Source organism: Mycobacterium sp. PO1, assembly GCF_017312405.1.
In the GTDB taxonomy this organism is placed as follows: Bacteria; Actinomycetota; Actinomycetes; order Mycobacteriales; family Mycobacteriaceae; genus Mycobacterium.
In genome coordinates this window covers 1-42694 of the sequence record NZ_BLTG01000003.1, presented here as the reverse complement: position 1 = coordinate 42694, position 42694 = coordinate 1, and the positions used below count along the sequence as shown (strand labels likewise).

Genomic DNA, 42694 nt, shown 5'->3' with positions numbered 1-42694 from the left:
GGTGCGGGCGGTGCGCTACCCGCCCGGGTGGCAGAGGGCGGCGGCGGTGATCAACGCCGACCCGGGGCCGGTCGCCGTGTTGCCGGTCGACAGCATGCGCCGGTTCCCGTGGGCGGGTGAGGCCCCGGTGCTCGATCCGCTGCCGCGCTGGGTTCGTGCGGAGGTCCTCAGCACCGGTGACCTCGTCATCGCCGGGCGGCTCATTCCCGGGGAGGGCACCCGGGCCCGCGAGGTGCAACAGCTGCTCATCGGTGGGGCGGACGCGCACCGCCTCGCCGACGCCGGGGTGCGCTGGGTGGTCGTCGAAGGCCCCGACCCGCAATCATTGCCGCTGCCGCTGACCTATCGGGACTCCGACATCGCGGTGTACGCGGTGGGCGGTGACGCTCCGCAGGCCCCGCAGCGCGGGGTGCTGCTGGCGGCGCACCTCGTCTGGCTGGCCCAGCTCCTCGGCAGCCTGCTTGCGATGGTCGTGGGTCGGGTCAGACGCCGCACACCGCGGGAAGCAGCAGGAAAGCCGGCCACAGACCAGCGACCACCAGATAACCGGCCATCTCACCGCCGGCCGGAAGCACCGGGCTGACCAGCGATTCGATGTGGCGGACCTGTTCGATGCCGAAGAACGCGAACACCAGTCCGACGAGCAGGTACGGAATTGCCAGCCACAATCCGACCTCGACCATGCCGGCCACACTGACCCGCCGGCTGAGCAGCCAGCGGGTGGCGGTCTTCACGCCCATCGATTTCTCCTCAGACCAGACGGCGCTGTCGGCGTACCCGCAGCCGGACATCGGCGAGCAGCACGTGGGTACCGCCCTGCCTGATGAACCCCGGCAGGAAACGGTTGACGAACGCCACGATGAGGAACAGACGCTCGAAGAGGTGCTGTCGCACCGGGCCCCACTCCAGACCGAGGGCGTCGCGGAACACCGGCGCGAGAAAGCCCGTCGTGAGGAACGTCAGCAGCGGCCGGAACGGCAGCCCCAGAATCGGGTTGATCATGCGCAGGTTGATCAGGTCGAGCAGGTAGGCGCGGACCACGTCGTCGACGGCGACCTGCGTGCAGGCCTCGTCCCAGTACCGGTCGAAGTCGGCGCGGGATGGGGGCCATTGGTCGTCGCTGACCTGCAGGGTGGTCCCCAGCGGCCAGGCTGAGCGGTAGAACTGCTCGGTCTGCTCGGGGGTCATCTCGCCGCGCAGCAGCTGATAGGTGTCCTCGAGCCCGACGAACAGGCAGGCCGCGACCCACATCTGCAGGTCGCGGTCGAACGCGTTGTAGCGCACTGGACTCGACGGCCCGGACTGCACGTGGCGGTGCGCAGTGTTGACGGCCTCGCGATAGGCGGCCCGGTCGTCCTCGTCTCCGAACACGGCGACCGCCAGGTACTGGAATGTGGTGCGCGCCCGCTTCCACGGGTGCGTCATCAGGCTGCCCGATTCCACCCTGCTCTCGGCCACGCCGTGTCCGACGCCGGGCCGTGACATCTGCATCACGACGTTCGCGGCTCCCGCGGCGAACGACCAGAAATCCATGGCGTCCCCGACGCGCGCGGCGGCGTCGTCCCAGCGGGCGGTGCGCCGCGAGATCCGGATGCGCGTGGCCGTCATGTCGGGCACGCCACCTCGGCGACCCACAGCACCGGCCAGAACGCGATGCCGCCGATCAGCGCGCCCACCTTCTCCAGACCGTGCACCCCGGCGAGGTGATCGGGATGGGTGGCGGTCCACAGCAGGCCGAGCAGGATGTGGGGGATGTTGAGCAGCATCGCCAGACCGATCCACTCGGCGATCGTCATCTCGTAGGCGAACGCCTTGCGCAGCACGCCGGCCATGACCCGATGTTAATGCTCATACGCGGCGACGCGTATGGTTTCGACGCCGAAAAGGCACGTGAAAGACCTTTACGTGCGTTATTTGTGAACGGTCAGACAATCCCTGTGAGGAATACTCGGGCGTGCACCGCGTCGAGGACCGTTCGCATGGCCTCGGCTGACTGAGGCCACGAGAACTCACCGCTGCGCACCAGGGCCTTGGCGCCCAGCTGTTCGCGCAGGACGCGGTCATCGAGCAGGCGCCGCAGAGCGTCGACCAGGCCGCCGTCGTCGTCGACGAGCAACCCGGTGACGCCGTCGACGATCGAGTCGGTCAGACCGCCGGAGGACCGGTAACCGACGGTGGGTATGCCCTGCTGGGCGGCCTCGACCACCGCCAGTCCCCATCCCTCCTTGCGGGACGGCAATACGTGCACCCAGCTGCGTTGCAGCACGGCGTGTTTGGCCGCGTCGTCGACATGTCCGTGGAACGTGACGGCGTCGGCGATGCCCAGGCGGCGGGCGTGGTCGACGAGCGGCTGGGCCCACCAGCCGCCGCCGAGTACGTCGAGATGCAGGTCGGGTACGTCGCCGCGCAACCGCGCGACCGCGTCCAGCGCGTCCTCGATCTGCTTGTGCGGCACCAGCCGCGACAGCACCGCCACCCGTGGAGTCGGCGAGCGCTCCGAAGTGAGCGTGTCCGCAGGGGCGGCGTCCACACCGTTGCGGACGATCGCGATGTGGCCGGCGGGCGCCCCCAGGTCGGTCAGGTCGCGCGCCGACGGCAGCGACACCGTCACGTACTGGTTGCGCCGGTGCAACCGCGGCGACAACCAGGACTCGACGAACCAGCCGATGCGGCCACGCACCCGGCCGGCCACCGGCCACTGCTCCCGGTGGCAGTGGTGCACGAGCACGACGACCCGCCGGCCGTAGGCCAGGCGCGCGCAGAACGGAAGCCCGTTCTGGGTGTCGACGACGACGTCGGGTCGCACTCGACGTAGCGGACCCAGACCGAACCGGGCGGCCACCATCGCCAAACCGGCCCAGATGTACACCGAGTGGGGCCCCCCGGAGCGCTGGATGTGCACGCCGTCGACGACCTCGCGCCGCCGCGCGCCGGGATAGCGTGCGGTGCGCAGCGTCACCCGCATGCCGGATGCGGCGAGGTGGGCGCCGATTCGTTGGAGATAGGTCTCGCTGCCGCCGCCCTGCGGGTGACCGGTGTCGCGCCAGCACAACAGCAGCACGGACTTCACGGGCGGGGCAGACATCCTCGTCAGCCTAACCGTCGGCTTAGGGTTGCCAGGTGGTCGCTACCGATCTGTTCGCACGCCGGGCGACGTTGTCCCGGTCGCTGCGTCTGCTCGGCCAGTTCCGCTTCGAACAGACCGATCCGGACCGGTTCTACGGCGCGCTCGCCGCGGACACGGCCGCGCTGGTCGGCGACCTGTGGACCGGCACCACCGGCACGACGCCGACCGGGGTCCGGGTACTCGACGTGGGCGGCGGTCCGGGCTACTTCGCGACGGCCTTCGCCGACGCCGGGATGCGCTACATCGGAGTGGAACCGGATCCGCGCGAGATGCACGCGGCCGCCCCGCGCACGCACCGTCTGACGGGCTCCTTCGTCCGCGCCTCGGGGATGCGGCTGCCCTTCGCCGATCACAGCGTGGAGCTGTGCCTGTCGTCGAACGTCGCCGAGCACGTTCCCGAGCCGTGGCGGCTGGGGGAGGAGATGCTGCGCGTCACCCGGCCCGGCGGGCTGGCCGTGCTGTCCTACACGGTGTGGCTGGGCCCGTTCGGCGGCCATGAGATGGGCCTGACCCACTATCTGGGCGGTCGCCGCGCGGCCGATCGGTACACCCGCAGGCACGGGCATCGACCCAAGAACGACTACGGCTCGTCGTTGTTCGCGGTGTCCGCGGCGGCCGGGCTCGACTGGGCCCGGAGCACCGGCGCTCTGGTCGCGGCATTCCCTCGCTACCACCCGAGATGGGCGTGGGGCCTGGTGAAACTTCCCGGCCTGCGGGAATTCGCGGTGAGCAATCTGGTGCTGGTGTTGCGCCCCCTCTGATTGCCGGACTGCAACAGGTTCTCGTTTTGTGCTTCGATCGGTAGTGTGACGTCTATGACACAGAGCACCGCCTTCAAGACCGAATGGGACAAGCTGTTCATCGGCGGGAAGTGGGTCGAGCCGGCCACCTCGGATGTCATCGAGGTGCACTACCCCGCCACCGGCGAGTTGGTGGGCAAGGTGCCGCTGGCGTCGGCCGCCGACGTCGACGCGGCCTGTGCGGCGGCGCGCAAGGCGTTCGACGAGGGCCCATGGCCGCAGATGTCGCCGGACGAGCGCGCCGAGATCCTCGGCCGCGCAGTCAAGATCATGGAGGAGCGCGGCGACGAGCTGAAGTTCCTGTTGTCCGCCGAGACCGGGCAGCCCCCCACGATCGTGGACATGATGCAGTACGGCGCGGCGATGTCGGCGTTCCAGTACTACGCCGGCGCGGCCGACAAGTTCACCTGGCAGGAGATCCGCGACGGCGTCTACGGCCAGACGCTGGTGGTGCGGGAACCGATCGGGGTGGTCGGCGCCGTCACCGCCTGGAACGTGCCGTTCTTCCTGGCCGCCAACAAACTGGGGCCTGCGCTGCTGGCCGGCTGCACCATGGTGCTCAAGCCGGCCGCGGAGACGCCGCTGTCGGTGTTCGCGATGGCCGAGATGTTCGCCGAGGCGGGGCTGCCCGAGGGTGTGCTGTCGATCGTGCCGGGTGGTGCCGAGACGGGCCGCGCCCTGACCGCGAACCCGAACCTGGACAAGTACACGTTCACCGGCTCCTCGGCGGTCGGCAAGGAGATCGGCAAGATCGCCGCCGACAACCTCAAGCCGTGCACGCTCGAGCTCGGCGGCAAGTCCGCAGCCATCATCCTCGAAGACGCCGACCTCGACTCGACGCTGCCGATGCTGGTGTTCTCCGGCTTGATGAACTGCGGGCAGGCATGTGTGGGCCAGACCCGGATCCTGGCGCCGCGGTCGCGTTACGACGAGGTCGTGGAGAAGTTGGCGGCGGCCGTGGCCGCGATGCCGGTCGGCCTGCCCGATGATCCCGGCGCCGCGATCGGGCCGCTGATCAGCGAGAAACAGCGCGAGCGGGTGGAGGGCTACATCAAGAAGGGCATCGAGGAAGGCGCGCGGGTGGTGGCCGGCGGCGGCCGCCCCGAGGGTCTGGACAGCGGTTGGTTCGTGCAGCCGACGGTGTTCGCCGACGTCGACAACTCGATGACCATCGCGCAGGAGGAGATCTTCGGGCCCGTCCTGGCGGTGATCCCCTACGAGGACGAAGACGACGCCGTGCGCATCGCCAACGATTCGGTCTACGGGCTGGCCGGCTCGGTGTACACCTCCGACAACGACAAGGCGCTGAAGATCGCACGCAAGATCCGCACCGGAACGTATGCGGTCAACATGTACGCCTTCGACCCGGGTGCACCGTTCGGTGGTTTCAAGAACTCCGGCATCGGCCGCGAGAACGGCCCCGAGGGCATCGAGGCCTACTGCGAGCCCAAGAGCATCCTGCTGCCGTTCGGGTACACCCCCGCCGACTGACGACGCTCCACGAGATCCGACTTTTGCCGAGGTTTTCTCGTACTTCTCCGGCAAAAGTCGGATCTCGTCGACGTCTCGAGCAGCGGCGTTCGATGATTCGACGGATCTGTGCGTGATCGTCGCCGCTGCAGGTATCGACCCTCGGCCGGTCAGCCGCGGCGCCACCGGGCGCAGAGGAAATCACCGTTGCGTCCCGAATCCGTCAGCACCCACTCGGAACGCATCGGCAGCACCGGCGATCCCGCGCCCAGCGAGCACGGCGCGTAGGCGACCACCATCTCGTCGATCAGGCCTGCCTCGCTGAACTGCCTGGCGATGTCTCCTCCTCCGACCACCCAGACATCCTTGCCGGCCGCGGCTCCCACCAGATCCGGGTGCAGGTCGGCGACGGCACCGTCGAAGACGTGAACCGGATGCCCGGCGGCAACGATGCCGGGCCGGTGGGTCAACACCCAGGACGGCTGGCTGTACATCCAGTCGCCGGGTTGGTTCGCCAGGATCCACTCGTACGTGTCGGCACCCATCACGAGTGCGCCGACGGTGGCCAGGAACGGTTCGATGCCGAACGGCCCGTTCTGGTCGATCGATCGGCTCGTCAGCCAGTCCAGGCTGCCGTGGTCGTCGACGATGAAGCCGTCCATGCTGGACGCGGTGTAGTAGACGGTGCCCATTCAGATCTCCCTCATCCAGTTCAACGGATCCCCGCTGCGCACGCTCACTCCCAGTGCGCCCAGCATGGTGCGTGCGAGCTCGCGGCGGTGCGCGGAATAGGTCAGGACATGCGCGACGATGCCGTGCAGCGGGAACGATTCCGGCGGATCGCACAGCGCGTCGATCACGGTGTCGCCGAGTCGCCCGGCCGCCGAGTGCTCGGCGATCGTCGCGCGCCACCGGGCAGCGATGACGTCATGGTGGGCAGCCAACGTGGGCGCGTCGACGGATTCCGGCCGCGTCGCCGTCCGAGACGGGAAGTCGTGTCCGGCGATGGTGGCCAGCCACACCTCCTTCGTCCAGACGATGGCTCCGAGCACGGCTCCGACGCTGGCTTCGGGACCGTCCCACTCGAGCACGGTCTGGCCCGGCGCGACCTCGGCCACCCACTGTTGTGGGCTCAGCTGCGCCGCGGCGGCGAGCAGGCAGGCGGTGTCGTCGACGTCGTGGGCGAGCATCAGCGCGGACACCGACGGCGCCGACGGGTCGGCACCGGGACCGGCGTCCAGCCACAGCGATTCGGGGGGATGGAAGTGCAGCCCGTTGGGGGCGGCCAACCTGAAGTGCACAGCGGCGGCCTGCGAGGGCGGCACACCGTAGGCGCGCCGGAACGCGCGGGAGAACACCTCGGCCGACGACCATCCCTCGGCGGCGGCGACGACCGCAACAGCCTCGCCGCGCTGCAAACGCCACGCCGCGCGTTCGAGCATGACGCGGCGGCGCAGCGCCGCCGGGGATTCTCCGGTGAGCCGGCGGACCTGGCGGGAGAAGTGAAACTCCGACGCGTGACTGCTGCGCGCCATGTCGCCGACGGCGGTGTTGCCGGCGTCGGTGACCGCGTCGAGCAGCTCACGCAGTCGGTCGCGACCGGCGGGCGCCGGTACGGGCAGCGGATCGGTCACGGTGACTGAGTATGGTCGTCGCCCGCCGGGCAGGACATGACAATTCCTGCTCCGCTCGACTCCCGAGGCTATGGCGGAATCCCCGACCAGGTCCCGCCATAGCCTCTAGGAAGCTACCGCGGCCGCCACCGGGTGTGTCGCATTTCGCAGTCAAAGCCCGACTGAGCGGACGTCGGCGATGACAGGATGGCCCGGGGTGCCGGCGGCCACGTCGATTGGGGGTCGTGAGCAGTGGGTACACTGGCAAAACTAGAACACGTTCCAATCTGACGTCTTCTCGAGGGAGCACGCCATGAGCGCGACCGACATCACGCCGTCCGAGATCACGCCATCTGAAATCACCAAGTGGGATCCGGCGCTCACCGAACGGGTGATGGGCGTGCTGCGGCCGTTCCTCAAGGGTTATCACCGAGCCGAGGTGCGGGGGCTGGAGAGCTTCCCCGCAGGCGGGGCGTTGGTGGTGTCGAACCACTCGGGCGGTCTGCTCGCCATGGATGTGCCGGTGTTCGCCAGTGGCTTCTACGACCATTTCGGCTACGACCGGCCGGTCTACACGCTGTCCCATGACATGTTGATGGTCGGGCCGTCGGGGACGTTCTTCAAGAAGACCGGCTTCATCCCGGCCAGCCACGAGAACGCCGACGAGGCATTGCGCTCCGGCGGCGTGGTCGTCGTCTTCCCCGGCGGTGACTACGACGTGTACCGGCCCACGCTCAGCGCCAACAAGATCGACTTCAGCGGGCGCACCGGCTACGTGCGTGCCGCGCTCAACAACGGCGTCCCGATCGTGCCCACCGTGTCGATCGGCGGCCAGGAGAGTCAGCTGTTTCTCACCCGCGGCACCGAAATCGCCAAGGCGCTCGGCCCCATCGCGCGCGCGTTCCGGACGAAGATCCTGCCGGTGTCGTTCGGTTTTCCGTTCGGATTATCGGTCGTGCTGCCGGTCAACGTGCCGCTGCCGACCAAGATCACGATGCAGACGCTGCCGCCCATCGACGTGGCCGCCGAATTCGGCGAGGACCCCGACATCGACGAAGTCGACGCCCACGTCCGGCGGGTCATGCAACGGGCGCTCGACGAACTGGCCAGCGAGCGCCGGCTTCCGGTGCTGGGCTGACCGATGGGAATTCTCGATCCTCTGACCAAACCGCTGGGACTGATCTCGACGATGGCACGGGCGGGCGTGATCGCCCCGATGCGCCCGGACAAGTACCTGCGGATCGTCTCCGCGATGCAGCGCGAGAACATGGCCATCACTTCCGGTTTCGCCGCCGCCGCGCAGCGCTGCCCGGACCGCGCCGGTTTGGTGGACGAACTCGGCATCCTGACGTGGCGCCAGATCGACCGACGCGCGGACGCGCTGGCAGCCGCACTGCAGGCCCTGCCCGGCGGGCAGCCCGAGGTGATCGGTCTCATGGCGCGTAATCACCGCGGCTTCGTCGACGCGCTGATCGCGGCGAATCGGATCGGCGCCGATGTGCTGCTGCTCAACACCTCGTTCGCCGGGCCGGCGATGGCCGAGGTGCTCGAGCGCGAAGGGGAGGGCAAGTCGGTCGCGGTCATCTACGACGAGGAGTTCACCGAGGTCGTCGACCGGGCGGTGGCGGGACGGCCGGACACCGCGCGGATCGTCGCATGGACCGACGGTCCGGTGAGCTACCCGACGGTCGAGCGCCTGATCGCCGAGCACGGCGACCGGGAACCGCAGCGCGCCTCCGCCAAGGGCCGGGTGATCCTGCTGACCTCGGGCACGACCGGAACCCCCAAGGGCGCCAGCCATTCCGGAGGCGACCCCACCGTGCTCAAGTCGATCCTCGATCGGACGCCGTGGCGAACGGAGCAGCCGGTCGTGGTCGTGGCGCCGATGTTCCATGCGTGGGGGTTCTCTCAGCTGGCGTTCGCGGCGTCCATGTCCTGCACCATCATCACCCGGCGCAAGTTCGATCCCGAGGCGACGCTGGAGTTGATCGATAGGCACCGGGCTACCGGGCTGTGCGTCGTCCCGGTCATGTTCGACCGCATCATGGAGCTGCCCGCCGAGGTGCTCGACCGCTACAGCGGCCGCTCGCTGCGGTTCGCCGCGGCTTCGGGATCGCGCATGCGTCCCGACGTGGTCATCGCGTTCATGGACCGCTTCGGCGACGTGATCTACAACAACTACAACGCCACCGAGGCCGGCATGATCGCGACGGCCACACCGCGCGACCTGCGCGCGGCGCCCGACACGGCGGGCAGACCGGCCGAGGGTACGCAGATCCGCATCCTCGATGCCGAACTGCACGAACTACCGGTCGGCGAGGTCGGCAGCATCTACGTGCGCAACTCCACTCAGTTCGACGGCTACACCTCGGGACAGACCAAGGAATTCCACGACGGCTTCATGTGCTCCGGTGACGTCGGCTACGTCGACGACGCCGGCCGGTTGTTCGTCGTCGGCCGCGACGACGAGATGATCGTCTCCGGCGGTGAGAACGTCTACCCGATCGAGGTGGAGAAGACGCTCGCCGCCCATGACGACGTCGCCGAAGCCGCGGTGCTGGGTGTGGACGACGAGAAGTTCGGCCAGCGCCTCGAGGCGTTCGTGGTGCTGCGTCCCGGTGCGTCGGCCAACCCCGAGGACCTCAAGCAACACGTCCGCGAGCACCTAGCCAATTTCAAGGTTCCCCGGGCGATCACCGTGCTCGACGAGTTGCCGCGCGGCACCACCGGAAAGATTTCCCGCAAGGAGTTGCAGGACCGGGCAAAGAATGCCTAAGCGCCGACCTCTGCTGCGCGCCGCCGCGGAGTTGCTCAACGCCGCCAACGGTCTGCGGCCGCTGGGTCGCGAAGGGTATGTGACCATCCCGGTGTTCGCGTTCGGCTGGCCGACATCGGAGATGTCGCCGCTCTACATGGTCGGCTCGATGCTCGACGCGGCCCGGCGAGGACTGCGTGGTGACTTCCGGGGTGTGCGCGGTCGAATCGCGTTGCTTCTCACCGCCGTCGCCTGGGCACTGCTGTGGCTGATCCACCGCCGCAACGTGGCGTCGCAACCGTATTTCGAGGATCCGCTGCGGGCGGCGCTCGGCGCCGACTACCAGGCCATCTCGGAGAAGGCCCAGTCGGACCGGCGGCGCCGCCGAATCGGGGTTCCACCCAATGACGTGATCCGCCGGCGTTACGTGACCAAACTCGACACGGTGCAGTACGGCCCGCACGGCGCGGTGAACATGGCCGACATCTGGCGGCGTGCTGACCTGCCGCGGGACGGCAAAGCTCCTGTGCTGCTGCAGGTTCCGGGCGGCGCCTGGTCGATCGGCATGCGCCGTCCGCAGGCGTACCCGCTACTCAGCCATCTCGCCGACCACGGCTGGGTGTGTGTGTCGATCGACTACCGGGTCAGCCCGCGACACACCTGGCCCGATCACATCGTCGACGTCAAACGTGCCCTGGCCTGGATCAAGGAGCGCATCGGCGAGTACGGCGGCGACCCCGACTTCGTCGCGATCACCGGCGGCTCGGCCGGCGGTCATCTGTCCTCTCTGGTGGCTTTGACCGCCGATGACCCGCAGTTCCAACCGGGTTTCGAGGATGCCGACACGTCGGTGGTCGCGGCAGTGCCGATCTACGGTCGCTACGACTGGGTGTCTGCGCGCGGCAGTGGCCGCAAGGAGTTCATCGCGTTCCTGCAGAAGTTCGTGACCAAGACACCGATCGTGCGGCACCGTCAGGTCTACGTCGACGCCTCGCCGTTGTACCGGGTCCGCGCCGATGCGCCGCCGTTCTTCATCCTGCACGGTCAGGACGACTCGATCATCCCCGTGCAGGAAGGTCGCGAGTTCGCCGACGCGTTGCGCGATGTCTCGACGGCTCCGGTGGTGTACGCGGAGATCCCGCATGCCCAGCACGCGTTCGACTTCTATTACGGCTCACCGCGGGCGCATTACACCGCGCAGGCAGTGGAGGAGTTCCTGTCGTGGGTGGCGGCCACGACACGTCGGCGAGCCGACTGAACGGACACCGTGGCGAGCCGACTGAACAGACACCGTCGGCGAGCCGACTGAACAGACACCGTGGCGAGCCGACTGAACAAACACGTCGGCGAGCCGACTGAACAAACACTGCGAGGAGCCGACTAAACGGGCATCGCGGTTTCGACGACGGTGAGCTTCTCGGAAAGCCCAGCTGCACGCCGGATCTCGATGAAAGCCTCCCTCAGCGCGTCGGTGAGCTCGTGAGGGTCTTTCAACGTCTTGCCGTCGGTGAGCACCGAGATGTTGATCTGGTCGACGTAGCTCCACACCGTGATGTTGATTCCGCTGCCCGCGGTCAGCGGCCCGACCGAGTAGATCTCGGTCACCAGCGCCCCGCCGACCCGCGCCCGGGTGCGGGGGCCGGGCACGTTCGAGATGGGCAGGTTCATCACCTTGTTCTGGCCGTCTTTGTTCGACAACCAGCGGAACATCGCCTCGGCGGGGGCGGGCGGCAGGTACGACGACCACCGGCTGACCAGTTCGGGCCCCAGCAGGGTGTTGCTCTCCTTGCCCGCGACGGCCGAGTCGTGCGCAACCTTCACCCGCTCCAGCGGGTCTTCGACGTCGACCGGCAGGCTGACCAGCACTCCGGTGAAGAAGTTGCCGGAGATCCGGTCGGGCGAGAAGTCGAAACTCACCGGCACCGACGCCAGCAGCGGGTGGTCGGCGCGGTTGTCGTAGCGCAGCAGCATGGTGCGCAGCGCCCCGGCCGAGATGGACAACACCATGTCGTTGATCGTGACGCCGAGGTGCTTGCCGGTCTGCTTGACGTCGTCGAGGGACAACGTGGTCGTGGCGAACCGCCTGGTCGAGTCGAGCATGTGGTTCATGAAGGTCGGTGGCGGGGTGAACGGCCGGGTCAGCTCCGGCGAGAGCTTGTGCGGGCTCTGCCGTACCCTGCGCATTCCGTCGGCGGTGTAGCGCATCACGCCGGGTAACTTGGCGATCTGGCGCAGGTGGTCGGCGAATGCGGTGCGCACCAACTCACCTGACGTGGGCGCGGGGTCGGTGGCGTAGGAGTCCCGGTCGGCGCCGAGGCCGTCCTGCATGTCCATCCCGCGGGCCAGCAGATTGGCCGACGCAACGCCGTCGGCGAGGGCGTGATGGATTTTGCCCAGGACCGCGATCCGGCCGCCCGCGAGGCCCTCGATCAGATACATCTCCCAGAGCGGCCGGCTTCGGTCCAGCGGGGTGCTGGCCAGTCGGCCGACCGCCTCGTCGAGTTCGCGGCGCCCGCCCGGGGCTTCCACCCGGCACGAGCGGACGTGGTATTCGAGGTCGACTTCGGCGTTCTCCCGCCACATCGGGTGATGGAACTTCAGTGGGATGTCGATGAGTTCGTAGCGGAACGGGTCGAGCTTGTAGAGCCGGCTGTGGATGACCTGCCGTAGTTCCTCGACCCCGAAACTGGCCCCGCCCAGGCCGTCGAGTTCGATCACCGCCAATTTCAGCGTGTGCATGTGCACGTTCGGGGTTTCGCTGTACAACAGCACAGCGTCCCACCCGCGAAGCCTTTTCACCGCGACACCTTCCTGGAGGCGTCCTATATAACCTCTTTGGCTCCGAGAAGACTTCTGTTTCGGTGAATATGGTTGAGGAACAATCCGATTGCGGTCGAGGCCGCCCCGGTGCGTGCTCCGTCGGTCATGTCGAAGCCGTGTCCGGCACCGGGTAGCTCGACGTAGCCGACGACCGAGCGGGACACCTCTTTGAGCCGCTCGACGAAGCCGCGGGCTTGCGCCACGGGGATGACGCTGTCGCCGGTCCCGTGCACCACCAGGAACGGCGGAGCCTCCGGGTGGATCCTGGCCATCGGCGAGGCCTTGCGGAATACGTCGGGATGTTTGTCGAACTTGCGCTTCACGACGACCCGCTCCAGGAAGTCCATGAAGCGCACCCGCTCCACGGTGGACTTGTCTTCCCAGTCGTAGCGTCCGTAGATCCCGATGACAGCGTCCACCGAGGTGTCCGAGCCCTCCGGCAGTTCGCCCTGCATGTCCGGATCGTTGGCGGTCAACCCGGCCAGCGCGGCCAGGTGCCCCCCGGCGGAGGTCCCGGAGATGGCGACGAAGTTGCGGTCACCGCCGTATTTGTCGACGTTCGCGCGAGCCCAGGCAATCGCCTGCTTCACGTCGGTGATGTGCGCCGGCCACGGATTGTGGGGCGCCACGCGGTAGTCGATGGACAGACACACCCAGCCCATCTGCGCCAGATGGGACATCAGGGCGTACCCCTGCAACATGCGGCTTCCGTGTACCCATGCCCCACCCGGCACGAAGATGAGCACCGGAGCATCGGCGGGCAGGTCGTCGCGGCGCCACACGTCGAGCAACTGGCTCGGCCGCGGCCCGTAGCGCACCGAGGTCTTGTGCACGTGACGGCGGTGATCGCGCATTCGCCACACCGGCGGCGTACGTTCCGGCAGCGGCCAGTCGATGTCCAGGTCCTTGGCGGACACCAACCCGCGCAGTGCGGCTTGGGTCACGGCGTTGGTGCAGTCCCGTTCCTGCTGCTTCTTCTCTGCGTCGTTGGGCGCCACCAGGGACTTGGCCAGCGATCCGACGAAATCGGGGGCGTGCCTGGCTCCCCACACTCCCGCCGCCGTCAGCGCGCCGAGCGGCTCGAGGTGTTTGCCGATGACCGGCAGCGACGCGGACGCCACGCTCAACGCCAGCATGTAATCGGACGGACCCGCGTTCAACAACCAGTGCAAACGGGTAGTCAGCGTAGGTCCGGGATACCGGGTGGCGGGGCGTTCCGTCATTGCGCGAGCGTACCCCCTAGCCCGGATACCAAACAGACAATCCGGCCCAAGTTGTCTACTGTTTTTAGGACGTTACTTTTCGGTGATGTGGGTCACACCTCGGTCGATGTCGAGACCTGCGCGATAGCGTCGGTTGACGACTGTCAACTTCACCGAAGAGGGTGTCATCGTGGCCAGAACCTCGCCGACCGTTGCGGAAACGTCCGCGCTCGCCATCACCGAAGAACACCAGGACCTCGCCGACGCCGCCTCGGGGCAGTTGGCGCGGCTGGATGCCCTCGCGCAGGCGCGGTCGACGCTGACCGGCGGCACGACCCATCCGGCCGAAATCTGGTCGGCAGCAAGCGAACTCGGCTGGACCGGGCTCGCTGTTGCCGAAGCCAACGGCGGGTCGGGTTTCGGGCTCGGCGAGGTGGCGGTGGTGCTGGAGTGCCTGGGCCGTCACCTGACACCCGGACCGTTCCTTCCCACCGTCTGCGCAGCGGTGGTGCTCGACCGGTGCGCCCCCGAATCCGTTGCCGTCGAACTACTCCCGCCACTTGTGGCCGGTCAGACCGTAGCGGCCCTCGGCGTGGCCGGAACCGTGTCCGTGGGCGCCGACCACGTCGCCACCGGCGAGCACCCCGCCGTATTGGGTGCGCCCGACGCCGACCTGCTGGTCCTGACCGCCGGCGACGATCTGCTGGTCGTCGACGTGGCCGCCGACGGTGTCACCGTCACCGCACTGGATTCCCTGGACACCACCCGCAGCCTGGGCTCGGTGGCGCTGCGTGGGGTGGCCGTGCCGCCGGATCGAGTGCTGCGGGGGGCAGCACGCGACGCCAGGACCGTGTGGCGCATCCTGACCGCCGCCGAGGCGGTGGGAGTCGGGTGGGCCGCGCTGCAGATGGCGGTCGAATATGCCAAGGTTCGCGAACAGTTCGGCAGAACCATCGGCACGTTCCAGGCGGTCAAACACCACGCCGCCAACATGCTCGTCGACGTCGAGGTCGCCACGGCCGCGACGTGGGACGCCTCTCGCGCCGACGACCTCGACAGCGCCTGGTTCGCCGCTGCTGTCGCCGCCGCGCTGGCGATCCGCGCGCAGGTGTCCACCACGCAGCACAACATCCAGTTGCACGGCGGCATCGGCTACACCTGGGAGCACGACGCACACCTGTATCTGCGCCGGGCGCGCACGCTCGCGGCATTGATGGCCGACGGCGGCGACCCGCTGCTCGACGTGGTGGAGGGCCGGCGCAGCGGCCAGGCGCACGGCGCCTCGTTCACGCTGCCCCCGGAAGCCGAGGACCATCGAGCCGCGGCGCGGGAGGCCGCGACCCGGGTCCGCGCGTTGCCCGCTGAACGACAGCGCGATTTCCTGGTGGACTCCGGCTATCTGGTCCCGCACTGGCCGCAGCCGTGGGGTCGGGGCGCCACCGTGCTCGAACAGCTCGTCATCGAGGAGGAGTTCGCCGGAGTCGAGCGCCCCGACATGGGCATCACCGGGTGGGTCGCGCTGACCATCGCCCAGGCCGGCACCGAGGAGCAGCGTGACCGCTGGGTCGAGCCGGTGCTGCGGGGCCAGGTGATGTGGTGCCAGTTGTTCTCCGAACCCGGTGCGGGCTCCGATGCTGCCGCGGTGCGCACCTCGGCGAAACGAGTGGACGGCGGGTGGCGCGTCACCGGCCAGAAGGTTTGGACCAGCCTCGCCCACCTGTGCCAGTGGGGGCTGGCCACCGTCCGCACCGACCCCGAGGCCGCCAAGCACGCCGGCGTGACGATGATGGCGATCGACATGGGCGCCGAGGGGGTCACGGTCAACCCGCTGCGGGGCATCACCGGGGACTCCCACTTCAACGAGGTGTTCTTCGACGACGTGTTCGTTCCCGACTCCGATGTCGTCGGCGACGTCAACAAGGGCTGGCTGGTGGCCCGAGCGACCCTGGGCAACGAGCGCATCTCGATCGGCGGCGGATCGGGCGCGCCGACCGGGACCACGCCCGATCACCTCATCACGTTGCTCGACAGCGCGCCCGAGACGGCCGCGCGGTATGTGCGACAGGCCGGTGAGGTCATCGCCGAGATGCACACCCTGCGGCTGCTCAACTTGCGCCGCGCCACCCGCGCGATCGCCGGCGCCGAACCGGGTCCGGAAGGCAACGTGACGAAGCTGCTGGTCGCCGAGTCCGGACAGCGGCTCACCGAGCTGGCGTTCGAGCTGGCCGGCACCGCCGCCGTTGCTGGTCAGACGCCGCAGTTGACGCTGAGCTATCTGGGCAATCGTGCCATGACGATCGCCGGGGGCACCTCGGAGATCACCCGCAACACGATCGCCGAACGGATCCTGGGTCTGCCCCGAGATCCCCTGCTGCGGTGAACATTCGGAGCCCTCACCGGATCGAGCGGCCCATGACCCGACCGAGCTCGGCACGCGAGCGGATACCCAGCTTGCGGTAGACCTGGGTCAGGTGGGCCTCCACGGTCTTCGGGCTGACGTACAGCGCTGCGGCCATCTCCCGGTTCGTCAGGCCTGACGCGGCGAGCTCGGCGATGCGCCGCTCCGTGCCGGTCAAGGCGCGCCTGGCGTCCGCATCGACGCCCACCGGCCCCGCCCCGGCTTCGGCCCGGCGGGCCCACAGCACCGCGCCGAGCTGCTCGAAGGTGGCCAGCGCCTCGGCGAACTGCGCTTCCGCAGCTCTTCTACGGCGCCGGCGGCGCTGGATCTGAGCACACACCAGCTGCGTCCGCGCCCGTTCGAAGGGCATCGCGAGGCTTTGGTGGTGCCTCATCGCCTCGGCGGCGGCCGCTTCGGCCTCGGCCACCTTGCCCGCCGCCAGCAGCACCATGCTGCGGCACCGCGCACCCACCGCCAGCTGCCAGGGTCGATGGAGTCGACGGCCGTTGTCTTCCACGGCCGCTGCCAGCTGTTCGGCCTGCTCCAGCCGGCCCAGCGCCACCAGGGCCTCCACCGCGTCGGGCAGGTACCCCTTGGTGGCGAACTCGGCGCCGGGGACCGTGTCGAAGACCCGCAGCATCGGCTCCAACGCGGCCAGCGCGGCCTCGTACGCCCCGACCGACACCTCGAGGAAGGCCAGCAGCGCCGAGGCGAGGTCGGCATACGGGGACCGGCAGCTGTTCGCCAGTTCCAGCGCCGTGCGCAGATCCGTTCGGGCCGAGTGGTCGTCGCCGGTATAGGCGGCCACGGCACCGCGCATCGTCAGCGCAATGCTCATCACGTGCGCACCGCCCAGTCGTTCGGCGCGTTCGACGGTGTCGCGGGCGTCGGCGGCGGCCGCGGTGTAGTCGCCGCGCAGGATGCCGAGCATGACGGCGTTCAGCGACACCCAGAGCATCTCGGTGTCGGCGCCGCGGTCGAGCAGGCGGTCCCGGACGGCCTGCAGCTGCACCGCCGCGGCGTCGACCTCGCCGGTCCACACCAGCAGGACGGCGTGGATGGCGCTGGCACTCAACGTGACCGGCGCATCGAGTTCCACCGCCTCCAGATCCAGCGCCCGCCGCATGGCCGCCCGGTCGTAGTCTCTGCCGCACAGACAGTCGATCCATGCGTTGACGGCCAGCGCCGAGCTGATGAGCTGATCGACCCCGAGCCGCTCCGCCTGGGCCAGCGCTTCCCGCGCGTTCGCGGTCGCCTCGTCGTAGAGGTCCGCGCGTACCTGCGCAAACGCCAGCATCGTGCGGACGAACGCCGTCAGCATGGCATCACCGGAGGCATCGGCCAACGCGCTCTGCAGGTCGTCGATGCCGCGCAGATAGCCCTGGGTGTGGATGAGCACGGCCGAGCGCAACAGGAATGCGACCGATCTGGTGACGCCGGGCGCCGACCGCTCGATGGCCGGCGCGAGGATCGACGACGCGGTTCCGGTGTCTCCGGCACGAATGTGATTGTCGGCAGCCTGGATTCGGCGCTCGGCGGTATCGGCGCCGAGCCCGATGGCCAGCTCGAGCAGTTCGGCGGCCTCGGCGGGAGCTCCGCGGTGCCGCGCCACGGCGGCGGCCTCGTCCAGTGCGGCCAGGGTGACCGGGTCGGCGGTCGTGGCGGCCAGGGCGAGGTGACGTGCCCGCAGCTCGGGTTCGGCGACCAGGTCGGCCAGGCTCCGGTGCACCTGCCGCCGCTGCTGCGGATCGGCGTCGGTGTAGACGCCCCGGGCGAGGAGCGGGTGGTTGAACCTCACCTTGTTCCCGGTCACGGTGACCACCCCCGCCCCCTCGCTGCTCTCCAGCAGCTCGACGGTGCGCTCGACACTCGCCCCCATGGCCGCGGAGATCATCTCTACCGTCGGGTCGGACGTGGCGGCGGTCACCAGCAGGACGGCGCGGACCTCGTCGCTCAGCGCGCCGACCCGCAGGCGTACCAGCTCGGCCAGCGAGGTGGGGAGTTCGGTGTCGCTGCGCAGGGGACGGTTGCCGAGCGCGCGAGCGAGTTCGAGCGCATAGAAAGGGTTTCCGCCCGAGACGTCGGCGATGCGTACCACGGTCGGCCGGGGAAAGGACCTGCCGAGACGCTGGGCGATGACCTCGTGCAGGCCGCCCAGGGTGAGGGGGTGGAGCTGCATCCGCTGGATCCCGTTGACGCTGTCGAGATGCAACCAGGCGGTCGAGGCGTGCCCGGCGTCGGCGTCGGTGCGATGGGTGAGCAGCAGCGCGGTGCGCCGCCGCACCCGGCGCGCCACGAATCCGATGACCGCCTGGCTGGACGGATCGAGCCACTGCAGATCGTCGATCGCGATCAGGACAGGCGCGCTCTGCTCGAGCGCGTCGATGATCGACAGCATCGCCGCGGCCAGCACCTGTGAGTTCGCAACGGGCGCGTGGTCCGCGGGCTCGTCGAGCCGGTCGCGCAACAGGAGGCCGGTGACCGCGCCGCGTTGCACCTCAGGCAGGTCGGCGACGATGTCGGGCGGCACGTCGGCCAGTAGTTCGGCGACCGTGGCCCAGGCCCGCACCGACTCGGCTCCCCACGCCCGCGCCGACAGCACCTGCATGCCGGCTTCCCTGGCACGCTGCAGACCTGCCTCCCACACCGTGCTCTTGCCGATGCCGGCTTCCCCGTCGAGCACCAGTGCGGCGGGCCACGACTCGACCGCGCGCAGGAATCCAGCAATCCTCTCGGATTCAACAATCCGCCCCACCGGATACTGGAACACCCGTCAATACTGCCATCCAGCAAATGAAGCAGACATTCTCGCTGGTCGTGCGTGGGGACTGTGCACCATCGGCCGCCCGAACTGCGCATACTTATCGGGTGCCCCGCATCGAATTCCACCCCGAGCTGCGTCGCAGCGCCCGCCTCGTTCCCAAGCAGATGATCACCCCGGTCACACTGCCGTTCGTCCGGGCCGCGACCCGGATGATGTGGCGCCACACGCCTGAGGGCGTGGAAGTGCTCACCCTGGCCTCCGGAGTCACCGTGCGGTTGCATCGTCCGCCCACCACCAGCTCGCCTGGGCCCGCGCTGCTGTGGATCCACGGCGGCGGTTACGTCCTCGGCGACGCCGCCCAGGACGACGTGCTGTGCCGCCGGTTCGCCGCCGAGCTCGGTGCCACGGTGGTGGCGGTGGACTATCGGTTGGCACCGGAACACCCGTACCCGGCTGGGCTCGACGACTGCTATGCAGCGCTGCGCTGGTTGGTCGCGCTGCCGGCAGTGGATCCGGCCCGAGTGGCGATCGGTGGGGCAAGCGCGGGTGGCGGACTGGCTGCCGCCCTGGCTCTGCACGCCCGCGACATCGGGGAGATTGCCGTGGCCGCACAGCTTCTGGTGTATCCGATGATCGACGATCGCACCGTGCTGCGTAAGGACCTGGATCACCCCGGGCACCGGCTGTGGAACCAGTCCAGCAACCGGTTCGGCTGGCGCGCCTACCTCCGCGGCGCCGATCCGGATCGAGCCGTCCCGGCGCGGCGCGACGACCTGGCCGGGCTGCCCCCGGCCTGGATCGGCGTGGGGACGTTCGACCTGTTCCATGATGAAGACCTGGCCTACGCCGAACGCCTGCGCGCGGCCGGAGTGCCCTGCGAGGTCATGGTGGTCGAGGGAGCGTTTCACGGGTTCGACGGCATCGCCCCCAAAGCCGATGTGTCACAGTCGTTCTTCCGAAGCCAGTGCGCGATGCTCACCACGGCCTTCGCACCGGCCGCGGCCTGAGTTAATCAGCCGCGTTCGAAGACGAGCTCACCCGCGAGCACCGTGGCCGCGACCAGGCCGGCGTCGAGTTCACCCAGCACCGTCGCGGGCGGCTCCGACAGCACACAGAGATCTCCCGGGGCACCGGGGCAGACCCGGCGCGGGGACAGTGGCGCGACGGCGCTGCCGAGAAACATCGTCAACGCCGCGCGCGGCGAGACCCTTTCGTGCGGACCCAGCACAGCGCCGCCAGGGGTCCGCCGGTGGACCGCCGCGCGCATCGCCGCCCACGGGTCGGCATCGCCGAACGGCGCATCGGTCGACAGCGCGACCGGAATGCCCGCCCGTGTCAGTGTCGCCACCCGCCACAGCTCGTGATGCTGCGCGGCCGGAACATCGACCAGGTACTGATCGCCGCGCTCGGCGACGAAGTTCGGCTGCGTCACCACGGTGACCCGGGCGGCAGCCAATTCGGCGACGGCGTCGTCGGGCACGGTCGCGGCGTGTTCGACGCGGTCCGCCGGGTGCCGGCCGGCGCTGCGCAGCGCCGCCAACGCCACGATCAGCTGCGCGGCAGTGACGCAGTGCAGCGCGACAGCCACATCCTCGTCGTGCCGGTCACCCACCCACCGGGTGAGCTCGTCGAGATCCAGACCGTCGTCGTGCAGAATTCTCTTGCCCGGAGCCAGAAGATGCACCGTCTGACGCAAGTCCCCGCGCTGTCGCGCCTCGGCCATCACCGCTGCGTCCCTGGCACCCAGGTCGGGCGTCGCGTCGGTCAGACCGGTGACACCGTAACCGCACAAACGGCTGCTGAACTGCGCCAGGTCCGGCTCGGTGCGCGGCAGCGCCGCCGACCACGAGATGTCGGCGCTGCGCAGCCGTCCGTCGGGATGCCCGGCCAGCCCGAGCCGTTGCAGCCCAGCCGAATTCACCGCCCACAGCACGCCGCTGCGGTGCTGTACCCGTACCGGCACAGCCGGGCCGGCCGCGTCGAGTACCTCGCGGTCGAGCTCGCCTGCGCCGGCGTCGTGGTAGCCGACCGCCCGGATCCAGCCGTCGGCACCGACGGGCGCGCCGGTGAGCAGCCGGCGCAGATCGTCGATGTTGCGCACCACCTCGGGACCGACATGCACCGAGGTCATCGCCGCCGCGGCGGCGCGGATGTGCAGGTGGTGGTCGTGCAATCCCGGCAGCACGGTGCCGCCCGCCGCGTCGTAGACGTCCTCACCGGGTCGCGGCACCAATCTGTCGGCGACGTCGACGATCCGCGCTCCGACCCGGATGTCGGCGGGCGTACCGTCGAGCAGCACGGCCCGTCGGATCAGCATCGCGCGGCCAGAAGCCCGGCGACGAGGGCCTCGACGCGCGCCGTGTCGGCGCCCAGCTCGGATGCCGGCGTGATGCACTGCGGCACAACGGTGCACGGCGTTTCGGCGTCGCGGTACGGACCAGCACTGCACGGCACACCGGCGTAGTGCGCGGCGACAGCGGCCATCGAGAGATCCGCGAGCTCTCCTCCGCCGCGCGCGAGTGACCGCAGCACCGCGCGGGCGGCGTGCAACCCGGTCAACGGATCGGCCAGGGCGTCCCCGCAGAACCGCGGGAACGACTCCCGGCCACAGACCAAGCCGCCGGACACCGCCGCATCGTCGCCGAAGGCCACCCACCCGCCGCGTTCGCCCTCGGTGCCGTGTCCGGTGATCCGGATCCACACCCCACCATCGCGGGGGCCGAGGTCGGCGACTCCGACGCCGTGCCGCTCCAGCGCACCCGGACGGGAGGATTCGATCACCACATCGGCGACTCGCAGCAGCCTGCGCAGCCCCTCCGGCGCCTCGAAATCCACCCGGTAGGAGAGCTTGTCGCCGTTCATCCAGTTGAAGAAGGCCGCCGGGCCGGACCTGGTGCCGTCGGGCCGCGCCGCGGTCTCGACCTTGACCACCGTCGCACCGGCCCGGGCCAGCAGCGCACCGCACAGCGGGCCGGCCCACATCGAGGACAGGTCGGCCACCAGCAGATCGTTCAACACCCCACGAGGTTGCCGATCGCCGATGCGGCGCAGCCGTATCGGGCTGGGTCGGGTCTCCCCGAGCACCCCGACGGGCAGCCCGAGGAGGCGGGCCCGCTCGGCGAACGCCGGCACTCCGAGGCGGCGCACACTGTGCCGCACGGCCGGCCACGGGTCGGCGCCGATGCCGTCGCGCTCGACCAGCGCGGGCACCGCATCGATGTCGTCAGGGCGGGACAGCGTCAGCGCGCACCACCCGTCGTGGCCGGGCAGCAGTCGCGTGGCGCCGCCGGCGGAGACCTGTCCGCCGGCGCTCAGGCCCAGCATGGCGGCGCGGCCACCCAGCAGCTCGTGAACGTCGATGTCGATGCCCAGCTCGGCGGCGACCTCCCGCGCGACACCGCTCGCGTGCTCGAGCACGGCGGTCGGCAGCATCACGGGCGTCACCACCCCATTGTGGCCGCCGCCATTCGAAGTCAGAACATCAGCGCGGTGAAGCGCCAGTCCAACACCTGCCGGTCGTCCCCGCTGTCGGCGGCGGCGAACACCACCGAACGCAACCGCAGCAGGGCGCCGCGTCCGTCGGGCCGCGGTTCCGCGTGTTCGATGTGCAGGTCGCTGTAGAGGGTGTCGTCCTCGTGCACGGGCCCGGTGTGATCGCAGGACTGCCAGCCCAGCACGGTCACCAGGTTGGGGAGCAGCCTGGTGGCCTGCGCCAGCGCCAGTCCGATCGTGTGCCCGCCGTAGACCAGCCGACGGCCCCCGGCGCGCGAATCATGGTGAGTGGCTGCGATGTTCAACGAGAGCCGGGCCAACTCGGGTGCGCTGCTGACGACATCGGCGGTGCTGCGCAGCACCGTGCCGGCCGACACGGCCTCGAAGTGGCCGCCGCGTACCCGCGTACGGTAGGCGGCCGCGTCCCAGTCCCCCGTGGGGTCGGCCTGCGCGGGGGCATCGACGCCTATGCCGGCCAGGTCGTCGCGGTGCCCCGTCTCGACCCCGTCGCCGCTGCACGGCAGCATTGCGCACCGGTAAAAGTCCAGCACCAGCCGCCCCACGCCGTCGACCGTGGTCATCCGCAGGGCCGCCAGACCGGTGGGCGCTCGGCCCGGTTTCGCCGTGTTCTCCCGCAAGCCGACCACCTCGGTCCTGGTGAACAGCGTGTCGCCGATGACCGGGAACCGGTGAAACGTCAGACCCCGGTAGAACAGGTTCGCCTTGACCCGCTGGGTCACCACCGTGGACTGCCCGATCGCCACGTCACAGACCAGCGCCGGATGCGCCAGCGCGGCGGTGGCACCCACGACGGCGGTCGCGAGCTCCGCGTCGAGGGCCAACCTCAGCCGATCCCCGAGGATCGCCTGGTGCGTGGCAGCCACGCCGGCGGTGAGTGTCATCGACGGAGCGGCGTCGAACACCTGACCGACGGACAGGTCGTCGAAGAACGGGCCCCCCGGAATTTGGCCGTCCAAAGTCACAGCGGGCATGCTGGCACCACGGCCCGAGCTGTGTCAACATGCTGAACAGGCCGGGTCCCCAAATGGCCGTACCTTTCGGCTGGAGGAGGAAGCTACGTGAGCGACGGACTGACCGACGAAGAGGTCATGCTGGTCGACACGGTGCGGGCGTTCGTCGATCGCGACGTCAAGCCCGGGGTCCGCGACATCGAACACGCCAACACCTACCCCGAGGCGTGGATCGAGCAGATGAAGCAGCTGGGCATCTACGGCCTGGCGGTCCCCGAGGAGTACGGCGGCACCCCCGTCTCGACGCGGTGCTATGTGCATGTCACCCAGGAGCTGGCCCGGGGCTGGATGAGTCTGGCCGGCGCGATGGGCGGCCACACCGTGGTGGCCAAGCTGCTGGCCCTGTTCGGCACCGACGCGCAGAAGCAGCGCTACCTGCCCGCACTGGCCACCGGTGACACGCGGGCCACCATGGCGCTGACCGAACCCGGCGGCGGCTCGGACCTGCAGAACATGGCCACGGCGGCCCGCCGGGACGGCGATGATCTGCTGATCAACGGCGCGAAAACGTGGATCTCCAACGCCCGCCGGTCCGGGCTCATCGCACTGCTGTGCAAGACCGATCCGCACGCCACGCCCCGGCACACCGGCATTTCCATCGTCCTGGTGCAGAACCCGACCCCGGGGCTGACCGTGTCACGCGACCTGCCCAAGCTGGGCTACAAGGGCGTCGAGTCGTGTGAGCTGAGCTTCGACGACTGCCGTGTGCCGGCGTCGGCGATTCTGGGCGACGTACCCGGTCGCGGATTCGCTCAGATGATGAAGGGCCTGGAGACCGGCCGCATCCAGGTGGCCGCCCGCGCGCTGGGCGTCGCGTCCGCGGCGCTACAGGATGCCCTGGACTACGCGCAGAGCCGGGAGAGCTTCGGGCAGCCGATCTGGAAGCACCAGGCCGTCGGCCATTACCTCGCCGACATGGCGACCAAACTGACCGCGGCCCGCCAGCTGACCCTGCATGCCGCCGACCGGTACGACGGCGGTCGGCGCGCCGACATGGAGGCCGGGATGGCCAAGCTGTTCGCCTCCGAGGTGGCGATGGAGATCGCGCTGAACGCGGTCCGCATCCACGGGGGGTACGGCTATTCCACCGAGTTCGACGTCGAGCGGTACTTCCGCGACGCCCCTCTGATGATCGTCGGCGAGGGCACCAACGAGATCCAGCGCAACGTCATCGCCGGCCAGCTGGTGGCCCGAGGCGGCATCTGATGGTCGTCACCGCCCGGGCACCCGCGTATCAGATTCTCCGGGAACAACTCCGGGCCGACATTGCGGCGGGACGCTACCCGGACGGCACCCGGTTGCCGACCGAGTCCGAACTGGTCGCCCGCCACGGGTTGTCGCGCCAGACGGTCCGCCGCGCCTTCCAGGACCTGGTCGCCGAGGGAGTGGTGTTCAGAGTGCCGGGTCGCGGTAGCTACGCCGGTGGACAAGGGCGACGGTATCTGCGCCAGCTGGGGTCGATCGAGGACCTGATGAGCCTGTCGCAGGACACCACGATGGAGGTGCTCGAAGGTCTGCGCCGCCGGGTGGACATCGAGGCCGCGAGCCGACTGCGCCTGGACGGTGACGTCGTGCACACGGTGGTGTTCCGCCGGCTGCACGCCGGTGTCGCATTCGGCCACACCGTCGTCCACCTTCCCCCGGCGGTGGCCGAAACCGTCTCCGGCTCAACGCACCTGGTCACCGGCGCGACCAGCACCCACACCGTGATCGGGCTGCTCGAGCCGTGCTCACCGGTTCCGATCGCCGAGGCCGCCCAATCGATCACCGTCTCCGCGGCCACCGACGCCGCGGCGGCCGCGGTGGGCTGCCCTCCCGGGCATCCGATGCTTCGCGTCGACCGGCTCTACACCGACAGTGCCGGGCGGGCAATGGAACTGGCGGTCAGCCAGTTCCTGCCCGAGCAATACGCCTACCGGGTGACGCTGCGCCGGTCGGGCTGACCCAGCGCTGCCGGTCGGGCTGACTCAGCGCTGCGCGGCGACGCTGCCCAGGATGGCCAGCGCATCGGCATCCGGACCGCCCGGTTCCGCGTCGTACACCACGAGTTCCTGGCCGGGGGCGGACCGCACATCGAACGTCTGCATCGTCAGTGTGAGCGTCCCGATTTCGGGGTGATGAAACCTCTTCACGCTGGCGCTCTTTCGCCGGGCGTCGTGGCGCGCCCACAACCGCCGGAACTCCTCGCTGGTCGCCAGGAGGTGAGCCAGCACCTCCCGCACGCGCGGGTCGTCGGGGTCGGTGCCGTAGGACATCCGGAACCCGGCGACGGCGTCGGCGGCCACCACCGGCCAGTCCGCGTAGAACGTCCGCGAAGCGGGCTCGTTGAACACCAGCAGCATCAGATTGCCGACGGTGCCGAACTCGCCGAACAGCGCGGCTGCCAATGCATTGGCAGCCAAGACGTCGAAGGCCCGGTTGTAGACCAGCGCGGGGTTGTCGGGCCACGCCTGCATCAGGCGCAGCAGTGACGGGTCGACGGTGCCGGACACCGGGCCGCCACCCGGCCTCGGTGTCAGCCCGGCCAGGCCGAACAGGTGCCGCCGGCCGTCGGCGTCGAGGCGCAGCGACACGGCCAGCGCATCGAGGACCTGTACTGACGGTGAGCGTTCGCGGCCCTGCTCCAGACGTGTGTAGTAGTCCACGCTGACACCGGCCAGCAGCGCCACCTCCTCGCGGCGCAGGCCAGGGACCCGTCGCAGCCCGGTGCCGGGCAGGCCGACGTCGGCCGGCGCGACCGCGGCCCGACGGCTGCGCAGGTAGTCCCCGAGGTCACCCACACCGCCAGCATAGGAGCGCAACCGCGGCGTCGGCTGGGTGCAACGCACCCTGGTTGGTCCGGGCTGGGTTGTCGAAGCTGGAAGCATGACCGACTCGAAGATCGTCCTTGTCACCGGATCCAGCAGCGGAATCGGTGCAGCCGTCGCCGCGCGGCTCGCCGCAGAGGGGCACCATGTCGTCGCCGGCGCACGACGCACCGACCGGCTGACCGATCTGGCCCGCGCGGCCGGGAGCGCCGGCGGCAGCATCGAGGCACGTCGGCTCGACGTCACCGACCTGGCAGACGTGACGGCCTTCGTCGACACCGCTGTCGCGGCGCACGGCCGGGTGGACGTCATCGTCAACAACGCCGGCGTGATGCCGCTGTCACGGCTGGATGCCCTGCTCGTGGAGCAGTGGAACTGGATGATCGACGTGAATGTGCGGGGCCTGCTGCACGGCATCGCCGCCACCCTCCCCCACTTTCAGCGGCAGGGCGGCGGGCATGTCATCACCGTCGCGTCCGTCGGCGCGCACGAGGTGGTCCCCACCTCGGCGGTCTATTCGGCGACCAAGCACGCGGCCTGGGCGATCACCGAGGGCCTGCGCCTGGAGTCCGATCCGTCGATCCGGGTGACCACCGTGTCGCCGGGTGTCGTCGAATCCGAACTGGCGCAGACGATCACCGACCCGACGGCGAGCGCGGCGATGCGCGATTACCGGGCGGCGGCGATCTCCCCGGACGCCATCGCCGCCGCGGTCGCGTTCGCCATCGCCCAGCCGGCCGACGTGGATGTCAACGAGATGATCATCCGGCCGGCCCGTCAGCGGTGACCTCGTCGACCAGTCCCCACTGCAGCGCCTGCCGCGCGTCGATGAGAGCACCGGTCAGGAACAGGTAGGCGGTGCGCCACCGTCCGATTCGGCGGGTGATGCTGACTGTCCCGCCCGCACCCGGGATGAGCCCGAGCTCGAGCTCGGGCAGCCCCATCCGTGTCTGCGGGTCAGCGCTCACCCGACCGCAGAACGCCGCCATCTCCAGACCGCTGCCGAGCACCTGACCGTGTACCTCCGCGCGGAGTCGCTGACCCAGCCGGCCGCGCAGTTCCTCCAGCGCCAGCGCGGGGCTGTGACGGGTGCGGGCCAGATGCGCGGCGGCCGGATCGCTGAACGTGCCGAATTCGTCGAGATCCCCGCCGCTGCAGAACGACGGGCCGGTTCCGGCGAGCACGACCTCGGTGACGGTCGGGTCCAGCCTGGCGACGGTGAGGGCGTCGAGCAACGCCGCCCGCGCTCCGGTGGTGAACGCGTTGTGCCGCCGCGGCCGGTTGAACCGGATGCGCAGCGTGTCCGCGTCGCGGTCGGCCAGTACCGGATCTGCCTCTCCGGGCACGGATCTGGGCCCACGCCGCTGCAGCCAGGCGGCGAACTCGGCGCCACTCTGCAGCGTGGAGTAGGCCAGCGACTCGGTGATCACCCCGCTGAAGGCGGGTGCCGAGACATCGACCGCGCGCAGCACGTCGTCACCGGTTGCGGCGGTCACCGGCCAGGTGCGGCATCGCTGCTTCAGGTCGGCGACGACGTCGGGCACCGAGTTGACGCACACCGTGCGGGGGTCGTCGCTGGGGTGCTCGGTCAGCGTGAAACTGGCGCGCTGTAACCAGTATTCGGCGTGGGCCGAGTCGAGGTCGCCGACTGCGACCACGACGCCCGGCGGGCCCGCGTCCTCGAGCGGTGGGGGCTCCGACAGGTCGGCGACATGCATCAGCGCGAGTATCTCGCGATCAGTTCCTGCTTGTACAGCTTGCCGGTGTCGGTGCGGGGCAGCTGCGCCTCGAACGATATCGATCGGGGGCACTTGTAGTGTGCGAGGCGCTCACGCAGCCAGGCCAGCAGTTCGTCGGCGAATTCCGGTGTGGCGTCGGCGGGGTCGACGGTCTGCACGACCGCCTTGACGCGTTGGCCCATGTCGTCGTCGGGGACGCCGAACACCGCAGCATCCATCACCTTCGGATGGGTGACCAGCAGGTTCTCCGCCTCCTGGGGGTAGATGTTCACCCCGCCGGAGATGATCATGTGGTGCCGGCGGTCGGTGAGGTACAGGTAACCCTCCTCGTCGACGTAGCCGATGTCGCCGACGGTCTTCCAGCCGCTGGCATGTCGCGACGACGCGGTCTTGTCGGGATCGTTGAGGTACTCGAAGTCGAAGCCGCCCTCGAAGTAGATCTCGCCGGGCTCACCGGGCGGCAACTCGGTGCCGTCCTCGCCGACGATGTGCACCGCACCGGCCAGCGGGCGACCGACCGAGCCGGGGTGGGTGAGCCACTCCTCGGCGGTGATCAGCGTGGAGCCGTGTGCTTCGGAGGAGGCGTAGTACTCGTCGACGATCGGACCCCACCAGTCGATCATCTGCTTCTTGATCTCCACCGGGCACGGCGCCGCGGCATGCATGACCCGCTCCAGGCTCGACACGTCGTAGGCCTTGCGTACCTCGTCGGGGAGCTTGAGCATGCGGGTGAACATCACCGGGACGAACTGGCCGTGGGTGACGCGGTGTTTGGCGATCGCGTCCAGGGCGCCCTCGGCGTCGAACATCTCCATCACCACCGTGGTGATGCCGCCGGCCTGGGTCTGCATCGACCACACCGAGGGAGCGGTGTGATAGAGCGGTGCGGGACTCAGGTACACCGTGTCAGGGTGCATCCAGAACGACACCAGTGCGGCCATCAGGCCCGGCGCCTCCGACGGCGGTACGTGCGGCAGTTCGCGTTTGATGCCCTTGGGGCGCCCGGTCGTGCCCGACGAGTACTGCAGCAGATCGCCCTCGATCTCGTCGTCGATCGGGGTGTCCGGTTGGTCGGCCACGCATTCGGGGTAGCTCGACCATCCCTCCAGGGTGCCGTCGGCGATCAGCAGCAGCGGCGGTAGGCCGTTGGGCAGTTCGTCGGCCAGGCCTGCCAGGGTGTCGGTCAGCTTGGCCGATCCGACGATCGCCTTGGCGGCGCTGTTGTCGATGATGTAGGCCGCCTCGGCCGCGGTCAGGTGCGTGTTGATCGGCACGTAGTACAGCCCCGCACGGCGGGCGGCCCACATGACCGCGTGCATGTGGGCGTTGTTCTCCATCAAGATCGCGACCGCGTCGCCCTCGACCAACCCGGCCTTGCGGAACAGGTGCGCCAGTCGGTTGGCCCGGGCCTCCAGCTCACCGAAGGTCACCACGGTCCCGGAGGGGTACATGATGACGGCGGGCTTGTCGGGGGTGGCAACGGCAGTGTCGCGGATTTGCATGCGGTGAGAATACTTCGCCGTACTTGACAGGTGTCAAGTACGGCTTGTGACCGACGGAGGTTGACTACCCGGGCTACCGCGCGACGCCATCACAACATCGCGGCCCGTTACAACTGCAGGTGCAGACGCAGCGCCTCGTCCAGTTGGTCGAGCTCGTTCGGCGACACCCGACCGATTCGGCGCAACAACCGCTCCACTGAAACGGACCGCACCTGTTCTGCTTGGGCCTTCGAATGGACCGCCAAGCCCGAAGTGGCGGCTGTCAACCGGACCTGGAAGGGGTAGACATTCGCCACGTTGCTGGTGATCGGGACGAGGGTGATCACACCGCGCCTCAGCCTGCCGGCGGTGGCATTTGCCCGGTCGTTGCTGACAATGACGGCCGGCCGCCTCTTGTTCGCCTCGCTACCCCGAGACGGATCGAGATCAACCTGCCAGATCTCACCTCGGCGCATCGCCGAGTCCGTCATTGAGGGTCTCTGCCCAGAAGTCCGCCTCGTCCGCCTCCGCCCACTCCGACCACGCGGCTTCGTAATCGTGTTCCAGCGCGGCGTGGCGCAACATGCGAATCGCATGCTGCAGTGCGGCCGACCGCGACGCGAGGCCGGCGTTCTTCACGTAGGCGTCGAGCACAGCCACATCTTCGTCGCTCAGACTGACACTCAACTTCACACTGCGATGCTACTCGGGTAGCACCTGGGTGGCATCGCAGTGTGACGAGTGCGGTGGATCGTACCGACCGCGCCGTGTCGTGTGCGCCCGCGAAAGCGCGCCGCCGTGCAGACCCGCACCCTCGCGCGGCCGAACAGACCGAGGGCACGCGGGCCTTGTCAGGCTTCGTCGAGGCGGTGCTTGAGCGCGTCGAACTCGTCTTTGATGCTGGTGGGCAGCTTCTCGCCGACGAACTCGAACCATTCCTCGATCAGCGGCAACTCGTTGCGCCACTCGTCGGGGACCACCTTCAGCGCCTCGTCGACATCGGCGGCGTCGACGTCGAGTCCATCGAGATCCAGATCGGCGGCGGTGGGCACGATGCCGATCGGCGTGCTCTTGCCGTCGGCCGTGTGCTCGATGCGTTCGATGGCCCACTTCAGCACGCGGCTGTTCTCACCGAAGCCGGGCCACAGGAACCGGCCGTCGTCGCCGCGGCGGAACCAGTTGACGAAGAACACCTTCGGCAGCTTGGACTCGTCGGCCTGCTTGCCGATGTTGATCCAGTGCTGGAAGTAGTCGCCGACGTTGTAGCCCATGAACGGCAGCATCGCCATCGGGTCGCGCCGCACGGTGCCGACCTTGCCCTCTGCCGCGGCGGTCTGCTCACTGCCCAGCGTGGCCCCGATGAACACACCGTGCTGCCAGTCGCGCGCCTCGGTGATCAGCGGGACGGTGGTCTTGCGGCGACCGCCGAACAGGATCGCCGAGATCGGCACGCCCTGCGGGTCGTCCCATTCCGGCGCCAGCGTGGGGCACTGCGAGATCGGTGTGCAGTAGCGCGAATTCGGGTGCGCTGCCTTGGTTTCCGTCTCACGCAGAATGTAGTCGTTGCCCTTCCAGTCGATCAGGTGGTCGGGCTCACCCTCCAGGCCTTCCCACCACACGTCGCCGTCGTCGGTCTTCGCCACGTTGGTGAACACGGTGTTGCCGGCGGCGATCGTCTTCATGGCGTTGGGGTTGGAGTCCCAGTTGGTGCCCGGCGCGACACCGAAGAACCCGAACTCGGGGTTGGTGGCGTACAGGCGGCCGTCCTTGCCGAAGCGCATCCAGGCGATGTCGTCACCGACGGTCTCGGCGCGCCAGCCCGGGATGGTGGGCTGCAGCATCGCGAGGTTGGTCTTGCCGCAGGCCGACGGGAACGCCGCGGCGATGTAGTACGCCTTGTTCTCGGGGGAGATCAGCTTGAGGATCAGCATGTGCTCGGCGAGCCAGCCCTCGTCGTGCGCCATCGCCGACGCGATGCGCAGCGAGTAGCACTTCTTACCCAGCAGCGCGTTGCCGCCGTAGCCGGAACCGAAGCTCCAGATCTCGCGGGTCTCGGGGAAGTGGGTGATGTATTTGGTGTCGTTGCAGGGCCACGGCACGTCCTTCTCGCCCGGCTCCAGCGGGGCGCCGATCGAATGCAGCGCCTTGACGAAGAAGCCGTCGGTGCCCATCTTGTCCAGCGCGGCCTTACCCATCCGGGTCATGGTGCGCATCGAGACCACGACGTACTCCGAGTCGGTGATCTCGACGCCCAGTTTGGGGTCCTCGGCCTCGAGCGGACCCATGCAGAACGGGACAACCCACATCGTGCGGCCCCGCATGCTGCCGCGATACAGGTCGGTCATGAGGCCGCGCATCTCGGCCGGATCCATCCAGTTGTTCGTCGGGCCGGCGTCGATCTCGCGTTGTGAACAGATGAAGGTGCGCGACTCGACGCGCGCCACGTCGGACGGATCGGACAGCGCCAGGTAGGAGTTGGGCTTCTTCTCGGGGTTGAGCTTCTGGAACGTGCCCGCCTCGACCAGCTGGTCGCACAGGGCCTGGTTCTCCTCGTCGGACCCGTCGGCCCAGGCGACGCGGTCGGGCTGAGTCAGCTCCGCGACCTCCCGCACCCAGGCCAGCAGCCCCTCATGCTTCGTCGGTGCGGAATCCAGACCTGGAATGGTCGCTGCGGTCATGCTGTGTCGTCTCCTGCATCGTCCTGCGAGATGTCTGCCGGGACGCAACTGCGCGATCGGGGCCGTGGGCCCGAAATCGGTAGCAGTCAGCGCCGCCCCTGGTATCGAGGTTAACGCGGGTGACATACCCGCGGGAATTCAGGACTATGTCCGTTCACTCACAGGAACGATTCAGATGGCCTCCACCGGGCGACCTACCGATCGGTAACAAGTGTGCGCGCCGGATTCGGTTCCCGCAAACCATCCCGCACGGCGCTCAAGGCCCGGGCCAATCCGGGTTCACAGGCCTCGCGGAACCCCTGGGCGCGCCGCGCGGCGAGAACGTGGCCGCGCAGCAGCGCGTCGCACTCGGCGACGCGTTCAGCCATGCCGGCGCGTTGGGCCGGCACAGAGGCCGACCGGGCGGTGGTGACCGCCGCCTCGAAGGCCAGCAGACGCGACGCGATCCGCTCGTCGAGCGCGGCACGGATCGCGACCGTCGCCTCCGCGATCCACTGGGCCAGCACCGCGCGTCGATACAGCAGGGCCCGCGCGGCAACCACCCACAGCGTCAAGGCCAGCCCGACCGCCGCCCCCACCAGCGCCCCGGCCACGGTCAGCCCGGGCGCCAGGCCGGTGACCCACCGTGCCACCACCAGGCCGGCGCCGAATCCGAACCCGGCCCCGAGCACCGTCGTCACCCGCGACTCCAGACGGCGCTGCCGCAGCGGCGGATCCCCGAGACACACCTCGGCCACCGCCGACGGCTCCGGCAGGCTCGCCCCTAGCTCGCTCGCCAGGTCGTCCAGCCGCACCGATACCCGCTCGTCGACCTCGGCGAGCACCTCGCCGCATCGTCGGCGCACGCGCTCGTCGATCTCTGCGACCACGGTCGTCTCTGCCGCGGCGTCGAGCAGTTCGGTGCGCAGCGCCGCGCACCGCTGCCGCGCGGCCGAGGCCAACTCCAGCCGGGCGCGCTGCACCGGGTGGCGCACCGAGGCCGCGCCCGGCCGAAGATGGTTGCGCACCAACGCATCCCGGTCTACCCGCAGCGTGCTCACTCTGGCCAGGTGCCCGGCGTCGGCGTCGCGCACCGCGGTGAGCACCGCGTCGAGGAGGGCTTCCCACCGGCGCAGCGTGTTGCGTCGCGCGAGGTCGGGGTCGGACAGCGCCGCGGTGAGCGCGGCGACGACGTCGGCGACCTCAGGCTCGCCGAGCCGCGGCGCGGCGGCGGCGGTCACCCAGCACACCGACGCGAATCGGGCCGCACAGTCGGCCAGCCGCTGCCGGTTGGTGGCCAGCACACCGCGCCAGTCGCGGTGGTCGTCGATCTTGGCGAGCACCGCGATCACCGCATCGGTCGACCGGCAGGCCGAGACGGCCAGCGCGCAGTCCGACTCGGTGACCGGCGCGACCGCCGAGACGACGAAGACGACAACGTCGGCGACGCGGGGGACGTCACGCGTGCCGGCCGGGTCAGCGGTGTCGACGACCATCACCGCGGGCATCCGGTCGCGCAGGCACGCGGCCACGCTGCTGACCCCGGCCCGCGGCGGCCCGGCGACGTGCACCACCGCCGTCATCGCCGTCCCAGCCGTCACCGGACGCGGTCCAGCAGCCGCAGCGAGCCCCGCACGATGTCCTCCGCGCAGCGCTGATGCAGCGGGCTCACCGGACCCTGGCCGTAACGGCGCCACCGCACCGCCCGCGTCAGGTGATCCTGCGGACCGTCCCCGCCGGCGACGGTGCCCCCGCCGGCCTCGACGACGTCGACGGCGGCGGCAGTCACCGCGAGCACCGTGTCGTCCGCGCAGCAGAATGCCGCGAGCTGCTCGTCACCGCTGCACGCAGCGAGGATGCGCAGCTCGACCAGCGCGGCAGCGATCCGGTGATGGCGGACCGGCGCCGCCGCGGCCGTCACCCGGTCCAGGACCCGGTCGACCTGGCTGAGCTCCCGCAACCGCTGCGCCACCGACCCGGCCGCAGCACCCTCGGCCACGGCGAGGATGGCGTGCGCCAGCCCGAACCGGTCCAGCGAGACCAGCAGCCGCGATCGCATCTCACCCGGCACGTCGTGCGGTGCGGCGACGAACGCGTCGGTGGAGGTCATGTCGGCCGCGCAGCGCGCCAGGACACGCAGCGCCGCCATCTCCCCATCGCCCAGCGCGACATCGGCGAGCGGGGCGACCATCGGCACGACGGGCAGCCCGAGTGCCGCGGCCAACCGGTCGGCCGTGCGCTCCGCCCCGGCCAGAGGTCCGCCCGGGTCGGCACCGGCCAGGTCCGCCTTGTTCAGCACCACCACGGCCGGCACCGAGTTGTCCCGAAGTGCTCGGTCATCCTCGGGCTTGAGAGTCTCGGCGATGACCCGCACGTGCACGTCGGCGCCGTCCACGTCGGGCGTGATCAGGTGCCCGGCACCGCAGAGCACGGCGGCGACGCGCCTTCGGCCCACCCCCTGCCGGCCGGTCACCGCTACCCTGACAGCAGCGCGCACGCGACGCTCGACGGCGCCCAGCCGCCCGTCGCGCGTCTGAGCCGCATACCGCGCCAGCACATCAGCGAAGATGTGCCGCCCCCGGTCACGGCTGGAAAATGTCCAGCTCATGCACAGGAATCCTCCCACCACGGGCGGACCGCCCCGGACACCTTTTTCCGGGCTCGATCCGGTGCTCGCCGGACCGGTTACCAGCGGGTAGGCGTGGTAGGCAACTGTTGGGTATCAATCTGTAACACGATGCAGGGAGTCAGGCGTTGATGAGCGACCATGGACGGATGCATGCTCCGGGCCCTGACGTCGCCGATGAGCCGGCGCCGTCCGGGTCCATCGCCCCTGGTCAAGCCGCCACTGCGCAGGGTCACCGCCGCGTCACCAGCTTCCGGGCCCGGCGATCGACGATCTCGGACCGTCAGCAGGCGATCTGGGACGAGCGCTGGCCGCAGCTGGGCACCGAGGCCCGACACGGAGAGTCTCCCGCCCCGCTGCTGGACACCGATGCGTGGTTCGGCCGGCAGGCGCCGCTGATCCTCGAGATCGGATGCGGCACCGGCACCTCGACGCTGGCGATGGCGCAGACGGAACCCGACCTCGACGTCGTCGCGGTCGAGGTGTACCGCCGCGGGCTGGCCCAGCTGCTCAGTGCGATCGACCGTGCCGGGGTGACCAACATCCGGCTGGTCCGCGGGGACGGCGTGGACGTGCTGACTCACATGGTCGGGCCGGATTCGCTGACCGGTGTGCGGGTTTTCTTCCCCGACCCGTGGCCCAAGGCCCGGCACCACAAACGGCGTCTGCTGCAGGCGGACACGATGGCGTTGATCGCCGATCGGCTCCGACCCGGCGGTGTGTTGCACGCCGCGACCGACCACCTCGGTTACGCCGAGCACATCGCCGAGGTCGGTGACGCCGAGCCCCGTCTGCGCCGAATCGACCGCGACACCGCCGAACTGCCCATCTCGGTGGCCCGGCCGGTGACGAAGTACGAGCGCAAAGCGCTGGCCGGGCCCATCGTCACGGAGCTGCTGTGGGAGCGCATCCCGTGAGCGTGACCGAGAACATCCCCGTCCCGCAGGAGATGAACGCGGACGGCACCGGCGCCGCAGACGACACCGGGGCCTCCGGCACCCCGACTGCCTCCCGCGTGCTGCTCGTCTGGGACGCCCCGAACCTGGACATGGGGCTCGGGTCGATTCTGGGTGGCCGGCCCACCGCAGCGCACCGGCCACGTTTCGACGCGCTGGGCCGTTGGCTGCTGGCGCGCACCGCTGACCTGTCCGCGCAACACGCGCAGGCCGGCCGCAGTGTGGCGCTCGAGCCGGAGGCCACGGTGTTCACCAACATCGCGCCCGGCAGCGCGGACGTCGTACGGCCCTGGGTGGAGGCGTTGCGCAACGTCGGGTTCGCCGTGTTCGCCAAGCCCAAGATCGACGACGACAGCGATGTGGACTCCGACATGCTCGAGCACATCGCGTTGCGCCGCACCGAGGGATTGGCCGCCGTGTTGGTCGCCTCGGCGGACGGTCAGGCGTTCAAACAGCCGCTGGAGAACCTCGCTGAAGAAGGCGTCGAGGTTCAGGTCCTCGGATTTCGCGAACATGCCAGTTGGGCGCTAGCGTCGGATACCTTGGAGTTCGTCGATCTCGAGGACATCGACGGTGTCTTCCGGGAGCCGCTACCGCGAATCGGCCTCGATTCGCTACCTGAGCAGGGCGCATGGCTGCAGCCATTCCGGCCGCTGTCCTCGCTACTGGCCTCGCGTGTGTAGAACAAGATGAAACCAGACATTTCTACCGTGCGCAGGTCGACGGTGATGTTCAAGACCAATAGGAGCTAACGTGTTCGCCTGGTGGGGTCGAACGGTGTACCAGTACCGATACATCGTCATCGGTGTCATGGTGGCACTGTGCCTGGGCGGCGGCGTCTACGGCATCAGCCTGGGACAGCACGTCACACAGAGCGGTTTTTACGACGAGGGCAGTGAATCAGTTCACGCGTCCCTGGTGTCCGACGAGGCCTACGGCCGTGACCGGACCAGCCACGTGGTGGCCATCCTCACTCCGCCCGACGGTGAGAAGGTCACCGATCCGCAGTGGATGGAGAAGGTCTCCGGCGAGCTGAACGACCTGGTCGAAGAGCATCCGGACCAGATCGTCAGCTGGGTCGGGTGGCTGCGGGCCCCCGACACCGACTCTGCCCAGGTTCAGCAGATGAAGACCGCCGACGATTCCAAGACCTTCATCAGCATCCCGCTCAAGGGCGATGACGACGACACCATCCTGAAGAACTACCAGGCCATCGAACCGGATCTGAAGAAGGTCAACGACGGCGACATCCAACTCGCCGGGCTCAACCCGCTGGCCAGCGAACTGACCGGCACCATCGGCGAGGACCAGAAGCGTGCCGAGGTGGCCGCCATCCCGCTGGTCGCGGTGGTGCTGTTCTTCGTCTTCGGCGGTGTGGTGGCGGCCAGCTTGCCGGCCATCATCGGCGGCCTGACGATCGCCGGCGCCCTGGGTGTGATGCGCTTCGCCGCCGAATTCATGCCCGTGCACTTCTTCGCCCAGCCGGTCGTGACGCTGATCGGCCTCGGCATCGCGATCGACTACGGCCTGTTCATCGTCAGCCGCTTCCGCGAGGAGATCGCGGAGGGCTACGACACCGAAGCCGCGGTGCGCCGCACCATCATGACGTCCGGCCGCACGGTGATGTTCTCCGCGGTGATCATCGTCGCGTCGTCGCTGCCGCTGCTGTTGTTTCCCCAGGGCTTCCTGAAGTCGATCACCTACGCGATCATCGCCTCCGTCATGCTGGCGTCGATCCTGTCGATCACCGTGCTGGCGGCGACGCTGGGCATCCTGGGCCGCAACGTCGACGCACTCGGAGTGCGCACGTTGCTGCGCGTGCCGTTCTTCCGCAACTGGAAGCCGATGAACTGGTGGCTGAACTGGCTGGCCGACCGGTTGCAGAAGACCAAGACCCGCGAGGAGGTCGAGAAGGGCTTCTGGGGCCGGCTGGTCAACGTCGTGATGAAGCGGCCGATCGCCTTCGCCGCGCCGATCCTGATCGTGATGATCCTGCTGGTGATTCCGCTGGGGCAGCTGTCTCTCGGCGGCATCAGCGAGAAGTACCTGCCCCCGGACAACTCGGTCCGACTGGCGCAGGAGAACTTCGACCAGAGCTTCCCGGGCTTCCGCACCGAACCGCTGACGCTGGTGGTCGAGCGCGACGACGGTGAGCCCGTCACCGACCAGCAGATGGCCGAGATCCGGTCGAAGGCGATGAACATCAGCGGCTTCACCGATCCGGACAACGACCCGACGAAGATGTGGCAGGAACGATCCGTCCAGGAGGGCGGTTCGGAGGACCCGTCGGTGCGGGTGATCCAGAACGGTCTGGTGAACCGCAACGACGCGGCCGAGAAGATCGACGAGCTGCGGTCCATCAGTCCACCGCGCGGCATCACGCTGTCGGTGGGCGGCACGCCGGCGCTGGAACAGGACAGCATCCACAGCCTGTTCGACAAGCTGCCGCTGATGGTGACGGTGCTGATCGTCACGACGACGATCCTGATGTTCCTGGCGTTCGGGTCGGTGGTGTTGCCGATCAAGGCCGCGTTGATGAGCGCGTTGACCCTCGGCTCGACGATGGGCATCTTGACCTGGATGTTCGTCGAAGGCCACGGGTCCGGGCTGATGAACTACACCCCGCAGCCGCTGATGGCGCCGATGATCGGTCTGATCATCGCGGTGATCTGGGGTCTGTCCACCGACTACGAGGTGTTCCTGGTTTCCCGAATGGTGGAGGCTCGCGAACGCGGCATGTCGACCGCCGAGGCGATCCGCATCGGCACCGCCACCACCGGACGTCTCATCACCGGCGCCGCGCTGGTGCTGGCGGTGGTCGCCGGCGCATTCGTGTTCTCCGACCTGGTGATGATGAAGTACCTGGCGTTCGGTCTGCTGATCGCGCTGCTGTTGGACGCGACGATCATCCGGATGTTCCTCGTGCCGGCGATCATGAAGCTGCTCGGCGACGACTGCTGGTGGGCGCCGCGCTGGATGAAGCGCCTGCAGGACCGGCTCGGCCTCGGCGAGACCGAGCTGCCCGACGAGCGCAAACGTCCGTCGGTGCGGGAGTCCGGCGAGCCCAGCGAGCCGGCGCAGCCGGCCCACCCCGAGGCGCTGGTCGGTGCCGGGGGCCCGCCGGTGGCCGTGTCGGGCCGCGTGCAACCCCACGACCCGACGCACCCGGGCCCGGGCGTTCCCGGACGTGGGGCGCCCCCGCGGCCCAGCGGTCCGTCAGCCGCAGGCACCAGCCGGCTGCCGAGCGCCCCGCCGCGGCCTGCGCCGGCCGAGGAACCGCAGACCACCCGGCTGTCCATTGCCAAGGACGCCGTGCGCAACGCGGTCACCAACGCCACGGCGGTCACGCAGCGCACTCCGCGGGCGACACCCCCGCCGGCCCCCAAGCGGGAAGACCGCGAGATCGAGTCCTGGCTCGGCGACCTGCGGGGCACCGGAGCAGCTCCGGTCGCGCCGCAACCCAAGCCGCCGTCAGCGGAGTCGACCCGGGCGATGCCCGAGCCCGGCGGTAACGAGCCGACGACCGCGATCCCGGCGCAGCGCGAGCCCCGGCCGCAGGACGACGACTCCGCCGCGGAGACTCGCGCCATTCCGACGGCCCGGCGCGGCGACGCGGAGGCGGCCACCGAGAAGCTGAACACGCGGGCGGAGGACGAGCCCCAGCGGCGCGGCGGCTCCAGCGGGGTCAGCGCTCAGGAGTTGCTGCGGCGCGAGGGCCGGCTCTAGCCCGCGGGCCGAGGCGCGTCGCGACACACCCTCATCCCCCGGCAATGTCGAGGGTCCTGGGGTAGGGATTTCCCTGATTCCTGCCTGACCGCTGCGCCCTAGCCTCATGCACAGTCACTATTCAGCGCCTTCGCAGAATACGCCTGTGCACCTGTGCCGCACCGGCGTGAATGCCGGGGCAACACAGGGGGTTTCGCATGAGCAAGCAGCGGCTCGGGCAGGCATTCGTCTCGACCGGAAGCGCCCGGGACACCTCGTCCCGTTCGGCGGCGGACTGCATCGGCCGCGTCGGCGCCCTGGCCGCCGCGCTGGGTGTAGGGGCCATGCTGTTCGCCGCACCGTGGACGGCGGCCGCGCAGACCGAGGGATCCTCGGGGACGAGCGAGTCGAGCGAGGCGGGCCCGGCGGCTGACTCGGAGTCTGTCGGCGACAACGCCGGCGACCGCGAGTCCGGTGGCTCGGATACCTCCGGCGCCACCGACGATGACGACGACTCGGAATCCGAAGATCTCGACGTTGAGCTGAGCGACGAACTCGAGTCCGAGCTCAACGACGAAGCCGACTCCGCGCTGGACGACGAGCTGAACGCTGATCTCGGCGACGAACCCGACTCCGAGCTCGACGACCTCGACGCTGAGCTGGACGCCGCCGAGACCGACGACCTCGGCGAAGCCGGGGGCGCGTCGTCTTCCGGCGCTGACGACGTGGAGGTCGTCGCCGAGGACGACATCACTGACGAGGTGGCCGAGGATCTCCCGTCGGCTTCGGGTAGCGGCACCGCCGAGTCAGCCGCGCCCGTGGCGGTGACTGACGAGCCCGTGGTGGTGACTGACGAGCCCGTGGTGGTGACTGACGAGCCCGTCGTCGAACCGGAAACTTCTGATTCGTTCCCGTCCGGCTCTGCGCCGGTGGATGAGGCACACGCCGCGATCGCGGAACCGGTGACGGCACGGTCGGCGTACACGTCTGCGTCGGTGATGTCGGCCCGCACCAGCACCGCGGAGGTCACGGAGCCGCCGGCCAAGGCGTTGCAGGCCCAGCCTGGCACGTTCCTCGAGGTGGCGTCGTCGATGCTGTCGGCGGTCATCGCCCCCTTCGTCACCACCCCGGCCGCTCCGGCGGCACCGTCGGCGCAGCCGCTGATGTGGGGCGTGCTGTCGTGGGTGCGCCGCGAACTCGAGGACACCTTCGCCAATTTCAGCATCTCGATCGGCGGGCGCCAGCTGGTGCAGAACGGCACCGCCTACGCCACCTCGGAAGGGTTCGGCTCATTCGCGATCGCCCACGGCGAGAACGCGGTAGCCTCCGCGTCCGGATTGTTCAACGTGGCCATCGTGCGCGGCGACGACTCCACCGCCACCTCCGAGGGCAACTTCACCCGGGTGCGGGTTCGCGGTGACGACAACACCGCCGAGACCACCGGCGCCTCCAGCTCGCTCTACGTCCGCGGCGTCGGCAACGAGATCACCAGCAGCGGCGCCGGCAACCGCGCCACGGTCTACGGCGAGGGAAACGAGGTAGTCCTCGCCGGCCAGGACGGGTCGGCACGAGCCCGGGTCGTCGGCGACCGCAACACCGTCACCGCCGCTTCGGAGGACGGCCGCACTCGCGTCTCAGTGGTCGGTGACGACAACGACGCGACCACCTTGGCCACCGACGGTTCCCGCGCCGAGATCACCGTGCGCGGTGACGGGAACTCCGCGGCCGCGTCGGCCGACGAGGATTCCACCGCACGGGCGAGCATCATCGGCGACACCAGCTCCGCAGTCGCCACGGCCAACCTCGATGGCTACGCCGCCGCCCGCATCACCGGCGATTCCAACGTCGCGTCCAGCGACGCGCTCGGTCAGACGTCGATCGCCCGGATCACCGGCGACGACAGTGCCGCCTCGGCCACCGCAGCCGAAGCCCGCGCCGAGACCACCACCTTCGGTGACGGCAACGCCGCGCAGGCCACCGACGGCAGGGCAGTGATCTCCGGTGACGGCAGCACCGCGACCGCCGACGGGCCCGGCAGCCTGGCCCGCGTCTGGGGCAACGGCAGCACCGCAGATTCGCTGGGTGAGCGCAACACCGCCTTCGTGTGGGGTGACGACTCCCGCGCCATTGCCGGCCCCGGCATCTACAACAACGCGCTCGTCTTCGGTAACAACCTGCTCGCCGACACCGGCCCCGGCGACGGGCGCACCGTCTACGGCCAGCCTTTCGACCCCGAGAACCAGGCTCCGGTGGCCGGCACGCCCGGCGCCCAGACCGTCGACCCCGAAACCGGCACGGTCACCGGCACACTGGGCTTCACCGACCCCGACGGCGACACCCTGACCTACACCGCGAGCACCCCCGCCAACGGGTCGGTCACCCTCAACGCCGCAGCCGGCACCTACACCTACACGCCGGCCACCCGGCCGCCGTTCGGCGACCCCGACGGCGCCGACTCCTTCACCGTCACCGCCTCCGACGGTCAGGCCAGCGCGACGACCACCATCGACGTGCCCGTCACCGCGCTGCCCGAACCCGGCAACCAGGCCCCGCAGGCCGGACTGTCCGGCCCCTGGCAGATCGACGAGGAAACCGGCGTGGTCACGGCCACGCTCGGTTTCACCGACCCCGACGGTGACCCGCTGACCTACGAGGTCACCGAGCAGCCCGACAACGGCGTCGTCACCGTCGACAACGATTCCGGCACCTACACCTACACGCCCGAAACCCGCCCGGAACCCGGTCAACCCGACGGCGAGGACTCCTTCACGGTGGTTGCCTCCGACCCCGACGGACTGACGGCGACCAACACCATCGGCCTGCCCATCGTGGCGCTGCCCGAGCCCGACAACCAAGCGCCCGTCGCCGGCACCCCCGGCCAACAGACTGTGGACCCCGAAACCGGTTCCGTCACCGGATCTCTGGGCTTCACCGATCCCGACGGCGACGAATTGGTCTACACCGCCACCGATCCCACCAACGGCTCGGTCACCATCGACGCGCAGACCGGCACCTTCACCTACACCCCGGCCACCCGACCGGAAGCCGGTGAGCCCGACGGCGCCGACGCCTTCACCGTCACCGCCACCGACCCCGACGGCCTGTCCGCCAGCGCCACCATCGACGTCCCCGTCACCGCACTGCCCGACCCGGACAACCGCGCGCCCGTCCCCGGCGCTCTCGGCCAGCAAAGCGTCGATCCCGAAACCGGCGCTGTCACTGCCACCTTCAGCTTCACCGACCCCGACGGC

At 69.5% G+C, this 42694-nt stretch carries 34 protein-coding genes and 1 pseudogene; 15 read left to right on the top strand and 20 right to left on the bottom strand.

Annotation, left to right across the window (positions count from 1 at the left end; all coding sequences use genetic code 11):
• Nucleotides 1-583, top strand: a pseudogene (locus J3476_RS01015) (hypothetical protein); the annotation flags it as partial.
• Here J3476_RS01015 and J3476_RS01010 read toward each other — a convergent pair.
• From J3476_RS01010 to J3476_RS00995, 4 genes are all read right to left on the bottom strand, one after another.
• Nucleotides 483-740 (bottom strand): hypothetical protein, encoded by a 258-nt coding sequence (locus J3476_RS01010; RefSeq protein WP_207064766.1) that lies wholly within the window; start codon nucleotides 738-740, stop codon nucleotides 483-485. The pseudogene J3476_RS01015 and the gene J3476_RS01010 overlap by 101 nt on opposite strands.
• 10 nt (nucleotides 741-750) lie before the next feature.
• Complete coding sequence (locus tag J3476_RS01005) at nucleotides 751-1608, bottom strand: oxygenase MpaB family protein (protein WP_207064765.1); 858 nt, start codon at nucleotides 1606-1608, stop codon at nucleotides 751-753.
• Complete coding sequence (locus tag J3476_RS01000) at nucleotides 1605-1832, bottom strand: hypothetical protein (protein ID WP_207064764.1); 228 nt, start codon at nucleotides 1830-1832, stop codon at nucleotides 1605-1607. The genes J3476_RS01005 and J3476_RS01000 overlap by 4 nt, the downstream gene beginning before the upstream one ends.
• Before the next feature lie 92 nt (nucleotides 1833-1924).
• A complete protein-coding gene (locus J3476_RS00995) occupies nucleotides 1925-3085 on the bottom strand; it encodes a glycosyltransferase family 4 protein (protein WP_207064763.1) in 1161 nt (386 codons plus the stop codon).
• Between the two features lie 35 nt (nucleotides 3086-3120).
• Between J3476_RS00995 and J3476_RS00990 the strand changes: the two genes are divergently transcribed.
• Nucleotides 3121-3888, top strand: a complete 768-nt coding sequence (locus J3476_RS00990) for a class I SAM-dependent methyltransferase (RefSeq protein ID WP_207064762.1) — start codon at nucleotides 3121-3123, stop codon at nucleotides 3886-3888.
• Between the two features lie 54 nt (nucleotides 3889-3942).
• Nucleotides 3943-5418: an aldehyde dehydrogenase gene (locus tag J3476_RS00985; RefSeq protein WP_207064761.1), complete on the top strand. Its 1476-nt coding sequence runs from the start codon at nucleotides 3943-3945 to the stop codon at nucleotides 5416-5418.
• Between the two features lie 149 nt (nucleotides 5419-5567).
• Here J3476_RS00985 and J3476_RS00980 read toward each other — a convergent pair whose 3' ends face one another.
• Together J3476_RS00980 and J3476_RS00975 are read right to left on the bottom strand one after the other, a co-directional pair.
• Complete coding sequence (locus J3476_RS00980; RefSeq protein WP_207064760.1) at nucleotides 5568-6089, bottom strand: dihydrofolate reductase family protein; 522 nt, start codon at nucleotides 6087-6089, stop codon at nucleotides 5568-5570.
• Complete coding sequence (locus tag J3476_RS00975; protein WP_286182476.1) at nucleotides 6090-7031, bottom strand: helix-turn-helix domain-containing protein; 942 nt, start codon at nucleotides 7029-7031, stop codon at nucleotides 6090-6092.
• 292 nt (nucleotides 7032-7323) lie between these two features.
• Between J3476_RS00975 and J3476_RS00970 the strand changes: the two genes are divergently transcribed.
• The 3 genes from J3476_RS00970 to J3476_RS00960 are packed head-to-tail and all read left to right on the top strand — an operon-like array spanning nucleotide 7324 to nucleotide 11023.
• Nucleotides 7324-8148: a 1-acyl-sn-glycerol-3-phosphate acyltransferase gene (locus J3476_RS00970; RefSeq protein WP_207064759.1), complete on the top strand. Its 825-nt coding sequence runs from the start codon at nucleotides 7324-7326 to the stop codon at nucleotides 8146-8148.
• Nucleotides 8149-8151: 3 nt separating this feature from the next.
• Nucleotides 8152-9786, top strand: a complete 1635-nt coding sequence (gene fadD12, locus J3476_RS00965; protein WP_207064758.1) for an acyl-CoA ligase FadD12 — start codon at nucleotides 8152-8154, stop codon at nucleotides 9784-9786.
• Nucleotides 9779-11023: an alpha/beta hydrolase gene (locus J3476_RS00960; protein WP_207064757.1), complete on the top strand. Its 1245-nt coding sequence runs from the start codon at nucleotides 9779-9781 to the stop codon at nucleotides 11021-11023. The genes fadD12 and J3476_RS00960 overlap by 8 nt, the downstream gene beginning before the upstream one ends.
• Before the next feature lie 122 nt (nucleotides 11024-11145).
• Here J3476_RS00960 and J3476_RS00955 read toward each other — a convergent pair whose 3' ends face one another.
• Nucleotides 11146-12564 (bottom strand): wax ester/triacylglycerol synthase family O-acyltransferase, encoded by a 1419-nt coding sequence (locus J3476_RS00955; protein WP_207064756.1) that lies wholly within the window; start codon nucleotides 12562-12564, stop codon nucleotides 11146-11148.
• 23 nt (nucleotides 12565-12587) lie between these two features.
• Nucleotides 12588-13808: an alpha/beta hydrolase gene (locus J3476_RS00950; RefSeq protein WP_207064755.1), complete on the bottom strand. Its 1221-nt coding sequence runs from the start codon at nucleotides 13806-13808 to the stop codon at nucleotides 12588-12590.
• A 169-nt stretch (nucleotides 13809-13977) separates the two neighbouring features.
• Here J3476_RS00950 and J3476_RS00945 point away from each other — a divergent pair, with 169 nt between their 5' ends.
• Nucleotides 13978-16167, top strand: a complete 2190-nt coding sequence (locus tag J3476_RS00945) for an acyl-CoA dehydrogenase (RefSeq protein WP_207064754.1) — start codon at nucleotides 13978-13980, stop codon at nucleotides 16165-16167.
• Nucleotides 16168-16180: 13 nt separating this feature from the next.
• Here the strand turns inward: J3476_RS00945 and J3476_RS00940 are convergent, their stop codons facing one another.
• Entirely contained in the window at nucleotides 16181-18955 is a 2775-nt protein-coding gene (locus J3476_RS00940) for a LuxR family transcriptional regulator (protein WP_286182475.1), read from the bottom strand.
• Nucleotides 18956-19113: 158 nt separating this feature from the next.
• Between J3476_RS00940 and J3476_RS00935 the strand changes: the two genes are divergently transcribed.
• Nucleotides 19114-19956 carry an alpha/beta hydrolase gene (locus J3476_RS00935; protein WP_373889008.1) on the top strand — a complete coding sequence of 281 codons (843 nt, stop codon included), beginning with the start codon at nucleotides 19114-19116 and terminating at the stop codon, nucleotides 19954-19956.
• 5 nt (nucleotides 19957-19961) lie between these two features.
• Here the strand turns inward: J3476_RS00935 and J3476_RS00930 are convergent, their stop codons facing one another.
• Genes J3476_RS00930 through J3476_RS00920 form a run of 3 tightly spaced genes read right to left on the bottom strand, consistent with a single transcriptional unit; the run spans nucleotide 19962 to nucleotide 23433 of the window.
• The gene (locus J3476_RS00930; RefSeq protein ID WP_207064752.1) at nucleotides 19962-21266 is read right to left on the bottom strand and encodes an amidohydrolase family protein; all 1305 of its coding nucleotides are present in this window, start codon (nucleotides 21264-21266) and stop codon (nucleotides 19962-19964) included.
• Nucleotides 21260-22393, bottom strand: coding sequence for a CoA transferase (locus J3476_RS00925; RefSeq protein WP_286182473.1), 1134 nt, complete (start codon nucleotides 22391-22393; stop codon nucleotides 21260-21262). Before J3476_RS00925 ends, J3476_RS00930 begins: the two co-directional genes overlap by 7 nt.
• A gap of 29 nt (nucleotides 22394-22422) precedes the next feature.
• On the bottom strand, nucleotides 22423-23433 hold the full coding sequence (locus tag J3476_RS00920; RefSeq protein ID WP_207064751.1) for a MaoC family dehydratase: 1011 nt from the start codon (nucleotides 23431-23433) through the stop codon (nucleotides 22423-22425).
• Between the two features lie 87 nt (nucleotides 23434-23520).
• Between J3476_RS00920 and J3476_RS00915 the strand changes: the two genes are divergently transcribed.
• Together J3476_RS00915 and J3476_RS00910 are read left to right on the top strand one after the other, a co-directional pair.
• Complete coding sequence (locus J3476_RS00915; RefSeq protein WP_207064750.1) at nucleotides 23521-24678, top strand: acyl-CoA dehydrogenase family protein; 1158 nt, start codon at nucleotides 23521-23523, stop codon at nucleotides 24676-24678.
• Nucleotides 24678-25415 (top strand): GntR family transcriptional regulator, encoded by a 738-nt coding sequence (locus tag J3476_RS00910; protein WP_207064749.1) that lies wholly within the window; start codon nucleotides 24678-24680, stop codon nucleotides 25413-25415. Before J3476_RS00915 ends, J3476_RS00910 begins: the two co-directional genes overlap by 1 nt.
• Nucleotides 25416-25439: 24 nt before the next feature.
• Here the strand turns inward: J3476_RS00910 and J3476_RS00905 are convergent, their stop codons facing one another.
• Nucleotides 25440-26252 (bottom strand): helix-turn-helix domain-containing protein, encoded by an 813-nt coding sequence (locus J3476_RS00905; protein ID WP_286182470.1) that lies wholly within the window; start codon nucleotides 26250-26252, stop codon nucleotides 25440-25442.
• Nucleotides 26253-26337: 85 nt separating this feature from the next.
• On the opposite strand from J3476_RS00905, the gene J3476_RS00900 reads away from it, so the two are divergent.
• The gene (locus tag J3476_RS00900; RefSeq protein WP_207064747.1) at nucleotides 26338-27066 is read left to right on the top strand and encodes an SDR family oxidoreductase; all 729 of its coding nucleotides are present in this window, start codon (nucleotides 26338-26340) and stop codon (nucleotides 27064-27066) included.
• Here the strand turns inward: J3476_RS00900 and J3476_RS00895 are convergent.
• The 7 genes from J3476_RS00895 to J3476_RS00865 form a co-directional block, all read right to left on the bottom strand.
• Nucleotides 27041-28000, bottom strand: a complete 960-nt coding sequence (locus tag J3476_RS00895; RefSeq protein ID WP_373889007.1) for an enoyl-CoA hydratase/isomerase family protein — start codon at nucleotides 27998-28000, stop codon at nucleotides 27041-27043. The two genes, J3476_RS00900 and J3476_RS00895, sit on opposite strands and share 26 nt — an antisense overlap.
• A complete protein-coding gene (gene fadD4 / locus J3476_RS00890) occupies nucleotides 27997-29520 on the bottom strand; it encodes a fatty-acid--CoA ligase FadD4 (protein ID WP_207064745.1) in 1524 nt (507 codons plus the stop codon). The genes J3476_RS00895 and fadD4 overlap by 4 nt, the downstream gene beginning before the upstream one ends.
• A 107-nt stretch (nucleotides 29521-29627) precedes the next feature.
• A complete protein-coding gene (locus tag J3476_RS00885; protein WP_207064768.1) occupies nucleotides 29628-29975 on the bottom strand; it encodes a type II toxin-antitoxin system PemK/MazF family toxin in 348 nt (115 codons plus the stop codon).
• Nucleotides 29962-30192: a ribbon-helix-helix domain-containing protein gene (locus J3476_RS00880; RefSeq protein ID WP_207064744.1), complete on the bottom strand. Its 231-nt coding sequence runs from the start codon at nucleotides 30190-30192 to the stop codon at nucleotides 29962-29964. Before J3476_RS00880 ends, J3476_RS00885 begins: the two co-directional genes overlap by 14 nt.
• A gap of 158 nt (nucleotides 30193-30350) precedes the next feature.
• Nucleotides 30351-32177: a phosphoenolpyruvate carboxykinase (GTP) gene (locus tag J3476_RS00875; RefSeq protein ID WP_207064743.1), complete on the bottom strand. Its 1827-nt coding sequence runs from the start codon at nucleotides 32175-32177 to the stop codon at nucleotides 30351-30353.
• A 194-nt stretch (nucleotides 32178-32371) separates the two neighbouring features.
• The gene (locus J3476_RS00870; RefSeq protein WP_207064742.1) at nucleotides 32372-33757 is read right to left on the bottom strand and encodes a hypothetical protein; all 1386 of its coding nucleotides are present in this window, start codon (nucleotides 33755-33757) and stop codon (nucleotides 32372-32374) included.
• The gene (locus J3476_RS00865; protein ID WP_286182468.1) at nucleotides 33754-34764 is read right to left on the bottom strand and encodes a hypothetical protein; all 1011 of its coding nucleotides are present in this window, start codon (nucleotides 34762-34764) and stop codon (nucleotides 33754-33756) included. The genes J3476_RS00870 and J3476_RS00865 overlap by 4 nt, the downstream gene beginning before the upstream one ends.
• A 149-nt stretch (nucleotides 34765-34913) precedes the next feature.
• Between J3476_RS00865 and trmB the strand changes: the two genes are divergently transcribed.
• The 4 genes from trmB to J3476_RS00845 form a co-directional block, all read left to right on the top strand.
• A complete protein-coding gene (trmB, locus tag J3476_RS00860; protein WP_207064741.1) occupies nucleotides 34914-35699 on the top strand; it encodes a tRNA (guanosine(46)-N7)-methyltransferase TrmB in 786 nt (261 codons plus the stop codon).
• Between the two features lie 32 nt (nucleotides 35700-35731).
• Nucleotides 35732-36421, top strand: a complete 690-nt coding sequence (locus tag J3476_RS00855; protein ID WP_286182477.1) for an NYN domain-containing protein — start codon at nucleotides 35732-35734, stop codon at nucleotides 36419-36421.
• A gap of 70 nt (nucleotides 36422-36491) precedes the next feature.
• Complete coding sequence (locus J3476_RS00850) at nucleotides 36492-39464, top strand: MMPL family transporter (RefSeq protein ID WP_207064739.1); 2973 nt, start codon at nucleotides 36492-36494, stop codon at nucleotides 39462-39464.
• A gap of 197 nt (nucleotides 39465-39661) precedes the next feature.
• On the top strand, nucleotides 39662-42694 hold a 3033-nt coding region (locus J3476_RS00845), incomplete at its 3' end, for an Ig-like domain-containing protein (RefSeq protein ID WP_207064738.1).

What these genes read in the sequence shown, in the direction of transcription:
- J3476_RS01010 (WP_207064766.1), bottom strand. Translation starts at nt 740, where the DNA reads ATGGGCGTGAAGACCGCCACCCGCTGGCTGCTCAGCCGGCGGGTCAGT.
- J3476_RS01005 (WP_207064765.1), bottom strand. Translation starts at nt 1,608, where the DNA reads ATGACGGCCACGCGCATCCGGATCTCGCGGCGCACCGCCCGCTGGGAC.
- J3476_RS01000 (WP_207064764.1), bottom strand. Translation starts at nt 1,832, where the DNA reads ATGGCCGGCGTGCTGCGCAAGGCGTTCGCCTACGAGATGACGATCGCC.
- J3476_RS00995 (WP_207064763.1), bottom strand. Translation starts at nt 3,085, where the DNA reads ATGTCTGCCCCGCCCGTGAAGTCCGTGCTGCTGTTGTGCTGGCGCGAC.
- J3476_RS00985 (WP_207064761.1), top strand. Translation starts at nt 3,943, where the DNA reads ATGACACAGAGCACCGCCTTCAAGACCGAATGGGACAAGCTGTTCATC.
- J3476_RS00980 (WP_207064760.1), bottom strand. Translation starts at nt 6,089, where the DNA reads ATGGGCACCGTCTACTACACCGCGTCCAGCATGGACGGCTTCATCGTC.
- J3476_RS00970 (WP_207064759.1), top strand. Translation starts at nt 7,324, where the DNA reads ATGAGCGCGACCGACATCACGCCGTCCGAGATCACGCCATCTGAAATC.
- fadD12 (WP_207064758.1), top strand. Translation starts at nt 8,152, where the DNA reads ATGGGAATTCTCGATCCTCTGACCAAACCGCTGGGACTGATCTCGACG.
- J3476_RS00960 (WP_207064757.1), top strand. Translation starts at nt 9,779, where the DNA reads ATGCCTAAGCGCCGACCTCTGCTGCGCGCCGCCGCGGAGTTGCTCAAC.
- J3476_RS00950 (WP_207064755.1), bottom strand. Translation starts at nt 13,808, where the DNA reads ATGACGGAACGCCCCGCCACCCGGTATCCCGGACCTACGCTGACTACC.
- J3476_RS00935 (WP_373889008.1), top strand. Translation starts at nt 19,114, where the DNA reads ATGATCACCCCGGTCACACTGCCGTTCGTCCGGGCCGCGACCCGGATG.
- J3476_RS00930 (WP_207064752.1), bottom strand. Translation starts at nt 21,266, where the DNA reads ATGCTGATCCGACGGGCCGTGCTGCTCGACGGTACGCCCGCCGACATC.
- J3476_RS00920 (WP_207064751.1), bottom strand. Translation starts at nt 23,433, where the DNA reads ATGCCCGCTGTGACTTTGGACGGCCAAATTCCGGGGGGCCCGTTCTTC.
- J3476_RS00910 (WP_207064749.1), top strand. Translation starts at nt 24,678, where the DNA reads ATGGTCGTCACCGCCCGGGCACCCGCGTATCAGATTCTCCGGGAACAA.
- J3476_RS00900 (WP_207064747.1), top strand. Translation starts at nt 26,338, where the DNA reads ATGACCGACTCGAAGATCGTCCTTGTCACCGGATCCAGCAGCGGAATC.
- fadD4 (WP_207064745.1), bottom strand. Translation starts at nt 29,520, where the DNA reads ATGCAAATCCGCGACACTGCCGTTGCCACCCCCGACAAGCCCGCCGTC.
- J3476_RS00885 (WP_207064768.1), bottom strand. Translation starts at nt 29,975, where the DNA reads ATGCGCCGAGGTGAGATCTGGCAGGTTGATCTCGATCCGTCTCGGGGT.
- J3476_RS00875 (WP_207064743.1), bottom strand. Translation starts at nt 32,177, where the DNA reads ATGACCGCAGCGACCATTCCAGGTCTGGATTCCGCACCGACGAAGCAT.
- J3476_RS00865 (WP_286182468.1), bottom strand. Translation starts at nt 34,764, where the DNA reads ATGAGCTGGACATTTTCCAGCCGTGACCGGGGGCGGCACATCTTCGCT.
- trmB (WP_207064741.1), top strand. Translation starts at nt 34,914, where the DNA reads ATGAGCGACCATGGACGGATGCATGCTCCGGGCCCTGACGTCGCCGAT.
- J3476_RS00855 (WP_286182477.1), top strand. Translation starts at nt 35,732, where the DNA reads ATGAACGCGGACGGCACCGGCGCCGCAGACGACACCGGGGCCTCCGGC.